Origin of the sequence: Hymenobacter sp. (assembly GCF_036387835.1) — a bacterium.
Lineage (GTDB): Bacteria > Bacteroidota > Bacteroidia > Cytophagales > Hymenobacteraceae > Hymenobacter.
Map to the genome: position 1 here is coordinate 57,348 of NZ_DASVSY010000036.1, position 57,671 is coordinate 115,018.

Sequence of the window (57,671 nt, forward strand, 5' to 3'; positions counted from 1 at the left end):
GCGCACGTTTTTGTAGAGCAACGAGCCGTTGGCCACGTGCTTGGACTGTCCCTGCAAGGGCCGCTCCTGCATCACCCGGCTGCGCGGGTCGTCGGTGGTCGGCGTGCGGGCTTTTTCGGTGATGATGGCCGATACCGTGAACGTGTAGTTGGTGGACACTCCAACCAAGCCCCAAAACTTCGTGCCTACCCATTCGAAGCCGTAGTTGGTGGCCGAGCCGAAGTTGGTGGGCTGGTACACCGTCAGGGTGGTGTTGGGCACCTGTACCAGGGCGTACTCGATGGGGTTGTTGATGCGCTTGTAGAACACCCCGGCCAGCACCTGGTCGTTGCCGGTGCCGAAGTACTCGTAGCGCAAATCCAGGTTGGCGGCTTGGGTGCGTTTCAAGTACGGGTTGCCGGCTTCGGCGAAGGTTTCGGTTACGGTGCCGGAGTTGTTGTAGGGCGTAATTTCGAAGTAGCTCGGGCGGCTGATCGACGAGAAATACGAGGCCCGCAGGTTCTGGTGCTTGCTTAGGGCGTAGCGCACGTGCAAGCTCGGCAGCACGTCGGTGTAGAGCTGGCGGCCCTGGTAGGCGGCTTCGGTGCGGGGCAGGCTGGTGAGGTAGGCCTGGTCGGTGTGCTCGACGCGGACGCCGCCGAGCACTTCCAAAGCGCCCTTCGTGAAGCGAAACTGCCCGTAGCCGGCCGCAATTTTCTCGGTGGCCGTGTAATTGTTGGCTCCCACGTAGATGCCGAGCGGGTTGAACACCGTGTACAACTCGCTCCGAATATCGCCCTCGTCGGTGGCGGGCTGGCCCGAGGCCCGGAGCTGGTACGAGAGGAAACGGTTGGTGCGGTCTTTGTCGCGATAGAGGCCGCCGGCCGAGAGGTCGAGCAGGTCGGTGAGGTGGTAGGTCAGGTTGAGGTACAGCGCCTTATCCTGGTCGATGTTGTCGAGCCAGATGCGGCTGGCGTCCTGGTAGCGGTTGCCCGACGAGGTGAACTTGAGGGGCTGCTCGGCCAAGTCGGGCACGTCGTTGGTGGCGCGCGAGTACACCGCCGACCACGTGACGGCTAGCCGGCCAAGCGCGTGCTCTCCCTGCAAGGTGCCGTTGGCAATGCCCTGGCGCTGGTAGCGCGAGCGAATCAGCAAATCTACGTCGGGAAGAGCGGGGCGCTTGTAGGTGGTATCGGATTGGTAGCGGGTTTGCAGCTCGTCGAGGCGCAGGTACACCCCGTAGAAGCGCAGCGAGTTGCGGGCGTTCAGGCGGTAGTCGAGCTTGGCGTTCAGGCCGCTGCGCAGCTGTTGGGTGGAGTATTGCTGCACGCGTAGCTCCTTGATTTGGGGCTGGTTGTTGATGTCGATGTTGGCATCGAAAAAGTAGCCGTCGGAGCCCCGGCTGGTGTTCTGATAAGAGCCCGCCAGCAGCACGCCCAACTGCTGTTCCTTACCAAAGCGGCTGCCATACGTCAGGTTGCCAACCAAGTTGGGAGCCGGCGTACGGCGCGAAAATTCCAGCCACGGAAAATCACTGGCTTGCGCCGGATACTCAGGCCCAAACCGCTCGGCCGGCGACTTACGGTTGATGGCGCTTTTATCGAAGCGTTGAAACGGCCGGTCGAAAAACAGCTGGCTGTAGCCGGTGCCGAGCTGGCCGGTAAGCTGGCGCTCGGCGGGGGCGTCTTTCATCACCATGTTCACCACGCCCCCGATAGCGTCGCCTTCCATGCTCGGCGTCAGGGCCTTCGTGACTTCGAGGCGCTGGAGCAGGTCGGCGGGGAAGATGTCGAGCGGGACGTAGCGGTTGTAGGGGTCGGGCGAGGGAATCTTGATGCCGTTGACGAGCGTGTAGTTGTAGCGCTTGTCCATGCCGCGCAGAATGGCGTAGCGGCCGTCGCCATTGGTGCCGCGCTCCAGCGTCACGCCCGATACGCGCTGCAGCACGTTGGCCACCGTAATGTCGGGCGAAACCTGGATGGCTTGGGCTGATACCACGTTCATCACGCTCGGGGCTATTTGCTCAGTGCGGCGGGCGGCGTTTTCGTCTTCGGGGTTGAGCTGGCCCCGCACGGTCACCTCGCTGAGCTGCTGGTTTTGGTCGGTCAGACGCAGGTTCAGCACCGGGCTTGGACTGGCTTCCGTGACGTGCAACGGCTGCGTCAGCGGGGCGTAGCCGGTTAGCTGGCTCACTAGCTCGTACTCGCCCACCGGCACGTCGCGCAGCGTAAACGAGCCGTCCAACCCGGCGAGACCGTTGTAGGTGGTATTCTTCAGATACACCACCGACCCGACCAGCGGCTCTCCTGTGCGGGCATCCGTCACGCGGCCTTTCACGGTGCCGGCCAGCCCGATGAGCGGCCAGGCCAACAGAAAAATCAGGAGCGAGTACAATGGGCGCATAACGAGGGAAGTGGTAGCTGACTTGCTGGCTTAAAAGTCCAGTCTGTTCTTCCCATCCGCCAAAAATGCACCGTGAACAAAAAGGCAACAGCCCCAAACACCCCGTAAACAATCTGTTACAACCGGAATTTTACGCTTGCCAATCTATTAACAATCAGTTATTTATAAACAAAATCCACCAGCCATTATGCTTGTGTTACCAGAACAGGCCGTGCTGGCAAAGCGCCATCAAAGGGTTTGCAGAAAAGTAGTCAGATTCTCGCCGGCAGCCAGGTTCAGGCGCTTGCGCAGGCGGTAGCGCATCACCCGCAGGCTGTCCAACGACACGCCCAAGGAGGTGGCAATGTCCTGCGAGGTGAGGTTCATTTTGAGCAGTGCCACCAGCCGCCGCTCCCCGGCCGTGAGGGTGCTGCAGTGCTGCTGCAAGTTGTCGAAAAACGGCTGGTGCACCTGCTCGAACGTGACGCGGAAGTCTTCCCAATGCTGGTCGTGATGCACGCTCTGCCCGATTTGGTGCAGCAGCTGCTTGAGCTGTTTCTTCTGGTCGCGCTTGTCGTCTTTCACCAGCTCGCCGAGCTGGCCGCGCAGCTCTTCCAGCAGCTGATTTTTCTGGATAACGTGCAGCGTGTGGGTGCTCAATTCCCGGCTCCGCACCGCCAGCTCCTGCTTGAGGCTTTCTTCTTCCAGGGCCTTGTTGCGCAGCTCTAGCTGCATCAGCTCGCGCTGCGTTTCGTACATGCGCTGGTTTTGCTCGCTGAGCGCCTGCCCGCTCCTGATTTTCAGCCGCTGCCGGCTGATAACCACGGCGCCCAACACCACCAGCAGCGCCCCCACTCCTACCATGGCCACCATCATGATGCTATTGGCGTAGCGAGCCTGGTCGAGCTGGCTGATTTGCTGGTCTTTCCGCTCCAGATCGTACAGCGTCTGGAGCAAGGCCAGCTGCTGCTGGTTGGTGGCCGAATAAGTGGCCGCCTGGTACTTGCGGCTCCAGGCCGAGTAGTAATAGGCGCTGTCGTTGCGGCCGAGCAGGCTGAAGGTTTTGGCTAGGTCGTTGTAGGCGCCGCTGAGCTGGTGATGCTCGCCGGTTTTGAGGGCCAGCGCCAGCGCCTGCCGGGTAGCGCGCAAGCCAGCACTGTAGCGGCCGGTGCGGCGCAGCACGTCGCCGAGGTTGTTGAGAATCTCGATTTGCTGAATTTCGTCGCCGCTTTGGCGGGTCAGGCGCAGGGCTTGCTGGAAGTAGTAGTGCGCCGAATCGTAGCGGGCCCGGTCTTCGAAGATGCTGCCGATGTTCTCGTAAATCTTGGCCATACCGGCCTTGTTGGCGCTTTGCTGGTAGTGCTGCAACGCCAGGTGCTGGTAGTAAAAGGCGCTGTCGTAGCGCTCCAGCTTCTCGCACAGGTGCCCGACGTTGCCGTAGGTTACGGCCAAGCCGTTGTGGTTGGCGGTGCGCTGATAAAAGGCCAGGGCATGCTTGTACTGCTGGCGGGCCTGCCGGGGCTGCTTGTTGAAGTAGTAGAGCGTGCCGAGGTCGTTGAGGTTGTCGGCGAGCTGGTCTTGGTTGCCGAGCTTGCTTAACTGCTTACTGGCTTTAAAGTAGAAGTTGAACGCCTGCGGATACTGGCCGAGGTGGTAGCACATGCGCCCCATTTCCTGCAAGCTAGTGGCGGCGGTGGCCTCGTCGTGGTCTTCGGTGGCTTTGTTGTACTTGCTTTTCAACACCCGCAGCACCGAATCAGGCTGGCCGACAGGCAGCAGCGCCGGCTTGAACTGCTCGATGTGGTTTACCAGGGCGGGCTGCGCCCACGTGGCGGCCGGTAGCGCCAGCAACGCACTCAGCAAGAAAAGCAGCCGGCCAATTGATTGAATCCTTGTCATTCACAAGATGGATTTTTCAGGCCGGCAAATTACCCAATCATTACCTCGACAGAATTTTATCAAATTGTGAAGCGCGGTGAGGTGGTAAGATGGTGAAATGGTGAGATGGTGAGTTTTACGTTCGGCTTGCGCCATTTGCGCAGTTGGCGCAGACCCGCGCGGCCAGAACGTAAAACTCACCATCTCACCATTTCACCCATTCGTATAAGCCACGTTGAACCGGCCTTGGCTGTGGCGCACTTTGGAAATGGAGCCGTAGTCGATATCCAGCCGGAAGGCGTTGGCCAGCGGCAGGCCGAGGCAATGGCACAGCAGGCTGCGGATGACGGCCGAATGGCAGAACAGCAAGGCGGTTTGCGGGGCGTTGGGGTGGGCTAGCACGTCGTTGAGGAAGGCGGTGGTGCGGGCGGCAAGGTCGAGGAAACTTTCGCCGCCGGGGGCGGGCACCTGCACGTAGTCGGCCATCCAGGGGTCTAGTTCGGCGGCGGGCAGAGTGTTCCAGGGCTGTAGCTCCCACCGACCGAAGTCGTACTCGCGGAGCCGGTCGTCGAAGTGGATGGGGCCGGGCGCCAGGGCTTCGGCCAGGGAGCGGCAACGGGTGAGTGGGCTGCTGTACGCCACCACCGGGCCGGCCGCCAAAATGGGGGCCAGCCGGGCGCGCACCGCGGCCTCGTCTTCGGGGTAGGTGGCGGCCACGGGCACGTCGGAGTTGCCGTAGCAGATGCCGGCGGGCGTGGCTACGCGGGTGTGGCGAATCAGGTATATGTCCATAGTCGGGAGCAGAAAAACAGGTAGACCACCACCTCCGCTACTTGTTGGGTGGCGCCCAAACAGTCGCCGGTGTAGCCGCCGATCCATTTCTGAAAATAGCGGGCCAGGTACCATTTCACCAGTGCCAACGGCAGCAACACCAAGAGCAGCCAGCCGTTGCGCAGCCAGGCGGCATAGGCCAGCAGCGGCAGCAGCCCCAACAGCAGCCCGATTCCAAACTCTCTCGCGCTCATTTTCTTGGCGACGGGCTTGGCTTTGCTGTCCTCGTTTTCGCGGGCGTATTCGTGGGTGTAGATAAAGGAAAGCGCTGTGGCGCGGCTCAGGGAATGCGCCACTACCAGCACCGGCACCACGTGCCAGAGAGGCAGGCCAGGAGCGGATGCTACAGCCTTCAGCGCCAGAAACTTCAGCGTCAGCATCAGCCCCAAGCCCGTTACGCCATAGGTGCCCAAGCGGCTGTCTTTCATGATTTCGAGGATACGCAGCTTGGTCCAGCCACCCCCGAAACCGTCGCACACGTCGGCAAAGCCATCTTCGTGGAAGGCCCCCGTGAGTTGGATACCAACTATCATGCTCAGCAACAAGGCCACTTCCAGCGGAAAAACGTAGTGCAGCACCCCATACACGCCTGCCGCCGCGCCACCCACCAACCAGCCAATAACCGGGAAATAAATGGTGGACTTGTTGAGCTTGTCGTCGGAATGCCCCATCCATTTCGGGCACGGGACGCGGGTATAAAACATGAGCGCCGTGAAAAACAGCTCGACTTGGCGGCGCATCACGCGGGAACGGGCACTTCGCTCTGACTTACACCAGCACTTTCAAAAGAAGCCATTTCATTGAGGAAGCTCACGGCCGATACCAGCAGCGGGTAAGCCAGCGCGCAGCCCGTACCCTCCCCCAACCGCAGGTTCAAGTTCAGCAATGGCCGCGCCGCCAGGTACGTCAGCATCCGCCGATGCCCGGTTTCCTCGGACTGATGGCAGAACACGCAGTATTCCCGCACGGCCGGGTGCAGCGCCGCCGCCGCCAGCAAAGCCGCCGTGGCAATAAATCCGTCAATCAGCAGCACCAGCCCTAACTCGGCGGCGGCCAGCATGGCCCCGGCCATCTGCACTATCTCGAAGCCGCCGAACGTGGCCAGCACTTCCAGCGGCGCGGTTACGGCCGCGTGTTGCTGAGCCGCCGCCGTCAGGATGGTGGCTTTGTGGGTGAGTTGCTCGTCGTCGAGGCCAGTGCCGCGCCCTAGGCAGTCCGGGAGGGGCAGGCCAGTGAACCGATGCATCAGCAAAGCGGCCGCCGAGGTGTTGGCAATGCCCATTTCACCGAAGCCGAGCACGTTGCAGCCAGTGGCAGCCAGTTCGCGCGCCAGTTTAGCTCCTGCGGCTAGCGCCTGCTCGCACTGCGCCAGGCTCATGGCTGGCTCGTGCAGGAAATTGCGGGTGCCTTCGGCAATCTTTTGATTGACGACGGCTGGGAAATCGGCAAAGCTGCCTTTCACGCCGGCGTCCACCACTTTCAGCTCCATGCCCTGCTGCCGACAAAACACGTTGATGGCCGCCCCACCATTCAGAAAGTTCAGCACCATCTGGTAAGTGACTTCCTGCGGGTATTTGCTTACGCCTTCGGTGGCAATGCCGTGGTCGGCGGCAAAGACCAGCACGTGGGGCTGGCGGAGTTGAGGCGTGAGGGTTTGCTGAATTAGCCCTATCTGGCGGGCCAGGGCCTCCAGGTCGCCAAGCGCTCCTAGCGGCTTGGTTTTGCTGTCTATTTCAAGTTGCAGGGCAGTGGCTAGCTCGTGGTTGAGCGGCTGAATATGAAAGTCGGGCATAAGGTAGGTTTTGGCGCGAAGGTAACGGCGCGGCGCGGAATGAGGTTACTCAGCCTATCAACTGGCCGTATTCTTCGGGCCGCCCAATCCGGAACCACACCAAAACATCCTTGGCTTCCACCCCTAAAGCCCGGTAATTCAGCCCTCTCGCGCCGACCAGAAACGGCCAACCTTCTTGAAATGCAAGGACGGGTGCAAAGAATTTGGCAACCATTAAGTCATAGCTCTTGTCGGCTAGTTGCTAAATTTCTTTCGGCGGTTTATCGGATGCCTGCCAAAAGCGCGTCGCAGCCTGATGTTTCACCGCCGCGGAGTCGGGCGGCCTTCGCGTAACTTGCGCAGTGCCTCCTCCGCTAGCTAGAGAGTCAAGCTTACCTGCCGCTACGTTGGCGGCTAATTGCTGGCCCCACTGCTGAGCTTCGGATGCCGGCATAATAGTACCCATTAGCCGGCTACCCGGCTCCAACTAGAATGGCTCATCCAGTCGTATTTATTGCCCGTCGAAGTGCGCGGAAAGGGTGATGGTTTGCCTACCGGTTTCTATTGAAACAGGTTTTCATTAAAAACCCGGATGGTAGCGGGAGTTCCGTCACCATCCGGGTTGGTAAGATAAGTGGCATTCAAGGCAAGCGCCTCCCCTACTTCCGCCCGCCGATAATCTCGTCGACTACGGCCGGGTCGAGCAAGGTGGTGGTGTCGCCGAGGTTGGATATTTCGCCTTCGGCTACTTTGCGCAGGATGCGGCGCATGATTTTGCCGGAGCGGGTTTTCGGCAAACCCGACACAATCTGAATCTTGTCGGGCTTGGCGATTTTGCCGATTTCGGCCACGATGGTTTCGATGATGCTGGCTTCAATATGCGACTTGTCGGCGTCTTTGTCGCAGGCGCCGGCGCGGCAGATGACATAGGCGTAGATGCCCTGGCCTTTGACGTCGTGCGGGTAGCCGACCACGGCCGATTCCACCACGTTGGCGTTTTGGTTGATGGCGTTTTCAATTTCGGCCGTGCCAAACCGGTGGCCACTCACGTTGATAACGTCATCGACGCGGCCGATGATGCGGTAGAGGCCCTGCTCGTCGCGGCGGGCGCCGTCGCCGGTGAAGTAGTAGCCTGGATAGGGCGCGAAGTAGGTTTGGCGGGCGCGCTCATGGTCGCCGTAAGTGGTCCGGATGATGCCGGGCCAGCTGTTTTTGATGGCCAGGTAGCCTTCTTCGCCGTTGCCTTCAATCTCCTTGCCTTCCTGCGAAAGCAACACCGGCAACACGCCCGGCAACGGCAGGCCCGCGCGGGCCGGTACGCTCGGCGTGATGCCTGCCAGCGCCGAAATCATGATGCCGGCGGTTTCGGTTTGCCACCAGGTATCCACAATGGGGCAGCGCTCCTTCCCGACGTGGGTGTGGTACCAGTGCCAGGCTTCCTCGTTGATAGGCTCGCCCACCGACCCCAACACCCGCAACGAATCCAGCGAGTAGCTTAGCACGTTGTCGAGCGGGGAGGCCATCAGGCTTCGGATGGCAGTGGGCGCGGTGTAGAACACGGTAACTGAGTGCTTGTCAATTACTTCCCAGAAGCGCCCGGCATCCGGATAGGTAGGAATGCCCTCGAACATAACGGTGGTGCCCCCGGCCAGCAGTGGCCCATACAGCAGGTACGAGTGGCCCGTCACCCACCCAATGTCAGCGGTGCACCAGTAGATGTCGTTTTCCTCGATTTGGAAGACGTTGCGGAACGTGTAATCGGTCCAGACCATGTAGCCGGCCGTGCTGTGTACCACGCCTTTGGGCTTGCCGGTGCTGCCGGAGGTGTAAAGGATGAAGAGCGGATCTTCGGCGTCCATTTCCTCGGCGGGGCAGGTTTTGGCTACGTCTTCCGCTTCTTCGTGGTACCATACGTCGCGGCCTTCCTTCATTTGTACGGGCCAGCCCAAGTGCTCTACCACAATCACGCGGCGCACGCCGGGGCAGCTTTCCAGGGCCTCGTCTACCACGCGCTTCACCGGAATCTGCTTGGCGCCGCGGTTCAGGCCGTCGGCCGTCAGCACCACGGTAGCTTGCGCGTCGTTGACTCGGTCGGCAATGGCGGTGGCAGAGAAGCCCGCAAACACCACTGAATGCACGGCCCCAATGCGGGCACAGGCCAGTACGGCAATGGCCAATTGTGGAATCATGGGCATGTAGAGGCACACCCGGTCGCCTTTTTCCACGCCGTTGTTGTGCAGCACGTTGGCAAACTTGCAGACCTCTTGGTGCAGCTCGCGGTAAGTCAGGCGCAGGTGGCGGGTTTTGGGGTCGTTGGGCTCGTAGATGATGGCCAGCTTGTTGCCGCGCGCCGCCAGGTGACGGTCCAGGCAGTTTTCGGTGATGTTGAGGCGGGCGCCCCCAAACCACTCGTTTTTGCCGGCGACCATGTCGGCGTTCATCACGTTGTCCCACTTGCGGCGCCAGGTGAACGGCTCGGCTACCTCCGCCCAAAACTGTTCGGGGTTGGCAATGCTGCGGCTGTAAGCATCTTGGTACTCTTCCAGCGTGCGGATGCGGGCATGTTTGGTGGGTGCGTCGGGCATGGGGATGGTGAAATTGTGAAGTGGTGAAATGGTGTTCTGGTGGGGGCCTCACCCCCGGCCCCCTTTCGCCGCTTGATGCGCGAAATCGAAGAGAAGGGGGAGCCAAACGAATTTCTAAAACTAGGCCCCCCTCTTTTCGGAGAGGGGCTAGGGGTGAGGCAGTTAGTGCTAGCGCTAGTTTCCCCTCTCTCTTGGCAAAGGGGTTTAGGGGGTGAGGTCGGCTTGGGGGTGCGATTGAACCAGCAGCTCCCGCACTTTTACCATGAGCTGGCGGGTGCTGAAGGGCTTGGGAATGTAGAGGTCGGCGCCGGCTTCGTAGCCTTTTTGAATGTCGGCATCTTTGGTTTTGGCGGAAAGGAAGACGATTTTGGTGGTAGCCCGGTCGGGACGGGCTTTAATGTGGCGGCAAACCTGGTAGCCGTCCACGTCCGGCATCATAATGTCAAGTAATACGATATCCACGGGGGCGCGGTCCACGGCCTCAAGCGCCTCGGTACCGTTGCGGGCAATACTGACCGCATAGCCGTTCTTACGCATCAGAAATTCGAGCGACATCACAATGTTGGGCTCATCATCCACGATTAATATGTGAGGAGGCATGGGAGGAATTCTGAATTACTGGTGATTGGCGGGAGGCTTTACTTTGGAAGTCGGAGTTGCTGAAAGCGGACTGGCAATTGTGCTTTCTAATGCTGCTACGGCTGGCTACTTCATAATTCTAATTCTACATTCAGAATTCAGAATTACCCCACCGGTATTTCCACCGAGAACCGGGCGCCTTGGTCGGGCTGACTTTCCACCCAAATGCGGCCGGCATGCAGCTCCACTATCTTTTTGGTGATGGCTAGGCCGAGGCCCGAGCCTTCGGGTTTGCGCATGGTTTGGTTTTTGGCTTGAAAGAACTTGTCGAAGATGAGCGTGTGGAAGGCGGCTTCGATGCCTTTGCCGTTGTCGTGCACCACCAAGCGGAGGGTGGGCGGCGTACCGGGCGGGGCCGGGGGCAGCTCGGCCGCTACCCGGATGTGGCCGCTGCCATCAGCCCGGCACGACTTGATGGCGTTGCTCAGCAAGTTTACCAGCACCTGCATCAGCCGGTCCCGGTCGGCGGAGAGTTGGGGCAAACCGGGCGGCGCTTCCACATCCAGCCGGATCTGCTTGTCGCGCAGCAGCTGCCCCACCGACTCGATGGCGTCGTTGAGGATTTCCACCGGGTCGAGCGGTTCCCGGTCGAGGGTAGCCTGGCCGGACTCGTACTTTTCCAGGTCCAGCACCAGCGAAATAAGCCGGCTCAGCCGCTCTGACTCCCGCGTAATGGTGAGCTGAAAGCGCTGGCGCTCTTCTTGTTCCAGATCGGGGTTGTCGGTCAGGATTTCCGACAGGGCCCGGATGCTGGTGAGCGGAGTGCGCAGCTCGTGCGTGACGGTGGCCAGAAACTCGTCTTTGTCGTGGTCGAGGGCTTGGAGTTGGTCGTAGGCGGCGCGCAGCTCGTCGGTGAGGCGCTGAAGCTGCCGCTGCTGCTTGTGCAGCTGGCGGTTCACTTCGAGCAGCTGCTGACTTTCGCGCAGAATGCCTACTACGTTGTCGAAGCTGATGTCTTCCACGCCGATTGAGGAAGACAGCAGCAACCGGGCCGAGGCGGGGCCAATGCTGCCGGCCAGCAGCTTTTCGGCGTAGGCCAGCAGGCGCGGATCGGCTTGGGGCGGGGCTACGTCGTTGGCGGGATGGGCATCGGGAAACCGCTCGGCAAACGCCCGCAGGGCCTGACTGGCGCGGCGCTTGCCAAGGAAGCCGTTAAGCAAAGCCCGCACGTCGGGCAGCGGGGCGGCGCCTTGCCAGCCGGCGGGCCGCTCCGTAGCGTTACGGTCGTGAAATACACCCACGAAAAGGTCGGCCTGCCGCTGTTCCAGCGCCGAGGGACCGCGCAGCAGCGAGACACCCACGTAGAAGCCGATGTTGAAAAACCAGCTCCAAAACAGCCCGTGCGACAGATAGTCGAGCCCTTCTAGTCCGAACAGCGCGAAGGGCCGCAGTCCTTCCCAACCAAACAGGCCCTCAGAAAGCAGTGTTTCGCTCAGCATATGCGGCCCCACCATCGTGGGTACCACCAGCGTGAAAAACCACACCCCGAACCCTGCCAGAAGGCCCGCCGTGGCGCCTTGCCGGTTGCCGCCCTTCCAGTAGAGCCCGCCAAGCACCACCGGCACAAGCTGCGCCACCGCCGCAAACGACACCAGCCCGATATTAACCAGCGGCAGCAAATGCCCCACCCGTATGTAGTAGCCGTAGGCCAGCAGCAGCACCAGCACCACCGCCAGCCGGCGGCTGTTCAGGGCCACTTTGCCCAAGTAAGCAAACCAGCTCGGCCCTTCGATTTGCGTAGCCGGAATGCGCACCAGCAGCGGCATCAGCAAGTGGTTGCTCATCATCACACTCAAGGCAATGGTTTCCACGATAATCATGGAGGAAGCCGCCGACAGCCCGCCGATGTAGATAAACAGAGCCAGCCACGGATGCCCGGCTTGCAAGGGCAAAGCCAGCACAAACGTATCGGCATCGAAGTTGGGGCCAGAAAGCAGCCGCCCGCCAAAGGCCAACGGCAGCACAAACAGGTTGATGACGATGAGGTAGAGCGGAAACAGCCACATGGCCTTGCGCAAGTGGTCTTCGTTGACATTCTCGACCACCGACACCTGAAACTGCCGCGGCAGCACCAGAATGGCGGCCATACTCAGCAAGAGCAAGGTAAACCACTGCCCGCTGCCAATGCCCGCCCCGCTCAGCGTAAACAGCCGGCTCAGGTCGGGCACGGCGGCGGCCTGCGTAAACACGTCGGAGAAGCCATTGAACAGCCCGAAGGTGACGAAGATACCAGCCCCCAAAAACGCCACCAGCTTCACCAGACTTTCCAGGGCCACGGCCAGCACCATGCCTTCGTGCCGCTCGGTGGCCTCGATGGAGCGCACCCCAAAGATGATGGTGAAGAAGGCCAGCGCCACTGTGGTGTACAGCGCCGAGCTAGCCGCGGCGCCTTCCAGCGGCAGCTGCAAGGCATCGGGCCCGCGGGTGATGATGTCGAAGGAGGCGGCAATAGCCTTGATTTGCAACGATATGTAGGGTACGATGCCGAGCACGCACACCACCGTGGCCAGCGCCCCGAGCGAAGCGCTTTTGCCGTAGCGGGCCGAAATAAAATCGGCAATGGAGGTGAGGCGTTGCACGCGGCAAATCCGGATGATTTTGCGCAGCACCAGCCACGCGGCCGGGGCCATCAGCGTGGGGCCCAAGTAGATACCCACGAACTCCAGCCCGAAGTGCGCCGCCCGCCCCACCGACCCGTAGTAGGTCCAGGCGGTGCAGTACACGGCCATGCTCAGGGCGTACACATACGGGTTGTTCACCAAGCTACTCCGCGCCGACCCCGCCCGCCGCTCCGCCGCATACGCCACCCCGAAGAGCAGCGCCAGATAGCCGAGCGAAAAGCCGATAACCAGCAGCTTGGACATAGTGGTGAAATTGTGAAGTTGTGAGTTTGTGAATTTGACGTTCTGCTGGCACGAGTCTGCGCCATCTGCGCAAGTGGCGCAAACAGCACAGCAAAATCACCATCTCACAACTTCACAATTTCACCTTTACCAACCAGGCGGTGAGGACAACCAATGCCAGCCAGGCCAGCAGCACGTAGAGGTAGAGCACCGGTACGCCCCCTACCCGACCGTCGTGGTTGAAGACGGCCAACAGCGGGAAGTTGAGCAGCACGCCGAACAGCAAACTCACGAACAGCAGCCGCTGCCCGCGCCGCTGTTCGGCCTGCTCTTGTGGCGACATGGGGAGCATGGAGTGATTGTTAATTGTGTTGATGGCTGATTGGTGATTGGTGAAGTGGGATAACAATCAACCTCCAACAATCACCAATCACAACAAGAAAGTCCGCCGAACCAGCGCCCGACGGACTTTTCAGGAAGGGCTGTGAAAACAAATCAGTTGAGAGTCCGGCTATTCTGTCGGGTTACCGGGCGTCGGTGGGGTCGTCGTCCATCAGGCGCACGTTGCGCACGTCTTTCATCAGGGCCGAGCCGATCAGGAAGCAGATCAGGGCAATGGCCACCGGATAGATAAGGCCCATCAGGCTGCTGTACTCTTTGGTGAAGGTGCCTTCGGGCTGCGCGGCGGCCCACACCGTAAGCGAGGTGGCAATGAAGGGCACAAACCCGCCGAATACGCCGTTGCCGATGTGGTAGGGCAACGACAAAGACGTGTAGCGCACTTTGGTCGGGAACAGCTCGACGAGGTAGGCGGCAATCGGGCCGTAGGCCATGGTCACGAACAGCACCAGACAGAACACGAGCAGCGTCATGGGGAGCAGCTGCGGCGAGGCCGACTGCATGACGGCCGGCACGGCGGCTACGGCGGCACCGGCCGCATCGACGGTGGCAGGAATGGCGGCCGTTTTCTCGGTGAGCGGGCCGGCGAAGGCCTTGATACCGTAAAAGATAGGGATGGTAAACAGCGCCCCGCACAAGAGGCCCATCATGATAATTTTCTTGCGCCCGATCCGGTCAGAAAGGCTGCCGAAGTACACGAAAAACGGCGTGGCCATCAGCAAGGCGCTGCACAGCACGATGGCGGCGTCCACGATGCTCATTTTCAGCGTCGAGAGCATAAACGAGTAGGCGTAGAACTGACCGGTGTACCAGACCACTCCCTGGCCCATGGTGGCCCCAAACAAGGCAATGAGTACCAACCGGCGGTTGACGGGGTTCACAAACGACTCGCGCAGCGGGTTAGTGCTGGTTTTGCCCTCGGCCTTGGCTTTGGCAAACAGCGGCGACTCGGCCAGCCGGCGCCGGATGTAGTAGGAGGCAATAATCAGAACACCCGAGAGCAGAAACGGAACGCGCCAGCCCCACTCTTTGAAGGCGTCTTCGCCGAGCAGCTTGCGGGTAGCCAGAATCACGAGCACCGACAGAAACAGGCCGGCCGTGGCCGTAATCTGGATGAAGCTGGTGTAGTAGCCGCGGCGGTTGTCGGGGGCATATTCGGCCACGTAGGTGGTCGCGCCGCCGTATTCGCCGCCCAGGGCCAGGCCCTGCAACAGGCGCAGCACCACCACAATGGCCGGCGCCGCCAGCCCGATTTTGTCGTAGCCCGGAATCAGGCCCGTCACGAAGGTGGCGCCACCCATGATGAGCAGCGTCAGCAGAAACGTGTACTTGCGCCCGATCATGTCGCCGATGCGGCCGAAGAACACGGCCCCGAACGGCCGCACCACAAACCCCGCTCCAAACACAGCCAAGGCCCCTAGCAGCGTGTCTTCAATCTTGCCCTTCGAGCCGAACAGCACCGGTCCGATGATGGTGGCCAGGGAGCCGAAGATGTAGAAGTCGTACCATTCGATAACGGTGCCCACCGACGAGGCGGTAATCACCTGCCAGATTTTGCTGCTGGAGGTGCTGTTGTTGTCGTGGGCCACGGTTTCGGCGGCCCCGGCCAGCGGCGCGGCTCCGGAGTACGCCCCGGAATCTCGCTGGGGTAGGTTCTGGTTCATAATGAATGTGGGTGTTTTTTGAAGTGGAATGTCGGTAGCTAGTCGGGAGGAGCTAGGAGCTAGTTGGGAGGAGCCAGAAGCTAGGAGCCAGGAGCTATATGAGCGGGATGCCAATGGTTCACTCCTAGCTCCTAGCTTCTTACAAGAACACCTGCGTTTGCAGCGTTATTTCGGGGCGGTACTTCACGTTGTTGATCAGGGCGCCGTTGGGCACCGCCGCCTGGTCGCTGAAATCGGGGCGGGCGCGGTAGTTGAGGGTAACTTTGGCGTTGTGGCCATCAAGGAGCACGTTCACGCCGGCATCATACACGTTCACGCCGGCCCGTTCGCCATTGCTTTTGCGCAGGCCTTCATAGCTGCTGTGCAAGTAGGCTACGTAGGGCTGCAGCCGCACTTTCGGGCCCAGCGTGTTCTGCGGCAGCAGGAAGCCGGCATTTATGTATTGCGCATTACCCGTGCCCGACTGCGGGTAGGCATTACCGCGGATATTGATATTACCACCCTGCGCTATTCCATAACCGGGGTTTTCGCCCCCCACGTAGCGCACGTAGTTCGGCCCGAAGTTGTAGTTGTAGTACACGCCGTAGAAAGTCAGCGCGGTGCGCGAGGCCGTATCCAGCGGCACATCATAGAACACGTCAGCCCCGAAAAGCTTGATGTCGTGTTTCTGAACACCAGGCACGACGGTGTTGCTATACAAGTCCGCGCCGGGCGTGAGGCCGCTCAGCGTCACGCTGCTACTGGTAGGCCGCGAGAACATACCGTCTTTGTTGTACATAAAGCCCGTACCGATGCTCAGTACCCGCTTAGTGCCGAGGTAAGTGCCCTGGAAGTAAGGCAGCAGGTTAGCTTCAGGCTCCAGAAAGTTGTAGTTGAAGTAGCCCTGGTACACATGGTTTACGTTTTGCGGGTTGTACTGTGCCGCATTGGTGCCGGTGTTGATGCCGTTGCTGGTGCTGCCAAGGCCTAGTGGGTTGCCGGTTTGCACGCCCCCCGCCACATAGTTGGCATTGGTGGGCAGGTTGGTCAGGAACGGGTCATTCGCCGAAAGCCGGTAGTCGAACTTGCCGATGCGGCCTTTGGCAAACACGCCTAGGTAGCGGGCAAACTGGTCGAGGGCATCGATAGTGGGAAAGTTGGTGAGCGGGAAGTCCATGGCCAGCATGTTGACGGTGCTGGCGCTGCTCAGGCGCGAAATACCGTTGTAGTAGTGCAGGCCCGCCCCCAGGTTCAGGTACTTATTTACCTTGTATTCGGTCACTGCCTCATGGATGAAGAACTGCGGCTTTTTACCGTCGGCGGTAGCATTTACGCCACCACTTACCCCGTTTTGGTTGTTGATGCCCAGGTGGGTATAGATGAGAAAGCGCGGATTGAGCTGCGCCAGAATCACCATGCGCGAGCGGCGGATACCAAAGTCCACCTGGCTTTCCTTGGGTTTGTTGGGGGCACGCAGCGTGCCGGTATTGTTTTCGTTGTAGCGGGTATAAATCTGCGACCAAAGAAGAAACCGCAGGTACTTGGAGCCGTCGGGCGAGAGGTTGACTTTCATGCCCGGACCATAGGGCACCGGTTTAGTAGCGGTGGGCGTGGCGGGTGGCGCGGCGGGGGCGGCGGGCGGCGGGGCCTGGCCGGTGGGTGGCGTAATTACCTGAGCCGAAGCTCCGGCCGTAGTCAGCAGCGCACTAAGCGCCAGCGCGTAACGGGCGTTTCGCATAGTTAAGAGTGGAATGGGGACAGTAGGAATTCAATGGAATGCATCAGACTCAGTTGGTACTGCGTTGTCTTCAGCTCAACCAAGTAGCAAAACCTTCCACCAGAAGTCACGCCCTCGCTATACTTCTGCTAAGTCCTATAGCCCTACCCCTGCCGAAACCGCTCCCAGCGGATCATCATGTACTTGTCGCCCAGCTCGGTTACCACCAAGCCTGCCCCTTTCAGGTTGTTGGCATCCTGAAAGAACTCATTCAACTCTTTCTGATTTAGAATTTTATACGTCGGGTGGTACTCGGTTTGACGCGGCGCTTTCATCCCGTACTTCTTCACCCAGTTCATCACGCTCACGTGGCTCACTCCCAATAGCCGCTCGATTTCACGGTAGCTAACGCCTTCAACATAAAGCTGCAACGCCTTGATAACATAATAGGAATTAATTTCCTTGCCGGCCTTGGCCACCGAATAGTGGTAGCCGCAGTTCTTGCACTTGTACCGCTGCCGCCCGCCTACTACTCCACTTTTCGTGGCTTCTTTGGATTCGCATTTCGGGCAAGCAAGTTGAGCCATAATCAAGTAAGTGAGGACTTACACCATTAAAACTATACCTATTTAGTAAAGATATACTAATTCAGCAAAGATATAGCACTTTCTTATCTTAAAGTTGACCTCATGAAGAAACCACGCGGCACAAAACGGCTCTTGCGCAGCCTTGAAAAACAAAGTGCCAATGTTGAACAATTAGATATGTCGGGTTTGCTAAGGTCGAAGTATTCGTATCGTAAGCTTAAACTAGGTCAGTGGCACACTACGTCGGCAGTTGTTCCACTTGCAATACGGCAGCAGGCGGTAGGGCTGCTTCTGGCAACAATGACGCATTGGCACCAGCAACTACAGCTACAACCCGAACCGTTCTACTCGGCGCTTTGGATATTCGAGCGGGAATTCGCGCACTCCTCACAAGTTGTGGCCGGTATCAAAGAAAGGATGGAACGTTATCAGCAATTATTCCTTGTCCCGGAGTCAGAATCAGTTATGCCTTTGCCGCTCACCTATCGGCAATTGCCTGGAGCCGACCAACTAGATTGGACATCTTGGCAATGGGAAGAAGGGTTTGAACCTGAAGATTTTCCGAATGGTTGGCCTAGCCGGATGCTGCGACGCCCTCACCGCAGCTACACAGACGATACGGGCCGGGAATTTCTGATTGTCCAGACCGACCGGGTTTGGGTTGGCTCCTATCCTCAGGCCAAGCCTACTCCCCACCCGTAAAATCCAGGTCGTAGAGGATGTTCAAGCGGAAACCGTTGTTGATTTCAAACACTGGCCGCCCACTGACCGGGTCGGGTTCGGGGTGTTGCGTTACCTGGTTAAGGTAGTTCAACTCGATTTTCGCGTGGTCACTGAACTGGTAGCCTACCCCGCTCGAAAGGCGGTTTTGGTTGAACACATTATTGCCTACGTTGCGCCCGAAACCAATAAATAGCTCATCAAACGCAGTCAGATACCATTCGCCATCGTCGATGGTGGGGCCTTGCAGCGGAAAGCTGCCCTCAAGCTGGTACCGGATTCGGTGCTGATACTCCCAGTCCTGCACGTTGCCGGTGCCTTCGTCGGCCCGCTGCCCGAGCCAGCGCTGCTCGAGGCGCAGGCGCTGTGAGAACTGCAGGCGGCCTACTGCATCGCTTAGTTCTACGTCCTGGTAGAGACGGTGCTCGGGTTGGGGCCGGCCCGTTACGGTGGGATAACCGCCGTACTCGTGCGTTTGAAAGTAGGTATAGCCGCCGCTTACTTGCACCCGGTCCGTGAGCTGGCGCCCGAGGCCGAGCCGGGCTAAGTGCTGCTGCTGCGCGCCAAGCAGTTTCACTCGGCGCAGTTGGTACTCGGTGTGCAGGGTCCACTTCTCACTGAGCTTATGGTCGCCGGAGTACACCATCCAGCCCAGGGTGTTGTGGTCGAGCAGGCGGGGCAAGGCCTGCCCAAACCCGGTTGTGGCCCCCAAACAAAGTCCTAATACGAGCGGTAATCTTCCCATAACCCGCGGTGGCAGCGTAAGGAAAACCGTGCGCACGCGGCTTCCCTTACGCTACTAGCTGGCTACGGTTGGGTTTCTGGCCAGATTAGGGTTGCAGCACGGTAGCCAGCACGGCATCAACCGCCAACCCCAGCCGGCGCATATCCAGCCGGTCGAGCGTGTCGGTGGGCTCGTGGTAGTGCTGATTGCGGTAGAAGGCCGTATCGGTGAGCAGCACGGCCGAATACCCGAACTTCCAATAATTGAGGTGGTCGGAGAAGTCGATGCCAGGCAGCCAGGCCGGGGCTTTGAACCGCTTGACGGGCAGAGCGGCTGCGGCCCGATAGCGCCGCGCAAACTGCCGGCCAAAGCGGCCATTCCCGAATTTTTGGGCCACCGTTACATAGTTGCCCCGGCTTCCGAATACCAGCTTGAGCAGGCTGATCGGATAGCGTTGACTACCTTTTCGGTCGTCGTAATAGCCCAGCATTTCCAGCGCCACCATGCCCCGCACCGGCACGCCAGCCGCGTACAAGGCTTGCGCGTGCACGTAGCTGCCCATCTGCGGGGTCCGGAAAAAGGGCGGCTCTTCCAGCGTGTAGGCTACCAAATCAATTCGGTAGGGCAGGCTGGCTTGCTGGCCGAGCAGCCGCGCCAGTTCGAGCAGCGCCGCTACGCCACTGCCGTTGTCGTCGGCGCCGGGCTGCTCGCCGCACACATCGTAGTGCGCCCCCACAATAAGGCGCGGCCCATCCTCGGGGCCGAAGCTGCCAATCAGGTTGCGGTAGCTTTGCCCCTGCACTTCATATGGCTGCTCGCTGGTACGCGCGCCGGCGGCTTGCAGCTGTTGCCGAACGTAAGTTGCGGCCTGCTGCAAGCTCGCCGGATGCAGATGGTTGCGCGGCTGCGGGGTGCTAATGAGCGTCAGCAAGTGGTGGCGGAGGCGCATGGTATCGGCTGCCAAAAGCTGAGCTGGCTGTTGCGCCCGAACGGGCCCCGCTAATAGCACCACCATTAGCATCAAGCCACAAAAGCGCAAAAACATACCAGAAGAAAGGTTGCAAAGTGAACTGTGCCCCAAGATAGCAAGGCCCACGAGCTATGGCGCACCACGGTTACGCTTTGAAGCTGTTTAGGAAGTCCGCTAAACTCCTCAGAACGTCGTGCCTCAGCTTGCGCTCATGCAGGCGCAGTTGGATTCAAAGCATCTGGCGTGCTGATGTTGCCAAAGTAACGGTTATGCTTGATCTGGCGTCCGCATGTGGCGCCTCAAGCCACGGACCGAAGCATCTCGCGTGCGCATGGTGCAGTACTAAATGAGGTTACCCCCGGCGAGATGCTTCAAACTCCAGCTGCGCCTGCGCGGACGCAAGCTCAGCATGACCGGCGAGAACCTTCTTGTAACAGCTTCTTTAACAGGTTTTATCGGAAGGAAGAAGGCTAATCGACTTTACAGTTGGCGTTAAGATGGCCGGAATTTCACTAAATCCTACCGGCTCCTCAGTAGTGGTGATACCTTGCAATAAATCAGTTTTAAAATCAGCTTAAATAGATTATTTCCTATGATTACCTTGCGGGTATGATTGCACGATTATCAGTTTCTTTTTTGTTTTTACTGTATGCTTTTCAAGGAGTAGCGCAGAGTCCGCAAACTGCGGCGCTTCAGCAGGCGTTAGCTCAGGCTACCTCTGATACCAGCCGAGTGCTGCTTCTGGCCGATTTAAGCGCTACGTACCGCTATTCCCATTTCGATTCGGTGCAGTGGTATGCGCAGCAAGGTCTGAAGCTGGCTCGCCAGATTAGCTACCCCAAAGGGGAAGGCCGCTGCCTGTCACGCCTGGCTATTTTGCCCGCCGAGCGCGGCAACCTGCCCGAAGCGTTGCGCCTCAACCTGCAGGCGCTCCAACTCAACCGCCAAAGCCACGACCCGCGGGGCGAGGCCCGTACGCTCAACCAAACGGGCTTACTATACTTTGCCCTCGAGGATTTTCGCCCTTCGCTACGCTATTACTTTCAGGCTCGCACCACCTACCAGCAAGCCCACCTCAACGATGCTTCCCAGCTAGCCAGCATCATAACCAATATCGGGGCCAGCTACGAAGGGCTGGGCCTGCTCGATTCGGCCTCTTATTATCTGCATCAGGCCCAAGCGCTTGCGCGCATAGTACCTCGCACTGGCTGGAGCTGCTGGGGCAATCCGCAACCCTACATTCTGCGGGAGTTGGGCCGGCTGCAAGCATCCCGGGGATCGACTGCACTGGCCTTGCAGTACTACCACCGCAGCGCCCAGGCCGCTTTGCCCGAACATGATTTGCGCAGCCGCAGCCGCGCTTTTCAGTACTTGGCCGAACTTTACTACCGCCGGCAGCAGCCCGATTCCAGTGTTTTCTATGCCCGCCAGGCCTTGGCTGTGGGTCAAACTTTGCCGTTTGTAGTGGGCGTGCTGCGCACCAGCACCCTGCTGACCGATATATTCCGGGCCCGCGGCCAGAACGATAGCACGCTCAAGTATATGGGCATCATGGTAATGGCCCAGGATAGCCTGCACAACCCTCAGCGCATCAAGCAACTCGATGCTATTGGGTTCGATGAGCAACTGCGGCTGCGGCAATTAGAACAAGAAAGTGCTGAGCTTACGGCCACTGTTCGGATGTACATGCTGTGGGTGGGATTGGCAACGCTGTTGTTGGTGGCCTTGCTACTCGCCCGCCACACTTATAAGCAAAAGCAAGCCAACCAGAGGCTGCAGCACCTCAACCAGCAAATCAATCAGCAGAAAGAAGAACTTACCAAACAGCGCGATACCCTCGGGCGCATGGTGCAGCAGCTGCGCACCACGCAAAGCCAGCTGGTATTGCGCGAGAAAATGGCTTCTCTGGGCGAATTGATGGCCGGCGTGGCGTACGAAATTAAAAACCCGATGAGCAGCGTAAAAAACTTTGCGGCCATTAGCGCCGACCTGTGCCAGGAGCTGCGCGAAGAGCTAGCCAAAGCCCCGCTACCCGTTGATGATCAGCAGATTATCGATGAGATGTTTCACAATCTAAGTCTTTACCAGTCCAAAATTGTGTTGCACACTCAGCAGGCGGAGGGCTTTGTCAACAACATGCTCGATTACTCCAGCACCAGCCCGGCTCAACGTCAGGCCACCGACCTCAACGTGCTGGTCAACGAGTACATGCGCCTCACTTACCACGACCTGCGCCTCAAGAATCGTCACTTCAACGCGGCTCTCTTTTCTTTTCCCGACGAAAACCTCCCTGCTGTGCCCGTGGTGCGGCAAGAGCTCGGTCGAGTGCTGGTTAGCTTGTTCACCAATGCTTTTCATGCCGTGCATCAGCGCCAGCGCCAGGCTATCGAGGAAGACTACGTGCCCCAGATAACCCTGCGTACCCGACAGCTCGACAACCAAGTGGAAATCAGGGTGCGCGACAATGGGCTCGGTCTTGAGCAAGAGGCGCTAACTGATATCTTCCAGCGCTTCTTCACTGCCAAGCCTAATGGCGAAGGCCTCGGCCTCGGCCTGTGGGTTAGCTACGATATCATCACGCGTAGCCACGGCGGTAAGCTGGAAGTGGAAAGTAAGCTCGGCGAGTACACCGAGTTTATTATCACGCTGCCTCTGGAAGGCAAACCCGCCGTTCCAGCCGCCTGGACGAATTAACTTTGCTGAGTGAAGGAGTGAAGGAGTGAAGGAGTGAAGTAGCCTACGGCAAGAATGGCGCGACTTCATGCCGACGTAGGCTACTTCACTCACTCACTCACTCCTTCACCGCTTCACTCAATTACCATTTCACCGTTCATGTCTTTTCGCACCATTACGCCGGGTACGCTGCCGGGGCCGGAGTGGCACCAGTTTTTGTTGAGTGCCGTGGCGCCGCGGCCAGTGGCGTTTGTAAGCACTGTTTCCGCCGCCGGCGAAGTGAATTTGAGTCCGTACTCGTTTTTCAACGTGTTCAGCTCCAACCCGCCTACCCTTGTCTTCTCCCCTGCCAACCGCGTGCGCGACAACACGCAGAAGCACACGCTTTTCAACGTGCGCGAAGTACCGGAGTGCGTGGTCAACATCTGCGACTACGCCGTGGTGGAGCAGATGTCGTTGGCCAGTACCGAGTACGAGCGGGGCGTAAATGAATTCGTGAAAGCCGGCCTCACCGAGTTGGCGTCCGACTTGGTGCGGCCCCCGCGCGTGGCCGAGTGTCCGGTTTCGTTGGAGTGCGTGGTCGAGCAAATCATTGCTATTGGCGACTCCAACGGCGGCGGCAACCTGGTTATCTGCCGGGTAGTGCAAGCCCACTTCCGCGAAGACATCCTCCTGGAAAACGGCCCCGGCATCGACCCGCTCCGGTTCGACGCCGTAGCCCGCCTCGCCGGCGATTGGTACAGCCGCGTGACGCCCGAAAGCTTGTTTACGGTGCCCAAACCCAACCGTAACCTCGGCATCGGCATCGACCAGCTCCCCGAGTACATTCGCACGTCGGAAATCCTTACCGGCAACAACTTAGGCCGCCTCGCCAACATCGAGCTGCAGGCAATTCCTACGCCCGAGCAAGTTCAAGAACATAAAACCGACCCGTTAGTAAGCGCCGTGCTGCAACAGTATTTCGGCAACCCCACCGAGCAACGACAGCAACTCATGCTACTCGGCAAGAAACTACTGGAGCAAGGCAAATTACTAGATGCCTGGAAGGTGTTGCTGCTGGCAAATAACAACTGATTTTCTTGCCCTTAGTGGGTTTTATGTCCCGTTACCACAGTAAGGGCCTCACCCGGCAGGCATTGTTCTTCCGCCGCAGGAGGAGTCTGAGTTAAAGTCTTTCAACGATTACACTCAGATTTCTCCTGCGGCGGAAGGACAACGGTTTGAGGAGGCTCTAAGCATACTGCTAGCAGCCATGCTGTATGCTTCTATTCAGCCGAGCGTGCTTACAATAAACAGCATTATAATTATTCCAAAGTTGTATAACTATTACTACAAATAATTTATTTTTATAGAATATTTGTAGTATTAAATCCAAGATCAGTGCTACATCGTAGCTCCTGCATACGCCCTCTTCTAAGTAAGAGAAATCCAGTTGAAGCGCTTGTTCTGCTTGGCATGATCACCTTTTGTTAGGGTGGTGTCTGCCTTCCTTTTTCTCTGCGTGTGTAGGCAACTAGGCCCTTCGGTTTAACTGCTTTTTTTCGTTGCCAGGCCAAGTTTCTGCTTTTTTTAGCGGCAGCTGCATAGCCTAACTTCTTTCCAATCCTTCCGACCGCCAGCATAAAATATGCTGGTCTTGCCACGCCTTTGCCCCCAGCATAAGGCGTTGTAGCGCAGAAACTTAATTCCCCCTTCACGCTTGCCGAGTTTTTGTTTCACTTTTTCATTGCTGTTTTTCTATGAAGATTTTTACCAAACCTCTCCATTGGTTGATGGGAGCCTGTGTCGTCACGACGCTTTCCGTGTGGGGCGTCACCCTTCAGACGCCACTGGAAGCCAGCAGCCACCGCGAGGCACCCCTGATTGCCGACGACCCGCTGGCCGACAACACCGATGTCTACGCCTTCGTGTCGCCCAACGACCCGGAACGCGTAGTGCTGATTGCCAACTACATCCCGTTTCAACTGCCGCAGGGCGGGCCAAACTACTACACCTTCGGCGAGAACGTGCGGTATGAGATTCACGTGAAAAACAACGGCGCCTCGGCCGGCGACGACATTACGTACCGCTTCACGTTTTCGCGCACCAACCAGGACCCAACCACGTTTTTCAACGTGCGGCTGGGCCAGCAAAACCTGAAAACCACCTACACTTGCGAGAAAAGCGTGAATGGCGGCGGCTTTACCACCATCGTCAGCAACGGGGTGGTGCCCGCTTACAACATCGGGCCGCGCTCCATCAATACGGGGGTCGGCCTGAGCCAGCCTTCTTACACGGCCTTGCGCCAGAGTGCCGTAACCACGGCCAGCGGCGGCGGCAACGAGCAGGTATTCTGCGGCTCGGCCGACGACCCGTTTTTCGTGGATCTGGGCGCTGTGTTTGATTTGGCCGGTGTGCGCCTCAACCAAGGACACCGCGACGGACTCGCCAAGTACAACGTCAACTCCATTGCCCTGAGCGTTCCGATTGCGACGCTGCAAAAGAACGGTCAGCCCGCCGCGGCCCGCGCCAACATCCTCGACCCCAACTACGTGATTGGCGTGTGGGCCTCGGCCAGCCGCCCTACCATGCGCACCCTGAGCGCCACCGGCGGCCCCACCACGGCCAACACCACCTACGTGCAGGTATCGCGCCTGGGCATGCCACTCACCAACGAAGCCATCAACCCCATTGGCAGCAAAGACCTCTGGAACCGCCGCACGCCGTACAACGAGGATGCCATCACCGACGACTACCTCTCCAACCCCGAGTTGGGTTTATATATGGACGCCCGGCAGTTTGGCGGCGCAGTGCCGGCCCTCTCGGCGCTCCGCATCCAAACCAGCTCCCTAGCCGGCTTCCCCGGTTTACCGGCCACTGGCTTCGATTTCGGCAACACCAAGCCCGGCCTATTTCCGCTGAAAGGCAGCTCGGCCGTGGCCGGTACCGCCCTCGACGATGCCGCCTTCGGCAACTACCTGCTCGTGGCCGGCAAGCCTCGTTCGGTTGACATCAAGCCCATCTTTCATACCGGCGTGCCCAACCTGCCACCTTATCAGCTGGCCACCGGCAAAAACGGCAACCCGCTCGCTCCAGGTAAGCCCTTCGTTAACAACTTCCTGCCCCTGACGGCTTCGGGCCGCACCAACCCCGGCGGCGACATGCTGCGCCTGAACATGGCCGTACCGGCTACAGCACGCAATTCGCCCGACTTCAGCAACCAGGGCTTGCTGGCCGCGGCCGTGCTCGGCCTGACGGATGCGCGCTTCAATGGCAACACCAACCTGCAGTTTATTCCCAACATGGACGGATTTCCGAATGGGCGCCGCCTGGAGGACGAAGTAGTGAAAATAGAGTTGCAGGCCGTAAGTGGCGCCGCGCTGGCGGCCATCGGCCTGTGGTACGACGATTACACGCCCACCAGCGCTTCGCCGGTGACGCCGCAGCTGCGCGGGGTGCTCAACTTCTCCACCGGAGTGGAAAGCAATGACACCACCTTCCGCGCTGCTTTCCCCTACGTGCAGACGCCGTGGGAAGGATACCGCATTCGCCGCTAACTCGCTTTTCCATTCTTGATTCGTTTGAAGAAAATGACTTCCAAACCTATACATAAGTTCCTTGTGCTGCCCGCCATTGCGGTTGCAGCGGTTGGGCTCTCCATGTGGAGCACCACCCACAATACCCCCCTCGAAGCCAGTAGCCACCGCGAAGCGCCGTTGATTGCCGACGATCCGGTAGCTGACAACACCGACCTCTACGCCTTCGTGGACCCCAACGACGCCAACCGGGTGGTCGTTATTGCCAACTACATTCCGTTCGAGCTGCCGCATGGTGGCCCCAACTATTCCACCTTCGGTGAGGGCATTCGTTACGAGGTGCACGTAAAAAACGACGGCACCACCTCGGGCGACGACATTACGTACCGCTTCACGTTTTCGCGCACCAACCAAGACCCAACCACGTTTTTCAACGTGCGGCTGGGCCAGCAAAACCTGAAAACCACCTACACCTGCGAGAAAAGCGTGAATGGCGGCGGCTTTACCACCATCATCAGCAACGGGGTAGTGCCACCCAACAACATTGGGCCCCGCTCCATCGGGGGCGGCGCGGGCTTGAATACGCCCGTGTATGAGTCGCTGCGGACGGCGGCCATTACGCCTGCTTCGGGCGGGGGCGGCGAGCAGATCTTCTGCGGCCCGGCCGACGACCCGTTCTTTGCCGACCTCGGCGCTATTTTCGACTTGTCGAATTTGCGGCCGGGCAACGCCACCGACGGCCTCTCGCGCAAGAACTGCCACGCTATTGCTTTGAGCATCCCGATTGCGACGCTGCAGAAGGATGGTCAGCCAGTATCGGCCCGCGCCAACATCCTCGACCCTAACTACGTGATTGGCGTGTGGGCTTCGGCCAGCCGCCAGCAGCTGCGCACCTTCGATGCCGCAACGGGCGAGGGCGCCAGCGGCAACTTCGTGCAGGTGTCGCGCCTAGGCATGCCGCTCACCAACGAAGTGGTTAACCCCATTGGGGCCAAAGACCGTTGGAACGCGCTGACGCCTTACAACGAGGATGCTGTTACCGACGACTACCTCTCTAACCCCGAGTTGGGCTTGTACATGGATACCCGGCAGTTTGGCGGCGCGGTGCCGCAGCTAGCAGCCCTCGATATTCAAAGCAGCTCCCTAGCCGGCTTCCCCGGCTTGCCCGCTTCGGGCTTCGACTTCGGTAACACCCGCTCCGGCTTGTTCCCACTGAAAGGCAGCTCGGCCGTGGCCGGTACGGCGCTTGATGATGCCGCCTTCGGCAACTACCTATTGGTATCGGGCAAGCCCCGCTCGGTCGACATCAAGCCCATCTTCCACACCGGCGTGCCCAACCTGCCGCCCTACCAACTGGCCACCGGCAAGAATGGCAACCCACTGGCCCCCGGCAAGCCCTTCGTTAACAACTTCCTGCCCCTCAGCGGCGCCAACCCCGGCGGCGACATGCTGCGCCTGAACATGGCCGTACCGGCCACCCCGCGCAACTCGCCCGACTTCAGCAACCAGGGCTTGCTGGCCGCCGCCGTGCTCGGCCTCACCGATCCACGCTTCAACGGCAACACCAACATCGAGTTCATCCCCAACATGGACGGCTTCCCCAACGGACGGCGCCTGGAAGATGCCGTCGACCAGATCGAGTTGAAGGCGGTGGGCGGCGTTGTGCTGGCGGCTATCGGCTTGTGGTACGACGACTACACGCCTAGCAGCGCCACGCCCGTAACGCCCATTTTGGCGGGCGTGTTGGGCTTCACTACCGGCGTCGAGGCCAATGATACTACCTTCCGTTCCGGCTTTCCTTACCTGCAAACCCCATGGAGCGGTACCGGTTCGGCCAGTGGCCCAACCAACACCGTGGTCGTCCCCGACCTGACGGTGGCTTCGCCGATGGGCGTTGAGGCCGGCACGTACAACAACATTATCATCACCAGCACGGGCGTGGCTTCGTTTAACGGTCCGGTTCAAGTGAATGGCACCCTCACCGTCCGGACGGGCGGCGTGCTGAGCACCCAGGGCGTACTGGCTACCAGCTGCTTGCCCATCACGGGTTCGGGCAGCTTCGTGCTGGAGCCCGGCGCCACGCTACGGGTCTGCAACACAGATGGTATTGCCGCTACGGGCGCTACTGGTGCCATCCAGCTCGGCGGCACCCGCACGTATTCCGCCCAAGCCAACTACGAGTACAATGGCTCGGAAGCGCAGACCACCGGCGCGGGCCTCCCAACGCAGGTTCGCAGCCTAACCGTCAACAACAGTGCGGGCGTTACGCTCAACAATGGCGGCGTAGGTGTCGCGCAGACGCTGACCTTGACCAACGGCAACTTGAACACCGCGGCCGGCCAGATGCTGACCCTGCTCTCGTCGCCGACCTTAGGTACGGCGCTGGTGGTGAACACCAACGGCGCAGTAACCGGCCCGGCAACCATGCAGCGCGCCATCGACCCGGCCACCAACGCCGGCATGGGCTACCGTCACTACAGCTCGCCGGTCAGCAACACTACGTTAGCTGACCTGGGCACTAACACGAGCGGTTTCAGCCCGATTTTCAACCAGGCCTACAACACGGCCACCGACCCGAACAGCGTTACGCCGTTCCCGAATGTGTTCAGCTACGACCAACTGCGCGTAACCAACTCCGCCAACTCGGTGGCCGCGTTCGATCAGGGCTTCCTCGTGCCCCAAGCCAGCGACGCTATGACCGTGCTGGGCGGCTACACCGTCAATATCGGCGCCAGCTCGGTGGTTGATTTGACGGGTACGCTCAACAACGGGCCTATCACGCGCAACAATCTGATGCGCGGCTCGCAGCCGCAGAGTGGCTGGCAGCTGCTCGGTAACCCCTACCCTTCGCCGCTGGACTTCAGCCAGGTAACGGGCATCACGCGCACCAACGTAGACGATGCCATCTACGTGTTCCAGAGCACCGGGCAGTACACCGGCCAATACCGCAGCTACGTGAACGGCATCGGCAACCCGCTGGTATCGGCCATGCAGGGCTTCTTTGCCCGCGTAAGCGCCGGGCAAACCTCGGGTAGCTTAGCCCTCAACAACGCCGCCCGCGTCACCACGTTCTCGGCCACGCCAAGCTTCAACCGTCCCACCACCGACACCCGGCCGCTGGTGAACCTGCGCTTGCAGGGCAACTCGTTTATGCTGGCCGATGAAACCTACGTGTACTTCGAGCAAGGCGCTACCACCGGCTTCGATGCCCGCTACGACGCCTACAAGCTGCCGAGCTCTTCGGGCATGAGCGTGGGCAGTCTGATTGTAGGCGACGAGCTGTCGGTGAACGGCTTGCCGCCCATGGCCGGCCCAACCGCGACGCTAACCGTACCGCTAAACGTGAGCGTACCGGCCACCGGCACCTACACGCTCAACGCGGCCAGCATAGCCAACTTCGGAGGTAGCACGCAGGTGTTCCTGCTCGATACCCAAACCGGGGCGCGTATTGATCTGGCGCAGCAGTCGGCCTACAGCTTCACGGCGGCCACCACGGCGCTACCCGGCCGCTTCAGCCTGTATTTCGGTCCGGCCGCACCGCTGGCAACCAACAATGCCGCGCTGGCCAAACAGGTGCAGCTATTCCCGAACCCGGCCCACGGCAGCTTCACGCTGGTAGTGCCCGCCGAGTTAGGCCGTACGCCCGTTAAGGCCACGCTTTACAACCAGCTCGGGCAGGTGGTAGCCCAACGCACCCTCACCATGACCGCCGCCGGGGCCAGCACCCAATTCGACGTGTCGCGCGTGGCGCAGGGCGTGTATTCGCTGCACCTGGTGTCTGGCAAGACGCAGGTGGTGAAGCGGGTAGTAGTGGAATAACCAAGCAGCAGGCCACCAACTCGGGCCGGAACCGCCTGGCCTGAGTTGCGGCGGCCTTTCCAAACATCTTTCTCTAAGCTTTTCTTACGATGAAAACCCAAAAGATTCTAAGCGCCCTTTGCGGCACTATCCTGTGCGTGTTGCTCACTGCCGCCACCGCCTTCGCGCAAGGCCCCGGCTCGGGCGGCCCTACTCCCACCGCCGTTCCTATTGATGGGGGCGCGTCTTTGCTGCTAGCTAGCGGCGTGGCCTACGGCCTGAAGAAACTGCGTGACCGTCGACGCGCCCGTTAAACTCAGTTGTTGCTATAAAAAGCGCGGCCTGCCACTTGGCAGGCCGCGCTTTTTGGTTGACGCGAATTCAGCTACTGAACTAGCCGAATTCACGCGAATTCGGCTAGTTCATCGAGCAGCATGAGTTACTGCCGCTGCTCGGCAAGAAACTGCTGGTGGAAGGCAAGTTATTGGAAGCTTGGAAGATATTTTTGCCGACGGCGGAGCAGGCAGCAGCTTTGGAGGAATCAGTTTAAAGTCTCTATTTCTCAGAGGCCTACTCCATGGGAAGAGTACAAGCCACTGGACATATTATAGCGACGATATAGTTTTTCTAGAAGTTTGCTCCACTATTGAAGCAGAACTTGTAGCTGGTAATATTTACTTTTATGAAGATGTGATGTGGGCTGCAGATACAAGAGATTCTGGATTACAGCCCATTGATTTACTTGCTGTTTCACGGATTAGCAAATACAAATTTTAAAAATTATTTATTAATGAGTCCATATTAATCGGATAAATTCTGTCATTAGCTTCACTACTAAGTATAACAAATTGGTCGCCGTTTTGCGATTTTCTTACTATAATAATATCATTCGTATTTTTAAAGTTGGCTATTCCTTTAAGTGTGAAATGTCGGTCAAATCTATCATGCACCGATTGTTTGAATATTATCTTAGCTAAGCCATCTTTCTCATTTACTTCATACACATCATAGACCCCTTCAAGAAAGTATATGTTTGCCTGTTTAGAAGGCATAGGCTGTAAAGTAGCTGTATAGAATTCCTTGGTAATCCCGCGCATATCGACGTTGGGATGTAAATCCGCGATATTATTAGGTACTAGGTACGTAAGCGTTTTTGATTTCATGTTTATTTTATAAGGCCCACTCGGCTTTGATCTGGAGTCTTTTTCACCGAATGCTATATTCATAAAAAGGTTTTCTCCGGTTGCATCCATGAAGCCCTTGCCGCTAACAGTATAGGCATTGAGCCTCACCTCCAAATTGATCGTATTTTCCGCAATCGAATAACTGTACAAGTTAACGGATTTAGCCCTATATGTTGAAAGAGGTGATGATTTATCTATTTCATTAGCTAAGAAAAGATATAGCTTGTTAGGATCTTCACTCGGGACTATATCAATTGCTATCTGGTTAATAGCTTTCAGTTGAGTAAATGTTGAGTCTTGTAAGTTAAAACTAGCAATGAACTCATTATAGACGCCGTTCTCTTTTTTAGCATAAGACAGAAATAGCTTATCCATCTTACTTGATAATGTAGGATTTGCTATAATGCCCGGATAAGGAGGTAAAATTTCAGTGACAGTTGTGTCTTTTAGCTTTAATATATATAATCCTGTTTTGTCATTCCTATTCAATGGAAAAATGATTCCATCGTCTGTCGGGGTTGCCTGTACGTGTGGGAATATGGATATGCCTTCCTTAGCTGTTTTACAGCTAAATTGAAGAAAAGAAGCTATTAGGTTCATCATTAATAAGAAAACCAAGCGTACTCGTTTCATAATTTTGGCAGTAGAGGCAGCAAGTAATTATATTGTAGAATTGTTTTATATAATCCGATCGTTGTGAATACTAGGTTGATTCCATTTGTACGCTTCACCATAAAATAGGCCAGTGAAAAGTAAAGCATTAAGCAATACTTACCACTAACAATAACAACCACAACTAATTCCGCACGGCAATCATTAAGCTCAGTTCCTTGTAGCGCATGTTGAAGCGCTTGGCGATGGTGGCGTTGGTGAGGGAGCCTTTGTAGATGTACACGCCCGAGCGGAAATGCTCGTTGGAGAACAGCACCTCGTTGATGCCGCCGTGCTGGCTGATTTCCTGTAGGATTGGGGTGAAGATGTTGCTCAGGGCGTTGGTGGCGGTGCGCGGCACGCGGCTGGCAATGTTGGGCACGCAGTAGTGAATGACGTCGTACTTGCGGAAGACCGGCTTGTTGTGGGTGGTCATCTCGCTGGTTTCGAAGCAGCCGCCCTGGTCGATGCTCACGTCGATGATGACCGAGCCGGGAGCCATGCTGGACACCATGTTTTCGGGCACCATGAACGGGACGCGGCCTTCCTCGGCGTTGAGGGCGCCGATGACCACGTCGGCGCGGCGGATTTGCTGGCTGAGGGCGAAGGTGTCGAGGGTGCTGGTGTAGAGCTGGGTGCCGAGGTTCTGCTTGAGCCGGCGCAGCTTGTAGATATGGTTGTCGAACACCTTCACTTCGGCGCCGAGGCCAGTAGCGGCGCGGGCGGCGTATTCGGCCACGGTACCGGCGCCCAGAATCACGACCTGCGACGGGGGCACGCCGGTGATACCGCCCAGGATGATGCCTTTACCTTCGTTGGAGCGGGCCAGGTATTCGGCGGCAATCAGCATGACGGTGGAGCCGGCAATTTCGCTCATGGCCCGCACCACGGGCCGGGCGCCCGAGGGGTCCTTGATGAGCTCGAAGCTGATGGCATTCACCTTTTTACGGGTGAGGGCCATTACGTAGTCGGCGGTGAGGGTGCCGAATTGCAGGGCCGAAATCAGGGTTTGGTTGGCTTTCAGAAACTCGATTTCGTCCTGGGTGGGGGGGGCCACTTTCAGGATCAGGTCGGCTTCGTAGACTTCCTTCTGCGAGTAGGCAATGGTGGCGCCGGCTTCGGAGTAGTCGTGGTCGGAGTATTTGCTGGGCTCACCGGCCCCGCTTTCCATCACCACTTCGTGGCCCTCCTCGATAAGATGCTTTACCGCCTCAGGCGTGAGGCAGATGCGGTTTTCCTGGAGCGACGTCTCGCGCGGCAGCCCGATAAACAGCTTGCGCTTCCGTGTTTCCACGGCCAGCATAGATTCCTGGGTGAAGTAAGCGCGGCTCGTAGCCAACGACTCAAATCCGGGGGGTACTGCTTCGGGCATCTTTTCAATTAAAAATTGAGAAGTAAAAATCAAGAATCGTAGTCATTGTCTTGCCGGCTCTGGAAAGCAGCGTCGATAAGACAATCCTCAATTCTTGATTTTTAATTCTCTCGACTCGTCGCCGGTAACGGTGAGTCGGATAAGTAGTCGGTTGGAAGGTAAAAGGGGCTCAATGCGGCTGGGCCACTCTATAAGGCAAAGATAGCCAGAATCGAAGTACTCTAGCGCACCAAGTTGTTCTGCTTCCACCGGCGAGTCGAGGCGGTAGAAGTCGAAATGGTAAATGGGCTGGTTGTGGGCGTCGCGGTATTCGTTGACCAGGGCGAAGGTGGGGCTGCTCACGTCGCGACCGGGCACGCCCAGGCTCTCACACAGCGCCTTGATGAATGTGGTTTTGCCGGCCCCCATCTCACCTTCGAAGCAGACAATGGTATGACCCTGAATAGCCTCGCGTACTTGCGCGGCGGCGGCAGGCAGAGCAGCAAGCGAAGGGATTGATATTTCAAGCACCGGAGCAGACATGAACAGCAGGTTTTAGGGCGCAAGTTTACGCAAAGCCAATTTCTTCCGGGTGCTTACCTACGCTCCACGTCGATAACCCCCGCCTCAATTTGCTGGTTAAAACAAAGGCGGAGGCATTTTGCTTTGGCGTAGCAATGAACAGCAGGCTCTATCTTTGGCCGACCATACTACCTTTTTCTCATGCAAGTTTCGCGAATGGCAGGCAGCCTGATCGGCTCCGAAATCATCAAAATCGGCAATGAAGTAAACGATATGATTCGTAAGGGGGAGCAGATCTGCAACCTCACCATCGGCGACTTTGACCCTTCTATTTTTCCGATTCCGGCGGAATTGCAAGCAGAAATCACGGAGGCCTACCAGGCCGGCAACACCAACTACCCACCGGCCAACGGCATGGCCGCACTGCGCGAAGCCGCTACTGCTTTCACCAAGCAGCGCCTGGGCCTGGCGTATTCGCCCAACGACGTGCTGGTGGCCGGGGGCTCCCGCCCGCTTATCTACGCTACCTACCTGGCCCTCCTCGACCCCGGCGACCGGGTGGTGTTTCCGGTGCCGAGTTGGAACAACAACCACTACTGCCACCTTTCGGGGGCCGAGCCGGTGATGGTGGAAACCCTGCCTGAAAACAGCTTCATGCCCACCGCCGCCGAGCTAGCGCCGCACCTGCCCGGCGCCACGCTGCTGGCGTTGTGCTCCCCGCTCAATCCTACTGGCACCGTATTCTCGCGCCAGAATCTGCTGGAAATCTGCGACTTGGTGCTGGCCGAAAACCAGCGCCGGCAGCCCGGCGAAAAGCCGCTCTACCTGCTCTACGACCAGATCTATTGGATGCTTACTTTCGGTGAAACGCAGCACTTCGACCCCGTAAACCTGCGCCCCGAGCTACGCGACTATGTTATCTACATCGACGGCATCTCGAAGTGCCTGGCGGCGACCGGGGTACGCGTAGGGTATGCGTTCGGGCCGGCCAACGTTGTGGACGAGATGAAGTCCATTCTGGGCCACGTGGGTGCCTGGGCACCAAAGGCCGAGCAGGTAGCCACGGCCAAGTACCTGCCCCAAGCGGCAGCCGTAGACGACTTCACCACGCACTTCAAAGCCAACCTTCAGCGCAGCCTCGACGCGCTGCACAACGGCTTGCAGGACCTGAAGCGCCAGGGCCTGCCCGTTGACTCGATGGTCCCGATGGGAGCCATCTACCTGACGGCCCGCCTTAATGTGCTGGGCAAAACCACCCGGACCGGGCAAGTGCTGGCTACTACCAAAGACCTAACTTTCTACCTGATCAAGGAGGCCCGGCTGGCGCTGGTGCCCTTCAGCGCGTTTGGCACCTCCGACACGGCGCCCTGGTTCCGCATGTCAGTAGGCGGCGCGTCGTTGGAATCTATTGAGGCCGCGTTGCCACGGTTGCAGGCAGCTTTAGAAGCCTTGCGGTAAACGTAGTGGCTGGCTCCAACGAAAGGAATCCTGAGTGAAACAAGGAAAGCTTTTCGTTGGAGCCAGTGTGTAGCTGGCGCAAAGCTTTCACTTAGCGGTTGGCTTCGTTTGAGGTGATTTTTGCGAATATTGCATGTTTCTACACTGTTTTAGTGATAGAATAGCTATCTTTCCTCCACTTTGTCGGGTATTTTGTATTAAGAAATAAGATATCTAAGCAAGTAAGTTTCCTTGCATTGCGCTCTTACCTTAGCCTAAAGTGTTGTGCTTTAAGCTTTTGCTACTACACCTGTTGCACGCTCCGGGTTTTCATTCAACGGAAGGTGCTCATGCTTTTTGATTTTACCCGCCTGTTAGGGTCGTTTTCTTTTTCGACGGCAGCGTTTTTACTGTCAGTTTCTCCGCTGGTAGCTCAGGTACGGCTTGCGCCGGTTTCAGGCGTTGTGCGTGCCAGTGCCGGTGCCGCGGTAGAGGGCGCTACCATAACCCTACATCGAGCCCTCGACTCGGTGGCGGTAAAAACGGAATTCAGCGATGCTGAAGGACGTTTTTCCCTTGTCCCTGCCGCCCCCGGACGCTATCTTGTTTCGGGAGTGCAGCTCGGCTATGGTCGGGTTTGGGTGGGCCCGCTCGACGTTTCGGAAGCTGCCCTTTCGCCGCTGGCCCTCACGCTGACGGCCAGTGCCGTGCAACTACAGGGCGTAACCGTAACCGGCGAAAAGCCCCTATTCGAGCGGCTGCCCGACCGCACCGTGGTGAACGTGGAGAACAGCAGCCTCTCGAGCGGCAATACCGTTCTTGATGTGCTGGGCCGGGCGCCGGGCGTGGCCGTGGGTGGCAACGACAACTTGGCGCTGCGCGGTAAGCAGGGGGTGCTGGTACTGCTCGACGGCAAGCGCGTGCCGTTAACCGGGGCCGATTTAGCAACGCTGCTCCGCTCGTTGCCCGCCGAGCAGGTTCGCAGTATCGAGCTGATTACCAACCCGCCGGCCAAGTATGATGCGCAGGGCGGGGCCGGCATCATCGCCATCAACCTCAAGAAAGACCAGCGCTTCGGCACCAATGGCAATGCCAACGCCAGCTACGGTCGGGGCAAGTACGGCAAGTTCACCACGGGCCTCTCGCTCAACCACCGGAGCAAGGCCGTGAATGTGTACGGCACCTACGCGTACACCGACCGGCCCGGCTTCCAGAACCTGGCCTTCGACCGGCTGTACTACCAGGACGACCGACTAACTTCCCGCAGCGACCAGTACAACAAGCGGCGCATTGGCCTGGTATCGCACTCCTGGCGGACCGGCCTCGACTACACGGCCAGCCAGAGCACCACATTTGGCATTGCAGCGAGTGGGCTAGGCCGCCGCGTGCCCGTGGACGCCACCAACACGTCGGTTTTTACGGATGATACCAATACGCCAACGCTAGCCTACACGGCCCGCACTGAAAGCGAGGTGCGCACGCCCAACGTCGGCGGCAACTTCACGTTTCGCCACACCTTCCGCCCCGATTCGGCTGGCACGCCCGAGCTAACCGCCGATGCCGACCTGGCCTACTACGGAACCGACCGCAACCTGGCGCTGGCTACTACCTATCAGTTTCCCCAGCTAAGCCCGCGCTTACTAACGAGCGACCAGGACGGCACGCTTACCATTTACTCCGTCAAGGCCGACTACGTTCTGCCTTTGCCGAATGGCCTGCGGGCCGAAGCCGGGGTGAAAGCCAGCTGGGTACGCTCCAACAACGACGTGCTGTTTTACAACACCGTGGACGGCTCCAGAACCCTCGACCCCAACCAATCCAACAGCTTTCGGTACCAGGAAAACATCCGGGCCGCGTACGTTAACTTGAGCCACACCAGCCCCAAGCTGACCATCATGGCTGGTTTGCGGGCCGAGCAAACGGAAGCAATCGGCCGCCAAACTACGGGCAACAGCGGCTTCGACCGTAACTATCTGCAGCTGTTTCCCAACTTGAGTTTACGCCGCACTATCTCGGAAACCCACGAAATGGGTTTCTCCCTGAGCCGCCGCCTCGACCGGCCGACCTACAGCCAGCTCAACCCGTTTCGCTTTTATATCGACCCCACTACCTACCGGGCCGGCAACCCCGGCCTACTTCCCCAAACCAGCTACAACATCGAGCTAACGCACACCTACCACAAGCTCACAACCGGCTTGAGCTACGCTTACACCAGCAACCCTATTCTCACGGTTTATCAGCTCGACAGCAACACGGCAGGAGTATTGGTGGGCCAAACGGATGCCAATCTGCGCAACGAGCATTATTACGCCTTCACGCTGGCCGTCCCGCTCACGCCGGCCAAGTGGTGGCAGTTATACGCCAACGCCGAGCTGTTTTACATTTATTTCAACGGCACCTTTTCAGGCTCCACTACCCTGCCGGGTCAGGTCGGCGCCATTCTGAGCGCCAACAACACGTTCAACTTGGGCAAGGGCTGGTCGGCCGATTTGAGTGGCAGCTATAACTCCCGCGAGCAGTACGGCTTCGAGGTTGTCCGCTCGTATGGGCAAGTGGCGGTAGGTGTGCAAAAAACCGTGCTGGCGGGCCGGGGTACCTTACGGCTCAACGGCACCGACCTATTTTACACTGCTCCGGTGCGCTCCTCTGCCCGCTACGCCATCCTCACGGCCAATCAGCGCTCCGCCCAGGACACGCGCGTGGGCACTTTCTCGTTTGCCTACCGCTTTGGCAGCAACGAAGTAGCTCCCGCCCGCAAGCGCGCCACCAGTGCCGAGGATGAGAAACGCAGGGCCAGCGGACAATGAACTGCCCTTAAAATACTGTCAATGCGAGTATGTGATGTTGCGCCAACGCGCAGGAACTCGCCTGCGGCTCGTTGCGGAATGAACTCCGCTGGTTTCCTGTGGTTTCCTGTGGTTTCCTGTGGTTTCCGCGCTACAGGCTCCCTCTTATTTAGCGTAGGCTCATGCCCGTTTCGTGCTTCGCACCGAAAGCAGGACCTTTGGGCTGCCGTCTTTCCTAGTGTAGCCCGTGGCCAATTCATATTTCCAGTTCAAGCAATTCCGAATAGAGCAGGCGGAGTGCGCCATGAAAGTCAGCACCGATGCCTGCGTGCTAGGAGCGGCCGCCGACATAGCGGATGCCCACCGCATTCTGGATATTGGCACCGGCACCGGCTTGCTGGCCTTGATGGCGGCCCAGCGCAACCCAACCGCCCACCTCGAAGCCGTGGAATTGGATGAAGCTGCCGCCGCCCAGGCCCAAGCCAACTTCACCGCTAGTCCCTGGATTGACCGGCTCACGCTGCACGCGCAGCCCCTGGCCGCCTTTGCCGCTACCCAACCCGCTCCCTTCGACCACATCCTCTGCAATCCGCCCTTCTTCCGGCACTCCCTGCGCCCCCCCGATACCCGCCGCGCCACCGCCCGCCACACCGCCCCCGACACGCTTTCTTTCACGGAACTAGCTTGTTTTGCCGCCAGTTTCCTGGCCCCCGAAGGGCGCCTAACCGTGCTGCTCCCGCCGCCCGAAATGCAGCATTTCGAACTAGAAGCTAGTCGAGCAGCTTTGTTTCCTCATACTCGGCTTGTGCTCCGACACCGGGCTGGCAGCAAGCCGCTGCGCCACATTACCACTTTCAGCAGGCAGCCGCAACCGGTGATGCAGCAAGAACTACTGGTGACGGAAGGCGAGGAATACTCCGCAGCATTCCGGGCGCTGCTAGGCCCCTTTTACCTGGCTCTATAAGAGGACAGATATGTTGTCCTAGGCTTCGCGCTATAGCCTCTGTAGGCTAGAAACGGCTTTCTTTACTTTTCAGGTAGCAGTTGCCGCACCTGCGCTAGTTTCTCCTGATAGAAACCATCGAGCAGGTCGTGCTGCACCTGGCCGAACTCGGTGGCGGCGTAGCGGCGGCGCACGGTGTTGTCGGCCAGCACGGTGAGTTCGTCGCAGAGTTCGGTGAGCGAACCGAGCAGGTGCGAGGTAAGCAGGATGCCGGTGCCCTGCTGGCGCAACCGGCGCAGGATTTCCATTAGCAGCAGGTTGGTGTTCAGGTCGAGGCCGTTGAAGGGCTCGTCTAGTATCAGGTAGCGGAATGGCTGCACCAGCAATGCCAGCAAGGCCAGCTTCTTTTTCATGCCCGCCGAATATTCTTCGGCGTACTGGTCGAGGGGCAGTTCCAACAGCTGGTTCCACGGCTGAAAATCCATTACCGGGCGGCCACGGGCTTGCAGCGTGAATTCCAGGTACTCGCGGCCCGTCAGGCGCGGGTAGAAATACGGCTCGTAGGGCAGCAGGCCGGTATTGGGCCGGATGGGCAGCCCAGTGGTTTCGCGTACGGTGCCTTGGTAGTCAGCGTGCAGGCCGTAGAGGCAATGGAGGAGCGTGGTTTTGCCGGCGCCATTGGCTCCTACAAGTCCGTGCAGCGTGCCCGGTTGCAGGTTTAGGCTGACGTCGCGCAGCACTTCGTGGGGCCAAACCGTTTGGAGAGCTGGTGTATTTCAATCATGGCGAAAAGTGGAGAGTTGCTGCCGGCTTTTCCAGATCAACCCCAGAAAGACAACGAACAGCAGCGCCGGATAAATAGGATGCCCGAACAGCAGACAGGTCGTTAGTACCCCACCCTGCGTTAGGCGCACCAATAGGGCATGCGGGTAGAATGCATACCGAGCCAGCACAACCATGCCCAACACCGCCGCTCCCCAAAGCCAGAGGGCTGCTGCCCCACCCCAACCGGCCTGGCTCAGGCTCATGAGCAAAACAAACGGCGCGGTCGTTGCCGAATAATACAGCAGCGCCAGCGCCACGCGCCGCCGCAGCCACGCCCCCGGCTGCCGCAGTGCGGGCAAGAGCATGGTCCATGGCTCTGGCGTACCATAAAACGACGACAGATATAGCACCCAAACGCCTAGCCCCAGGGCGGACGCCAATCCGTACTGTCGCCACCAACCCGCTGTTAGCACCAGCGCCAATCACCCCAGCCAGGTTCCGGCCTGCCGGAAGCCACTTACCCACTCGAATGCCTCACTGCGAAACACACTGTGCCTGCGCCGAGCAGTTGCGCGGGTTCGCGCCGCCGGAACCCACGCCGCAAGCGGCGCCAGCATCACCGTCAGCAGCCCCGCTCCTATCCGCCCGAAACCAAGCAGCACCAGAGCCACTGGCAAGCTCCATAGCGCGTACTCCATGGCCAGCCACGGCCGGAAGCCTGGCGCAGTTAGGTACAAAAAATCGAAGGCGGCGCGGCGGCGGTGCTGGCTTACTATCATCAGTAGCACCAGCAGCGGCACCAGCCATTGCGCAGTTTCGGTAGTGGAAAGAAGTACGAGTCCCCTGCCAACCGCAACGAGCATCATGGAGCCCAACAGCAGAATCCGCCACCAGCCGAGCTCAGTCACTTGCCGACTCATCATCCGCCAACGCAGCAGCAAGTACGATTTCATAAATACGAAGCGCGAGTTATGATGAGCCAATGGTATGGCGTAGTGCTACGAATTGTTCGGAATGCTGTGCGGGGCTAGTATCGAAGCTGTTTAGGAGGTTACTCGCCGGTCCTGCTTCGACTGCGGCGGCGCACCCTGATCTTGAGGCGCCACCTACGGACGCCAGATCAAGCAGGACCGGCGAGTAACCTTCTAAACAGCTTCATAGAGTGGTTTCCTTTTCCACGAACTTAATATTGTAGTCGGTGGCTAGTTCTTCCAGGATAGGCTGATACAGGTCGGCGTGGGTGGGTATAACGACACCGCGCCGCGTTATTTCGCCGCGTACCAGGCGGCGCACGGCCATGGCCACGGGTAGCCCGACGGTTTTCGCCATGGCCGTGTGGGTAGCATCGTCGCCGAGCACGACCAACGAAGCGGTTAGGTGGTGCCGCTGCCCGTTTAGCTCGTAGTTGAACAAGTGCTGCATCACAATCATATCGTGGTCATCAGGCTGAAGCTGCCACTTCCTGGTTAGGAGGCGCTCTAGCAGTTGGGCGGGCGTGGCATCGGCCTGGCCTACCGCTTGGTCGGTGAACAAACCTAGCCATTGGAGCCGCTGCATTTCGGGGCCGGTGAAATGCAAGCCGAGGAAATCGGCGCACCGCATGGCCAGCTCGGTTTCGGTGGTGGCCCGCGGTACGGCAACTGGCAAGTACGCCTCCACTAGCTCCCGCCACGTCAGATCGGCGGCATTACCCAGGCGCCCCGAATCGTCGGTTAGCCCTAGGCGGACCAGGGCATCCCAGGCGGCGCAGTAGCCGGGCCGCCGCAACGTACCTCGCAGAATAGTAGGTATGTTTTCGAGACCGTACGGGGCACGGTAGCTGAGCGAGTCGCGGTTGGCGTAGCCCTCGAAGCTGCCGTAGCCGGGCACTTCTATGGTGGCCGGATGGGCAAACAGTCGTTGGTAGGGGATGAAGCGCGGATGCCCGTTTTCCAGGTACTTCGCGGTGCCCTGGCCCGCCAGCACCACGTTGCGGGGGTTCCAAGTGAACTTGTAGTGCCACGGATTGTCGCCTTCCGAATCAGGCGCCAGCAGCCCGCCGCAGTACGAGTGGAACGACGTGATATGCCCCCCCTGCGCCCGTACCCGCTCAATTACGGCCATAGCCGACATATGATCCAAGCCGGGGTCGAGCCCGCACTCCATCAGGATGGTGATGCCCGCGGCCCGCGCCTCTTCTTCCAGCGCCCGCACTTCCAGGCTCACGTAGCTGGCCGTAACCAGGTGCCGCTGGTATTGCACGCAGGCCCGTGCCACGGGCGCATGAAACTGCGTCGGCAGCATGGAAATCACGATATCTGCCTGTGCCACCAGTTCCACAAGGTGCGTTTCGTCGAGTATATCAAACGACACCGCGTGGGCATATTCAGTGTGGGCAGCCAGCACAGGCACCAAATGCGCCGGGTTTACATCAGCAACCGTAAGAAACCAGTTTTCGGCAACCGCGTGGCGCAACAGATACTGAATAAGCGAAGTTGCCGAACGGCCAGCCCCTAGCAGAAGAAGACGAGTCATGGAAATTATTTAACAAGTAACATGTATCAATTAACAGAACTGTTGGCGCAGCCAGCAGGGCTTTACTACCAATAGGCCAAAGCTGCCAGTGATTGGAACCTTGCTTTTCCAACCGAAAGCCAAGTCTAACAAAACTTAGTTTACCGCGAACCAGCTGGCACCCAATTCAGAACCTAGTCTTCAAGTAGTGGCTGGCTGCTACTTCTTTTTCGCCGGTTATTTCGCTGCGTTAAATGTTACCGGTTAAATGATAATTGTAGTACATTCACCGCCCCTTACCCAAGCGGGCCGGCCACCGTACCGGAATCTCTTTCACTTCCGCCTACGCAATGGCCTATCCGCTCCGCCTCACCATCGACGTCGAGGTTCTTACCGAAGCCGACCTTACTCCCGCCGAAGCTGCTACCTGGCAAGCAGCCCGCGCCGCCACCGACCATGCTTATGCCCCCTACTCCCACTTCCACGTGGGCGCTGCGCTACTGCTCGACGACGGCACCATCTTTCGGGGCACCAACCAGGAAAATGCTGCTTTTCCCTCGGGCCTTTGTGCCGAACGCACCGCGCTGTTCGGCTTAGCTGCCACTCAACCCGAACGCCGCATTGTAGGCATGGCTGTAGCCGCTCGCCCCGCCAACGGCGACTTTGTGGCCGTAACCAGCTGCGGCGCCTGCCGCCAGGTAATGGCCGAATACGAACACCGCCAGCACCAATCCATTCCGCTGCTCCTACCTAGCCCCGATGGCAGCATCTACCGCTTCCGCAGCCTCAGCGACCTACTGCCCTTCGGCTTCTCCGCCGACGATTTACCGAAGGCAAGAGTGCCTGAGGTGTAGCCGAGTAAGGATGAGAACCGACTCGATGGCCGACCTGTGCTCCGTTCGGCAATAGGCACTGCTTTTTGCTTCTCACCCGTTCTGCTACGCCAAGCTTAAGCCTCATTCCAGCTTTCCTTATGTCGGCTCAGGAGCACCACCTACCCGTTACGCGTACGGCCCGCTATTTTCAGTTAGGCGAGGTGTCGGCCGCTACCCGGCAGGTGTGGTTTGTGTGCCATGGGTACGGGCAGTTAGCTGCCTATTTCATAAGGCACTTTGCGGCCCTTTCTGCCGCCGACCCTACCTTGGTCGTAGTGGCTCCCGAAGGCCTATCGCGCTTTTATTTGCAAGGTCCCAACAACGGCCAAGGCCGTATTGGCGCCACCTGGATGACGCGGGAAGATAGATTAATTGAAATCGAAGATTACGTAGGCTACCTTAACCAGCTAGCCGATACCCTGCTAACGCAAGTGCCATCAGAGGTGCGCGTGACGGTGCTTGGCTTCTCGCAAGGCGCGGCCACCGTAAGCCGCTGGCTGGCCCGAGCTCACTTCCGCCCGGCCCGGCTTGTGCTGTGGGCCGGCGCCTTTCCACCCGACATGGAGTTTACGGTTGCCACCCAACTGATGCGCAACCTCCCCGTCACCCTCGTCTGCGGCGACGAGGATGAGTTCATTAAACCCGCCGGCGTCGAAAAACAGCGCGAGTTTCTTTGGAGCCTCGGAGTCGAGCCTGAGGTGGTACACTTTGTCGGCAAGCATACGTTGGATGCCAACGTGCTTCAGCAACTCCACGCGCGCAGTAAGTACTAAATAAGCGCCATTTCTTCACCGTTTTACAAAAATCGTATCCCTCTGAGCCAACAAAAAAGCCCTAACAAATGGAGCTTTTTTGTTGGCTCAGAGGGATGAGTGGTAGCGCGGAAATCTGTTCCGCGACGAGCGGAGCGAGTATCCGGTACTGCCCTACCGCGTAGGAACTCGCTGCGCTCGTCGCGGAACAGATTTTCGCGCTACACGCTAAAGTACTTGTCTACTCTTTTCGAATGACGGTGGCGGCCGCTTGGGCAGCAGGCAGAATCAATACTTCGGCAATGTTGACGTGGGGCGGACGGGTGACCATGAACTGAATCAGGTCGGCTATGTCCTCGGCCCGCAACGGCTCGAAACCTTGATAGACGCCGGCGGCCCGGTTGTTGTCGCCTTTAAAGCGTACCTGCGAAAATTCGGTTTCCACGGCGCCCGGGTTCACCTCGGCTACCCGGATGTGGTGGGGCAGCAAGTCCAGGCGCATGCCTTTCGTGAGGGCCGCTACGGCCGCTTTCGAAGCGCAATACACGTTGCCATTGGCATACGTTTCGTGGCCGGCAATAGAGCCAATGTTGATGATGTGGCCTTTCTGACGACGCGTCATGGTGGGCAGCAGCGCCCGGCTCACGTAGAGCAGGCCTTTTACGTTGCCATCCAGCATGGCGTCCCAATCCACGGGGTCACCGTCTTGAATGGGGGCCAGTCCGTGCGCATTTCCAGCATTATTGACAAGCACCTCAACCTCGGCAAACTCGGCGGGCAAGCTGGCAACGGCCGCGTCTACTGCGGCTTGGTCGCGCACATCAAACGTAAGAATGTGTACCGGCACGGGTGCTAGTTCCTGCGCCAACTCTGCCAGCCGCTCTCGCCGCCGCCCGGTCACGACCAGCTGAAAACCAGCCTTGCTCAGCGCCACCGCCGTAGCCCGACCTATCCCCGACGAAGCACCCGTAATGAAAGCAGTCTGCATATTTTTAATTGTTGAATGGCTGCATTGTTAAATGGTTGTTCTACTGCTTCATTGAACGACCAACCATTTAGCAATGCAGCCATTAAGCCATTAAGCCATTAAGCCATTTAAATTACTCAAATGTGAGATACAGCGTTACGGTGTTGCTGCGCAGGCTGCGCACACTGTTGCTGTAGATGTTGTTTTCGGGCAGGTACAGGTTCTTGAGCCCGTGGGAAAATCGCAATTCCGGAGCAAACTTGAAGAATGGGTAGAACAAGTCCAGCCCTACGCCATATTCAATGGCTACGTCGGTGTTGTCAGCAGTAATCAGGTTCCGTTCCTGGTCTTTGCGGCGGTTGCCCACGTTTACGCTTGGCTTTATCCCTCCTACTACATAAACCCGCGTGTTGCGGCGGCGCTCTGAGTGGAACTTGAGCAGCAACGGAAAATCAGCCTGCGTGGACCCAATCTCTTGGTCCACAAGTTCTGCGGGGTCGTCAGGGTCGGAGGTATTAGCCGTGTAGCCTGCTGGCTTGAACTCAAGCTGGCGGGTAATGAAGCTTACGCCTGGCGCAAACCGCAGATTGAAATAGTCGCCGAGGCGAGCATCACCGACAAACCCCACCGAGAAGCCCGGACCATTCAGCGCGTTAACTGATACGCCTCGGTTGGTACCTAAATTCTGGACGTAGGCTTGCGACTGCTCCACCTTGAAGCGTGAAAAATGCGGCGCAATGTAGAAACCGGGATGAAACCATTTGTCGTCGTAGCCCGGCAGGTTATTCACGGTGATGGATTTCACCCGTCCGTTTTTGGCGCGGCTGGCGCTCGTCTTGCTTTTGCGCTGGGCCTGCGCCCCGAACGAGGTAGCCAGAGCCAACAGAATCAGTAGCGTGCAACGGCTTACTTGTGAGCGGTGTAGATGGAGCTGATGCCGAATGTGAGGGGTTGCCATGCGGGAGTGTTGAAGCCGACTTCCTGGAGGATAGCCAAGAAAGCCTGACCGTCCGGGAAGGCCTGCACCGATTCGGGCAGGTAAGTATATGCGGAGTTGTCTTTGGAAATCATCTTGCCAAAGACGGGAAGTACCCGCTGAAAATAGAAATTATACGCCTGCTTAAGCGGAAACGCGGTAGGTTTAGAAAACTCCAAAATCACCAGCTTGCCGCCTGGCCGCAGAACCCGCCGCATTTCGGCTAGGCCTTTGGTTAGGTTTTCAAAGTTGCGCACCCCAAACGAGGCCGTAACGGCATCGAAGTGGTTGTCGGGGTACGGCAGGTTTTCCGAATCGCCTTGTTCCAACTGAATGCGGTGGGTTAGGCCTTTTTCCTGCAGCTTACGCCGGCCGACTGCCAGCATGCCTTCGGAAATATCAACGCCCGTTATCTGCGCATCGGCCGAAGCGGCCCGCAACGTTTCGATGGCGAAATCGGCGGTGCCGGTGGCAATGTCGAGGATGCGGGCCGGCCGTAGGGCCTTTAGCTCGCTCACCGCTTTGCGCCGCCAGTAGATGTCGGTGCCCGCGCTCAAGAAGTGGTTCAGGAAGTCATATTTGCCCGCAATGCTGTTAAACATGTGGGCTACCTGGGACTTCTTGCCAGCGGTGTCATCTTTATAGGGTACTACGGCCATGGGTCTGGGGCGAACAACGAGGGTTCAGGGGCAAAATTGCCCAAACATAACGCCTTACGAGCCATTATGTTGAAAAAAAGCGGGCCAGGCATAGTGCCCGGCCCGCTTTTTATGCTCCATTCAACAGCTTAGTCGTTGTCGGTCTTCACTTTGACTTTCTCGCCGGTGGCATCCTTGGCCTTTGAATCGATAGTACCATCCTTGCTGATGGTCTTGCTCTTCTCGTCGTTGGCACCTTTGGTTTTCACCTTCACTTTGTCGCTGTCCTCGTCTACTTTAGTTTTCACCTTCGTGCCGTCAGCTAACTTGGCCTTGCTCTTGCCCGGCTGCAGCTGCGCCGCGCCGCCCGGGGCCGAGGAAGTGCTGGTACCCGCGCCAGCGCCAGTATCGGTCGTGGTAGCTGGAGCAGCACCTGGCGTCAACACCGGCGCAGCCTCACCTTCCTTCACAATCGGACGGAACTCTACGCGGCGGTTGAGCTGCATGTTCTCCGGCGAATCGTTGGCCGCGGCCGGACGACGCTCGCCGTAGCTTACCGTCACCATGCGCGTCTCGCCAATACCCGCTTTCTTCAAGTAGTTATACGCGGCATCGGCGCGGTTCTGGCCCAGCACGATGTTGTACTCGTCGGTGTTGCGGGAGTCGCAGTGGCCTTCGATAGAAATGTTAACCCCAGGATTTGCCTTCAGGATCGAGCTGATGCTTTGCAGCTCGGTAATCGACTCGGGCCGCAGCTTGTACTTGTCGGTATCAAAGTAGATGTTCTTGAACGCTACCTGCGACGTCGTGTCGACGTACGGCACGTAGAAGTTTTTCTCTACCACCGTGGAATCGTTGGTGGAAATCGGCACGGCAAATTCTTCCGTGATGATGTTAGTCCCGTCCTTGGTTACGGCTACCTGGTACGAACGACCCGACAGCACGCTTACCTGATAGTCGCCAGTGATAGGCTTGGTTACGTCGCGGTAGCTGAGGGCTGTTTTATCGGCCTGCGTGCCGCTGAATACCAACTCCACCCCCGGAATTACGGTGCTGTCGCGCTGCGAAAACACCTTACCACGGATCGTGGCGTTCTTGATGTAGTTGATGGTGTAGATGTCCTTTTCCCCGTAGCCGCCAATGCGGTACGACGACAAGTAAGCGTAGCTGCCATCGGGGCTCAAACGATAATAGGTATCATCGTCAGGCGTGTTCACCGGATAGCCCATGTTCTCGGGGCGGCCCCATCTTTTAGCTATCGAGTCGTACTCCGACTTGAAGATGTCGTAGCCGCCCATCGTGTTGTGGCCGCGCGACGAGAAGTACAGCGTTTTGCCGTCGCGGCTCAGGTACGGGCTGTCGTCGTCGTACTTGGTGTTGATGGCCGTGCCCATGGTCTTGGCTGGTCCCCAGTCACCACCAGCTTGCCGGGTGGCGAAGTAAATGTCGAGCGAACCATCTTCCGAATACTTACCGGTCGAGAAGTAGATCGTGAGGCCGTCCGGTGTGATATAGGCATCCGACTCGAAGGCTTTCGAGTTGACGTTTTGGTTTAGCTTCTTAGGCGCCGTCCAATCACCGCCCGACTTCTCCGAGTAGAAGATGTCGCCGTTCTCGTCCTGGCGATACATGAGTAGCTTGGTATCATTATCAAAAAGTTGGGTGGAAGCATCGTGGCCTTTACCGTTCAACACCCCGCTCAACGAGCGAGGCTTGTCCCAGTTTTCGTCGTCGATGCGCTTGGTTTCGAAGATATCTTCGTAGTACTCGCCGTCGGTGGCGAGGTTGCCGCCTTTTTTGTCGCCGGTGTTACCAGCCCCCGTCACGTTTTCGCCGCGCGAAGTGAAGAGCAACAGCTTGTCATCGGCCGAAATAACGGGGCTGTGCTCGGCGTACGGCGTGTTCACTGTGGGGCCGAGGTTTTTCACGAAGATATCCTTGGGGCTGTTGAACTGCACCTTGGCGTTCTTCGAGTGCTGAATCAACTGGGCCAGCTCGGCTTTGCGCGTGTCCTTGGGCTTGAGCGTGACGTTGTAGGCCTGGAAGTGAGCAATGGCCTCGTCGAAGTTGTAGTTTAGGTGGTCGACGCGACCGAGCCAGTATTCTACATCCTTGGAAACCTTAGGCTTCAGCTTTTGGGCTTTGTAGATATAATCACTGGCCTTCTCCTTATCAAACGACATGTAGGAAATACCAGCCCGGAACAAAGCTAGAGGATTGTTCGGCTCCTTGGCCAACACTTGCTCATAGAAAGGGATAGATGCCCGATAGTTCTCTTGCTCGAAGAACTTATTTGCGGTCTTGAGCTGCTTGCGGGTGCTCTGAGCCAACGCGGGCTGGGCCACGGCGGCAGCAAGAGCGAAGGCGCAAGAGGCTTTCAATAACCTTCTGACTAAGTTGTTCATTGTTGGAGGGGTTTGAAAAAATAAGGAGATGCGGAGGAGTTTGGAGAGAAAACTGCGGGCGCAAATAGTGGCCAGGCCGGTTTTAGTTGAGTTGCCTCGTTATACTGAAAACCCGTATCAGGGTTAAGTTGGGATGCTATTTTTCACTAAGTAAAGCTCTGAAAAGAACTCTTTTTAGAGATTAATGCTTTTTAGTTATTTGCTCGTTAGAAAGCAATTTGCGGGCAAAGATAGAAATTTTATAATACGGCCTTAATCTCATCCAACTACTTCTCGAGTATTTATAAATTTAGATTTATGCGGACACGGGGGCCTAGCTCGTTTTCATTAATAAATTACTAGGTATCGCGCAAATATAGACGAGCTTCAGATATAGCAATGGTTTTAGATGAAAATTTATATTCTCAAGATTTAGTATTCTAACCTCTTAACTTTGTACGGAAACTAGTTTACTGCTGTATGCAAATTCGTGAAGCTGAATTTTTGATGAGTAACACGCGGGTCGACCAATGCCCGGCGCCTACTCTGCCCGAATATGCGTTTATCGGCCGCTCCAACGTGGGCAAGTCCTCGCTTATCAACATGCTGACCGAGCGGCGGGGCTTAGCTAAAACATCTTCTTTACCTGGCAAAACGCAGTTAATTAATCATTTTCTTATTAATAAGACGTGGTATCTGGTGGATTTACCAGGCTACGGCTACGCGAAAACCAGTAAGGTAAATCGGGCCGCTTGGACCCGAATGATTAATTATTATTTGCGGCAGCGCCCCAACTTAGCCTGCGTATTTGTCTTGATAGACTCGCGCCACCCGGCCCAAAAAGTAGACCTGGAATTTATGGAAATGCTGGGTACCGAAGGCATTCCTTTTGTGATGGTATTTACCAAAGCCGACAAACAATCAAATAGCCGGACCCAACAACAAGTAGCTGATTACATGAAAAAGATGTCGGAAAACTGGGACGAGGTACCCCAACATTTTATTACGTCCGCAGAAGAAAAGACGGGCCGCGACGAAGTATTAGCCTTTATCGAGAATGTAAATCGGCAGCTGGCCGAAGCACAGCAGAATGCATAAATTGGCCCTGTAATTGCCAGGACCGCGGGCGGCATAGTTGCCTTGCATCTCCACAACTCTTCTCTGATTCCAACTCCCATGAAAAAAATCACTTTCGCACTGGTACTGGGCCTTTGCGCTGGCTCCGCTTCCGTTTTTGCGCAAGCTACGAAGCCCAAAGCGGCCACTCCGGCCCCAGAAACCGCCCCTGCTCCTGCCGCCGCTGCGCCTCAGCATCAGGCTGGTGGTGTCAACAAGGCTATTCCGGTAGCCGAGTATTACGAAGGCGGTCAGGAAGCCATGTATGCCTTCATTGAGAAAGAAAAGAAGTACCCCATTCTGGCCAAGCGCAACCGCATTCAGGGCACCTGCGTGGTGAGCTTCACCCTGACCACCAATGGCACACTGGAGAACGTGAAACTGGTTACCAAGAACATTGGGGGCGGCCTTGGCGAAGAAGCCCTGCGCGTGGTTCGGCTGCTCCAGTTCAAGAAACCTGATTACGCGGTGCTCACTAGCTTGCCTATTGTATTTAAACTGACGGCGCCGGGTCAAGCCGCCGCTACTGAGTAACTTTGCCTTTTCCAACAACTGTACTGTACTTATGCCCTACGACCTCAAGGAGATTGCCGCCATCAGCGGAATGCCCGGTCTGTACCGCCTCGTGAAGCCTACTCGCGCCGGGGTTATTATTGAAAGCCTGGATGCCAAAGCCGCCCGTTCCGTCGCTTCGGCCCGCAACAAGGTGTCGCTGCTTCAGGAAATTTCCATCTACACCCAGGACTACGACCAAACCGTACCCCTGACCGAGGTGTTCGACCGGATTCATTTAAAATACGGCACCGAGCTAATGGTAACCCCCAAATCCGAGGACCGGGACCTGAGCGCCTTCATGGGCGAAATCATCCCCGACTACGACCGGGAACGGGTGTACATGTCGGATATCAAAAAGCTGGTGCAGTGGTACCAGGCCGTGAGCAGCACCCTGGAATACCAGGCTCCCGCCACGGACACGGAGGAAGCTGCTACCGCTCCAGCCGAAGAGGTTGAAGCGCCAACGGCTGCCACTACCGACGAAGCACCAACTAAAAAGTCGAAAGTGAAAAAGAAAGCGGATGACACTACCGCTGACCAAGAATAGCTGCTAGCTTCTCCTGAATTAATAAAAAGCCCGCCGGATACACTCCGAGCGGGCTTTTATTTTATCTACTGGTGAAGAAGCGGGAGCTGTGCGTTACTTCCTTTTAGCTGGCTTGCTGCTCCTGCGCCAGAAACTCCTCGGCTTGCTCTACCAGCTCTTTCGAACCGATGAAGAGCGGGCAACGGGCGTGCATGTCCTGAGGCCGGATTTCCATGGTGCGCATTTGGCCGTTACTGGATTTGCCACCGGCTTGCTCTACAATAAAAGCCATCGGGTTGCACTCGTACATGAGGCGCAGCTTGCCGTCGGGCGACTTGCTGGTGGGCGGGTAGATGTAGATGCCGCCTTTGAGCAGGTTACGGTGGAAATCGGCGACCAGGGAACCAATGTAGCGGGCCGAGAAGCCATCTTGCTTGCATTGAGCCACGAAGGCGGCCACGCCCGGCGAAAAAGATTCGGAACTGCCTTCGTTTATAGAATACACCGTCCCGCTTTGAGGGGTGATGATCTGCGGGTGCGATAAGAAGAATTCACCTAAAGAAGGCTCGTAGGTAAAACCGTTGACGCCGTTGCCGGTGGTGTACACCATCATGGTGCTGGAACCGTAGATGACGTAGCCGGCGGCCACTTGGTTGGTGCCCGTTTGCAAACAATCGGCCAAGCTGCCTTCTGTGCCGGTGGGCGACACCCGGCGGTAGATGCTGAAAATGGTGCCGATACTAACGTTGACGTCGATGTTGGAAGAGCCGTCGAGCGGGTCGATGGCCACGATGTACTTGCCTTGCACGTTGCCGGTTTGGATAACCTCTTCGTCTTCCTCGCTGATAATGGTGCACACCTCGCCCCCGTTGCGCAGCGCCCGAATGAAGCGGATATTGGCAATGACATCAAGCTTTTGCTGGTCTTCGCCCTGCACGTTGCGGTTGCCGTAGGCCCCGGCAATATCAATGAGGCCGGAGCGGTTGATTTCACGGTTCACGATTTTGGCGGCCAACGCAATATCACGCAGCAATTGGGAAAGCTCGCCGGTTGCGTAGGGAAAATCCTCCTGTTTGCGCATGATAAAGCGGTCCAGGGTGGTGCCAACGGGCAACGCCAGCTTGTCGTGTTGATTCATATAGGGGTAGGAAGATGAACGTCGGGGTGTGGTCAAAATTAACTGCTTTTTCGGGCTTGGGAAAGCGAAATTTCGCTCCACATATAGTCCTTTTAGTTGGAAGGGGCGCCATAAGCATTCTAGTTCGCTAGTCGTCTACCGAGCGTCATTTCCTACATTTGAAGCCATGCTGCACTCCCAACCTCTTAAGATTTATAAGTTCGGCGGCGCTTCGGTGAAAGATGCCGGGGCCATCAGCAACCTTGGCCGCATTGTGCGGACACACGGCGCCGATGGGCACCTGCTGATCGTGGTATCGGCCATGGGCAAGACCACCAACGCCCTGGAAGAAATTTTCCAGCTCGCCTACACCGGCCAGGAATACACTGCTCTTCTAAAGCAGCTAACCGAGTTTCACCGTTCTGTAGCGCACGAACTGCTGCCCGGCAACAACCACGACGTAGACAACCCCACCACCGAGCCGAGCCTGGAGCAACTGCTCGAACAGCTCGGCGACCGGCTGGCCACGCTTAGCACGGGTGATTTCAACAAGCAGTACGACCAAGTGGTAAGCTTCGGCGAGCTGCTGGCCACCCGAATCGTAGCCAGCGCCCTAGGCGCGCAGTGGCTAGACTGCCGCCCCCTGCTCCGCACCGACCACGCCTGGCGCGAAGGCCGCCTCGACTGGCCTACCACCGAGCGCAACCTCACCGCGGCGGTGCCTGCCCTACTCGCCCACGGCCCCGTCGTGACGCAAGGGTTCCTAGGCGGCACAGCCAGCGGCCACACCACCACCCTAGGCCGGGAAGGCTCCGACTACACGGCTGCTATTTTCGCTTACTGCCTCGGGGCCGAATCAGTAACCATCTGGAAAGACGTAGCGGGCCTGCTCAACGCCGACCCCAAGATTTTCGACGATACCGTGCGCTATCCGGAAATCAGCTATCAGGAAACCATTGAAATGGCGTACTACGGGGCTTCCGTTATTCACCCCAAAACCATCAAGCCGCTGGCCGTGCGCCAGATTCCGCTGTACGTGAAGTCGTTTGTGGACCCCACGGCCGAGGGCACCAAGATTCACGACTGCCGGCATGGGCTGTTGGTGCCGGCTTTTATTCGCAAGGTCAACCAATGCCTGATTTCGTTTGAATCCAAGGACCTCACGTTTATTTCCGAGGAAAACCTGGAGGTGATATTTGGAGCGCTGGCGCAGGTACGGCTCAAAATCAACCTGATGCAGAACTCGGCCATCAGCTTTTCCGTCTGCACTGATTTTTCCACTTACCGGCTGGAGAAGTTGCTGGCGGCCCTGCGCGGGCAGTTCACCATTCACTACAACACCGACCTGGAGCTTTACACGATTAAGAACTACGACACGGCCAGCATCCAGCGCCTCACCAAGGACCGGGAGCTGCTGTTGGAGCAGCGTACGCGCCAAACTTTCCAGTTCGTGTGCCGGTAGCAAGTTGGGGCCGGCGTCAGGGCCGTAGTAGTTTCCAACTCTTTTGCTGAGTAGCGTATACGGACGGTTCTTAAGCGAATAAATAGCTACGGCTAGTGCTTGTTGCTATTTCACCTGCTCGCGTTACCAAGGCACTACTTCCTCTCTTTTTTCTCTCCTTCACTACCTAATCCCCTCCGCAAATGGCTGTTCTTGTAGGCAAGCGCGCTCCTTCTTTTAAAACGAATGCCATCGTCAACGGCGAATTTGAGGCAGACTTTTCCCTTGACCGTTACTTAGGCAAAAAGCACGTTCTGTTCTACTTCTATCCTGCCGACTTCGCCTTCGTTTGTCCCACCGAAATTCTGGCTTTTCAGGAGCGACTGGCCGATTTCGAGGCCAAGGGAGTTGCCGTTGTGGCCTGCTCCACCGATACGCAGTACGCGCACATGGCTTGGCTGCAAACCCCACTCGAAAACGGTGGCATTCAGGGCGTAACCTACCCCATGGTAGCTGACGCCAGCAAAACCATTGCGGCCAACTATGATGTCCTTGGGGGCCGCTACGACTATAATGAAGCGGGAGAAATGGTTTTTGTTGGTTCGCCGGTGGCTTATCGGGGCCTGTTTCTGATCGACAAAGACGGCATCGTTCGCCACCAGCTCGTAAACGACGGACCGCTTGGCCGCAATGTAGACGAGGCGATGCGCATGGTAGACGCGCTGCAGCACTTCGAGACAGCCGGCGAAGCGTGCCCGGCTAACTGGCATTCGGGCCAGAAAGCGCTGAGCAACACCCGCGAAGGGCTGGCTAAGTACTTTGGAGCGCGCCATTCTTAAGGGGCGTTTGCCGTCCAAACTATCGGCAGCAGGTAACTACCAGTTGTTCGCTGTACTTTTGTGCAGCTTTCTGCTTGTTGATCCGGGGTTTTAGCCTCGTTGATTTCGGGTGGAAACCCGTACCCGGCAACCAGAATTCAACATTTGCTTTTCCTGTACATCGTATCCTTACGCCTCTATGCGCTGCTGCTGCGGCTGGTGGCGCCCTTTGTGCCGAAGGCGGCGCAGTGGACGCAGGGCCAGCGCAACTTGCTGCCCCGCATTCAGTTGGCCCTCCAAAACGAAACAGCCCCACTGGCTTGGTTTCACTGCGCTTCACTCGGCGAGTTCGAGCAAGGCCGGCCCCTTATCGAGGCCTATGCGCAGCAGTACCCAAGCCACAAAATAGTACTGACTTTCTTTTCGCCTTCGGGCTACGAAGTACGCAAGAACTGGCCCGGGGCGGCGTATATATTCTATCTGCCGCTGGATACTGCTATTAATGCGCGCCTTTTTCTGGCGGCGGTGCGGCCCCGGCTGGCGGTATTTGTGAAGTATGAGTTCTGGCACAACTTTCTAACGGAGCTGCAACAGCAGCGGGTACCAACCATTTGCGTATCGGCCATTTTCTGGCCTCAGCAAGTGTATTTCAAGCCTTGGGGCGGCTTCCACCGCCAGATGCTGCGCAAGTTCACCCACGTCTTCACCCAAAACCAAGCGTCGGTGGAGATGCTGCGCACTATTGGGGTGACCCGGGCCAGCGTGGCCGGCGACACGCGCTTTGATACGGTGGTGCGTACGGCTGCCGCCACGCCCCGCCACCTGCCGCTCCTCGACGCCTTCACCGACGATTGGGTGCCAGTATTCATCATTGGCAGCTCTTGGCCCGAAGATTTGCCGGTGCTCACGCCACTGCTGCAGAAATACCAGCACGAGCTGCGTTTCATTGTGGCGCCCCACGAAATCGGGGAAACGAATCTGCGGCTGGTAGAGGAAGTGTTGCCCGGCCGGGTGGTGCGTTACTCCCGCACCGATACGGCCACCGTGGCCGGAGCCCGAGTGCTGCTCATCGATAACGTGGGCCTGCTCAACCAACTTTACCGGTTCGGCCATTATGCCTATATCGGGGGGGCTTTTGGCAAAGGGTTACACAACACACTGGAAGCCGCGGCCTTTGGCTTGCCGCTGTTTTTCGGCCCCACGTACCAGAAGTTTCAAGAGGCGCAGGACTTGGTAGCGCTAGGTTGTGCCTTCCCCGTTACCTCAGCCGAAGAGCTGGAAAGAGCCTTCTTGCCGCTATTTCACCGCGAAGAATTTCGCCTCAGAGTGCAAGACCTCGGCCTGGATTACGTATACGACCACAGTGGCGCTACCAAAAAAATCATGCAATGGCTGGCTAGTGAAGTGGTGAAATAGTGAAGTTGTGGGGTTGGTTTCTGTCTGCACAATACATCCTATTGCACGGTTTGCACCATTGACGCTAGCTCAACAAATTTCAAACTCACCATTTCACAACTTCACCATATGACCGGAACCATCGTTAAATCTACGGGCTCGTGGTACGTGGTGCGCGAAGTGGGCACGGGGCAACTGCACCGGTGCCGGCTGCGGGGCAAGTTCAAGATGAAGGGCTTGAAGGTGAGCAACCCGCTGGCCGTGGGCGACCAAGTGGAGTTTACGGTGGAAGAGCAAACAGAAGGCGCGGGCGTAATTCACCACATCGAGCCGCGCCGCAACTACATCATCCGCCGCTCGGTACACAAAACCGAGCACGCCCACATTGTAGCCGCCAACCTCGATTTGGCGATGCTGGTAGTAACCTTGGCCTCCCCCGCCACCTCGTTTGGCTTCATCGACCGATTTTTGGTAACGGCCGAGGCCTACAGCATCCCCGTAACGCTGATTTTCAACAAAACCGACCTCTACGACGAAGACCTAAACGACTACCAGGGCCAAATTCAGGCGATGTACCAGCGGATAGGATATCCGGGGCTGCGCTGCTCGGCGCACACCGGCGAAGGGGTAGCGGCTATTGATGCGTTGCTCGAAGGCCAGACTACGCTGCTTTCCGGGCATTCGGGCGTGGGCAAAAGCACGCTTATCAACACCCTAGTACCCGACCTCGACATCAAAACTGCCGAAATCAGCGAGTTTTCCGATAAGGGGGTGCACACCACTACTTTCGCCGAAATGTTGGAAGTTCGCCCCGGCACGTTCATCATCGATACGCCGGGTATCAAGGAGCTAGGCCTTGTTGATATGAAGCCGGGCGAGTTGGCGCACTTCTTCCCCGAAATGCGGGCTCTGCTCAACCAGTGCCGCTACCACAACTGCCAGCACACCCACGAGCCCGGTTGCGCCGTGCGCGCCGCCGTCGATCAAGGCAAAATAGCCCTTCCCCGCTACGACAGCTACGTAAGCATGCTGGAAGCCGACGACAACCGGCGGTAAATGAGTGAAGTGGTGAATGAGTGAATAAGTGGAATGGAGTGGAGTGGTGTATGTCAATTTAGGCTAACTACCACGCCATTCGCGCCGTAGGCTACTTCACTCATTCACTCAGTCACTCTCACCGTATGAATATTGCATTTCTTGGCCTTGGCAATATGGGCGAAGCCATGGCGACCAACTTGTTGAAAGCCGGCCATCAGCTTACTGTTTATAACCGGACGGCCAGCAAGGCGGCACCCTTGGAGAAGCTTGGCGCTACCGTGGCGGCTACTCCCGCCCAAGCAGTACGAGAGGCAGCTATTGCCTTCTCCATGGTCACCGACGACGCAGCTCTCGAAGCCTTGTGTACCGGTCCGGATGGGTTGCTGCCCGCTCTGCCCCAAGGCGCCGTACATGCCTCCTGTAGTACCGTAGCCCCCGATACGAACCGTCGGTTAGCGGAAAAGCATGCGCAGCACGGGTCGCAGTTGGTGGCGGCACCGGTGTTTGGCAAACCCGATGCGGCAGCAGCGGCCAAGCTCTGGCTGATTATGGCCGGCGACGAGGCTGCCAAGCAAACCTTAAGGCCGGTGCTGGAGGTGTTGGGCCAAGGAAGTGCCCAAGATTTCGGCCCCGACCCAGGGGCCGCCAACATCATCAAGCTTTGCGGCAACTTCATGTTGGGCGCTGCCATCGAAGCCATGGCCGAAGCCTTCACCCTGGCTCAAAAAAGCGGCCTCGACCGGCAGCAGGTCTACGAGTTCTTTACGAGCACGCTCTTCAATGTGCCCGTCTACAAAGGCTACGGCAAGCTGGTGGCCGAACGCCACTACCAACCCGTTGGCGCCACGCCCGCCATCATCCGCAAAGACTTACGCCTGGTGCTCGATGAGGCCCGCACCCAAGTGGTGCCTATGCCCCTAGCTAACCTTGTTTTCGACCGACTTTCGGCCACCATGGCCCAAAACGAGGAAGTGGATTGGTCTGGCTTTGCAGAGCGCGTGGCCAAAGATGCAGGTCTGTAGCGTGATAACATCATGCTGACGACAGGAAGCATCTCGCGTGCTGATGTTGTAGTGCCAACTCCCATGCTGACGAAGAAACATCAGCAGGTGAGGCACTTCGATTCTTGGCTTGATGCGCCACGTACCTCGGCAAGAACTCACCTACAAGCAGCTTCCTTTCTGGTTACAAAAAAAGCGCCCGACTGTATCAGTCGGGCGCTTTTTGTTTGTGAGTCGGTTAGCTTTACTCAGCTTTAGGTAGCACTACGCCGTCGATAACGTGCGT

At 57.9% G+C, this 57,671-nt stretch carries 47 protein-coding genes (2 of these 47 cut by a window edge); 20 read left to right on the forward strand and 27 right to left on the reverse strand.

Going from position 1 to position 57,671, the window contains the following annotated elements; genetic code table 11:
• The 12 genes from VF639_RS06980 to VF639_RS07035 form a co-directional block, all read right to left on the reverse strand.
• Positions 1-2,382, reverse strand: the 5' portion of a protein-coding gene (locus tag VF639_RS06980) for a TonB-dependent receptor (RefSeq protein ID WP_331145173.1). Its footprint begins 336 nt before the window's first position; the window shows 2,382 of its 2,718 coding nt (coding positions 1-2,382); its start codon is at positions 2,380-2,382; its stop codon lies beyond the left edge, outside the window.
• Between the two features lie 228 nt (positions 2,383-2,610).
• On the reverse strand, positions 2,611-4,260 hold the full coding sequence (locus VF639_RS06985; RefSeq protein WP_331145174.1) for a tetratricopeptide repeat protein: 1,650 nt from the start codon (positions 4,258-4,260) through the stop codon (positions 2,611-2,613).
• A gap of 192 nt (positions 4,261-4,452) precedes the next feature.
• The gene (gene cobC, locus VF639_RS06990; protein WP_331145175.1) at positions 4,453-5,031 is read right to left on the reverse strand and encodes an alpha-ribazole phosphatase family protein; all 579 of its coding nucleotides are present in this window, start codon (positions 5,029-5,031) and stop codon (positions 4,453-4,455) included.
• Entirely contained in the window at positions 5,016-5,810 is a 795-nt protein-coding gene (locus VF639_RS06995; protein ID WP_331145176.1) for an adenosylcobinamide-GDP ribazoletransferase, read from the reverse strand. The genes cobC and VF639_RS06995 overlap by 16 nt, the downstream gene beginning before the upstream one ends.
• Positions 5,810-6,862 (reverse strand): nicotinate-nucleotide--dimethylbenzimidazole phosphoribosyltransferase, encoded by a 1,053-nt coding sequence (cobT, locus tag VF639_RS07000; RefSeq protein WP_331145177.1) that lies wholly within the window; start codon positions 6,860-6,862, stop codon positions 5,810-5,812. Before cobT ends, VF639_RS06995 begins: the two co-directional genes overlap by 1 nt.
• Before the next feature lie 638 nt (positions 6,863-7,500).
• Positions 7,501-9,426: an acetate--CoA ligase gene (acs, locus tag VF639_RS07005; protein ID WP_331145178.1), complete on the reverse strand. Its 1,926-nt coding sequence runs from the start codon at positions 9,424-9,426 to the stop codon at positions 7,501-7,503.
• Between the two features lie 204 nt (positions 9,427-9,630).
• Complete coding sequence (locus VF639_RS07010) at positions 9,631-10,026, reverse strand: response regulator transcription factor (protein WP_331145179.1); 396 nt, start codon at positions 10,024-10,026, stop codon at positions 9,631-9,633.
• A gap of 143 nt (positions 10,027-10,169) precedes the next feature.
• Positions 10,170-12,929 carry a sensor histidine kinase gene (locus VF639_RS07015; RefSeq protein WP_331145180.1) on the reverse strand — a complete coding sequence of 920 codons (2,760 nt, stop codon included), beginning with the start codon at positions 12,927-12,929 and terminating at the stop codon, positions 10,170-10,172.
• 112 nt (positions 12,930-13,041) lie between these two features.
• The gene (locus VF639_RS07020; RefSeq protein ID WP_331145181.1) at positions 13,042-13,260 is read right to left on the reverse strand and encodes a hypothetical protein; all 219 of its coding nucleotides are present in this window, start codon (positions 13,258-13,260) and stop codon (positions 13,042-13,044) included.
• A gap of 172 nt (positions 13,261-13,432) precedes the next feature.
• Complete coding sequence (locus VF639_RS07025; RefSeq protein ID WP_331145182.1) at positions 13,433-14,971, reverse strand: MFS transporter; 1,539 nt, start codon at positions 14,969-14,971, stop codon at positions 13,433-13,435.
• Positions 14,972-15,110: 139 nt separating this feature from the next.
• Positions 15,111-16,688, reverse strand: coding sequence for a hypothetical protein (locus VF639_RS07030; protein WP_331145183.1), 1,578 nt, complete (start codon positions 16,686-16,688; stop codon positions 15,111-15,113).
• 143 nt (positions 16,689-16,831) lie between these two features.
• Complete coding sequence (locus VF639_RS07035) at positions 16,832-17,254, reverse strand: IS1/IS1595 family N-terminal zinc-binding domain-containing protein (RefSeq protein ID WP_331145184.1); 423 nt, start codon at positions 17,252-17,254, stop codon at positions 16,832-16,834.
• A 102-nt stretch (positions 17,255-17,356) separates the two neighbouring features.
• On the opposite strand from VF639_RS07035, the gene VF639_RS07040 reads away from it, so the two are divergent.
• The gene (locus tag VF639_RS07040) at positions 17,357-17,956 is read left to right on the forward strand and encodes a hypothetical protein (RefSeq protein WP_331145185.1); all 600 of its coding nucleotides are present in this window, start codon (positions 17,357-17,359) and stop codon (positions 17,954-17,956) included.
• On the opposite strand, the gene VF639_RS07045 is transcribed toward VF639_RS07040, so the two are convergent.
• Together VF639_RS07045 and VF639_RS07050 are read right to left on the reverse strand one after the other, a co-directional pair.
• Positions 17,940-18,719 carry a DUF2490 domain-containing protein gene (locus VF639_RS07045; RefSeq protein ID WP_331145186.1) on the reverse strand — a complete coding sequence of 260 codons (780 nt, stop codon included), beginning with the start codon at positions 18,717-18,719 and terminating at the stop codon, positions 17,940-17,942. The two genes, VF639_RS07040 and VF639_RS07045, sit on opposite strands and share 17 nt — an antisense overlap.
• An 85-nt stretch (positions 18,720-18,804) precedes the next feature.
• A complete protein-coding gene (locus VF639_RS07050) occupies positions 18,805-19,743 on the reverse strand; it encodes a M28 family peptidase (protein WP_331145187.1) in 939 nt (312 codons plus the stop codon).
• Between the two features lie 534 nt (positions 19,744-20,277).
• On the opposite strand from VF639_RS07050, the gene VF639_RS07055 reads away from it, so the two are divergent.
• From VF639_RS07055 to VF639_RS07080, 6 genes are all read left to right on the forward strand, one after another.
• Positions 20,278-22,362 carry a tetratricopeptide repeat-containing sensor histidine kinase gene (locus VF639_RS07055; protein WP_331145188.1) on the forward strand — a complete coding sequence of 695 codons (2,085 nt, stop codon included), beginning with the start codon at positions 20,278-20,280 and terminating at the stop codon, positions 22,360-22,362.
• 138 nt (positions 22,363-22,500) lie between these two features.
• Positions 22,501-23,415, forward strand: coding sequence for a flavin reductase family protein (locus VF639_RS07060; RefSeq protein WP_331145189.1), 915 nt, complete (start codon positions 22,501-22,503; stop codon positions 23,413-23,415).
• A 665-nt stretch (positions 23,416-24,080) separates the two neighbouring features.
• Complete coding sequence (locus VF639_RS07065; RefSeq protein ID WP_331145190.1) at positions 24,081-25,877, forward strand: DUF4331 domain-containing protein; 1,797 nt, start codon at positions 24,081-24,083, stop codon at positions 25,875-25,877.
• A 33-nt stretch (positions 25,878-25,910) separates the two neighbouring features.
• Entirely contained in the window at positions 25,911-29,675 is a 3,765-nt protein-coding gene (locus tag VF639_RS07070; protein ID WP_331145191.1) for a DUF4331 family protein, read from the forward strand.
• An 89-nt stretch (positions 29,676-29,764) separates the two neighbouring features.
• Entirely contained in the window at positions 29,765-29,968 is a 204-nt protein-coding gene (locus VF639_RS07075; RefSeq protein ID WP_331145192.1) for a PID-CTERM protein-sorting domain-containing protein, read from the forward strand.
• Positions 29,969-30,146: 178 nt separating this feature from the next.
• Positions 30,147-30,431: a hypothetical protein gene (locus tag VF639_RS07080; protein WP_331145193.1), complete on the forward strand. Its 285-nt coding sequence runs from the start codon at positions 30,147-30,149 to the stop codon at positions 30,429-30,431.
• Here the strand turns inward: VF639_RS07080 and VF639_RS07085 are convergent.
• The 3 genes from VF639_RS07085 to tsaE all read right to left on the reverse strand — a co-directional run bounded on the left by VF639_RS07085 (position 30,428) and on the right by tsaE (position 33,383).
• On the reverse strand, positions 30,428-31,471 hold the full coding sequence (locus VF639_RS07085; RefSeq protein WP_331145194.1) for a hypothetical protein: 1,044 nt from the start codon (positions 31,469-31,471) through the stop codon (positions 30,428-30,430). The two genes, VF639_RS07080 and VF639_RS07085, sit on opposite strands and share 4 nt — an antisense overlap.
• Before the next feature lie 163 nt (positions 31,472-31,634).
• The gene (locus VF639_RS07090) at positions 31,635-32,861 is read right to left on the reverse strand and encodes an alanine dehydrogenase (protein WP_331145195.1); all 1,227 of its coding nucleotides are present in this window, start codon (positions 32,859-32,861) and stop codon (positions 31,635-31,637) included.
• 87 nt (positions 32,862-32,948) lie between these two features.
• Positions 32,949-33,383, reverse strand: a complete 435-nt coding sequence (gene tsaE / locus VF639_RS07095) for a tRNA (adenosine(37)-N6)-threonylcarbamoyltransferase complex ATPase subunit type 1 TsaE (protein WP_331145196.1) — start codon at positions 33,381-33,383, stop codon at positions 32,949-32,951.
• A gap of 180 nt (positions 33,384-33,563) precedes the next feature.
• Here tsaE and VF639_RS07100 point away from each other — a divergent pair, with 180 nt between their 5' ends.
• The 3 genes from VF639_RS07100 (at position 33,564) to VF639_RS07110 (ending at position 38,549) form a co-directional block, all read left to right on the forward strand.
• Positions 33,564-34,820, forward strand: coding sequence for a pyridoxal phosphate-dependent aminotransferase (locus VF639_RS07100; RefSeq protein WP_331145197.1), 1,257 nt, complete (start codon positions 33,564-33,566; stop codon positions 34,818-34,820).
• A gap of 329 nt (positions 34,821-35,149) precedes the next feature.
• Positions 35,150-37,606: an outer membrane beta-barrel protein gene (locus VF639_RS07105; RefSeq protein ID WP_331145198.1), complete on the forward strand. Its 2,457-nt coding sequence runs from the start codon at positions 35,150-35,152 to the stop codon at positions 37,604-37,606.
• Positions 37,607-37,832: 226 nt separating this feature from the next.
• The gene (locus VF639_RS07110) at positions 37,833-38,549 is read left to right on the forward strand and encodes a tRNA1(Val) (adenine(37)-N6)-methyltransferase (RefSeq protein ID WP_414654677.1); all 717 of its coding nucleotides are present in this window, start codon (positions 37,833-37,835) and stop codon (positions 38,547-38,549) included.
• Positions 38,550-38,611: 62 nt separating this feature from the next.
• Here the strand turns inward: VF639_RS07110 and VF639_RS07115 are convergent, their stop codons facing one another.
• From VF639_RS07115 to VF639_RS07130, 4 genes are all read right to left on the reverse strand, one after another.
• Positions 38,612-39,268: an ABC transporter ATP-binding protein gene (locus tag VF639_RS07115; RefSeq protein WP_331145199.1), complete on the reverse strand. Its 657-nt coding sequence runs from the start codon at positions 39,266-39,268 to the stop codon at positions 38,612-38,614.
• Positions 39,269-39,304: 36 nt separating this feature from the next.
• A complete protein-coding gene (locus VF639_RS07120; RefSeq protein ID WP_331145200.1) occupies positions 39,305-39,733 on the reverse strand; it encodes a hypothetical protein in 429 nt (142 codons plus the stop codon).
• A gap of 42 nt (positions 39,734-39,775) precedes the next feature.
• On the reverse strand, positions 39,776-40,246 hold the full coding sequence (locus VF639_RS07125; protein ID WP_331145201.1) for a hypothetical protein: 471 nt from the start codon (positions 40,244-40,246) through the stop codon (positions 39,776-39,778).
• Positions 40,247-40,448: 202 nt separating this feature from the next.
• Positions 40,449-41,807, reverse strand: a complete 1,359-nt coding sequence (locus VF639_RS07130; RefSeq protein WP_331145202.1) for a saccharopine dehydrogenase C-terminal domain-containing protein — start codon at positions 41,805-41,807, stop codon at positions 40,449-40,451.
• A 329-nt stretch (positions 41,808-42,136) separates the two neighbouring features.
• On the opposite strand from VF639_RS07130, the gene cdd reads away from it, so the two are divergent.
• Both cdd and VF639_RS07140 read left to right on the forward strand, forming a co-directional pair.
• A complete protein-coding gene (gene cdd, locus VF639_RS07135) occupies positions 42,137-42,640 on the forward strand; it encodes a cytidine deaminase (RefSeq protein ID WP_331145203.1) in 504 nt (167 codons plus the stop codon).
• 119 nt (positions 42,641-42,759) lie between these two features.
• Positions 42,760-43,434: an alpha/beta hydrolase gene (locus tag VF639_RS07140; RefSeq protein ID WP_331145204.1), complete on the forward strand. Its 675-nt coding sequence runs from the start codon at positions 42,760-42,762 to the stop codon at positions 43,432-43,434.
• A gap of 220 nt (positions 43,435-43,654) precedes the next feature.
• Here the strand turns inward: VF639_RS07140 and VF639_RS07145 are convergent, their stop codons facing one another.
• The 4 genes from VF639_RS07145 to VF639_RS07160 all read right to left on the reverse strand — a co-directional run bounded on the left by VF639_RS07145 (position 43,655) and on the right by VF639_RS07160 (position 48,399).
• Positions 43,655-44,401 carry an SDR family NAD(P)-dependent oxidoreductase gene (locus VF639_RS07145; RefSeq protein WP_331145205.1) on the reverse strand — a complete coding sequence of 249 codons (747 nt, stop codon included), beginning with the start codon at positions 44,399-44,401 and terminating at the stop codon, positions 43,655-43,657.
• Between the two features lie 112 nt (positions 44,402-44,513).
• A complete protein-coding gene (gene porT, locus VF639_RS07150; protein ID WP_331145206.1) occupies positions 44,514-45,338 on the reverse strand; it encodes a type IX secretion/gliding motility protein PorT/SprT in 825 nt (274 codons plus the stop codon).
• A complete protein-coding gene (gene ubiE / locus VF639_RS07155; RefSeq protein WP_331145207.1) occupies positions 45,287-46,015 on the reverse strand; it encodes a bifunctional demethylmenaquinone methyltransferase/2-methoxy-6-polyprenyl-1,4-benzoquinol methylase UbiE in 729 nt (242 codons plus the stop codon). Before ubiE ends, porT begins: the two co-directional genes overlap by 52 nt.
• 128 nt (positions 46,016-46,143) lie before the next feature.
• Entirely contained in the window at positions 46,144-48,399 is a 2,256-nt protein-coding gene (locus VF639_RS07160) for an OmpA family protein (protein ID WP_331145208.1), read from the reverse strand.
• A gap of 459 nt (positions 48,400-48,858) precedes the next feature.
• Between VF639_RS07160 and yihA the strand changes: the two genes are divergently transcribed.
• The 3 genes from yihA to VF639_RS07175 all read left to right on the forward strand — a co-directional run bounded on the left by yihA (position 48,859) and on the right by VF639_RS07175 (position 50,596).
• Complete coding sequence (gene yihA, locus VF639_RS07165) at positions 48,859-49,476, forward strand: ribosome biogenesis GTP-binding protein YihA/YsxC (RefSeq protein ID WP_331145209.1); 618 nt, start codon at positions 48,859-48,861, stop codon at positions 49,474-49,476.
• A gap of 78 nt (positions 49,477-49,554) precedes the next feature.
• On the forward strand, positions 49,555-50,028 hold the full coding sequence (locus tag VF639_RS07170) for an energy transducer TonB (RefSeq protein WP_331145210.1): 474 nt from the start codon (positions 49,555-49,557) through the stop codon (positions 50,026-50,028).
• A gap of 31 nt (positions 50,029-50,059) precedes the next feature.
• The gene (locus tag VF639_RS07175) at positions 50,060-50,596 is read left to right on the forward strand and encodes a DUF5606 family protein (RefSeq protein ID WP_331145211.1); all 537 of its coding nucleotides are present in this window, start codon (positions 50,060-50,062) and stop codon (positions 50,594-50,596) included.
• A gap of 103 nt (positions 50,597-50,699) precedes the next feature.
• On the opposite strand, the gene fbp is transcribed toward VF639_RS07175, so the two are convergent.
• Entirely contained in the window at positions 50,700-51,713 is a 1,014-nt protein-coding gene (gene fbp / locus VF639_RS07180) for a class 1 fructose-bisphosphatase (RefSeq protein WP_331145212.1), read from the reverse strand.
• A gap of 166 nt (positions 51,714-51,879) precedes the next feature.
• On the opposite strand from fbp, the gene VF639_RS07185 reads away from it, so the two are divergent.
• The 5 genes from VF639_RS07185 (at position 51,880) to VF639_RS07205 (ending at position 57,406) form a co-directional block, all read left to right on the forward strand.
• A complete protein-coding gene (locus tag VF639_RS07185; RefSeq protein ID WP_331145213.1) occupies positions 51,880-53,154 on the forward strand; it encodes an aspartate kinase in 1,275 nt (424 codons plus the stop codon).
• A gap of 182 nt (positions 53,155-53,336) precedes the next feature.
• Entirely contained in the window at positions 53,337-53,972 is a 636-nt protein-coding gene (locus VF639_RS07190; protein WP_331145214.1) for a peroxiredoxin, read from the forward strand.
• 144 nt (positions 53,973-54,116) lie between these two features.
• A complete protein-coding gene (locus VF639_RS07195) occupies positions 54,117-55,367 on the forward strand; it encodes a 3-deoxy-D-manno-octulosonic acid transferase (protein WP_331145215.1) in 1,251 nt (416 codons plus the stop codon).
• A 108-nt stretch (positions 55,368-55,475) separates the two neighbouring features.
• Entirely contained in the window at positions 55,476-56,402 is a 927-nt protein-coding gene (gene rsgA / locus VF639_RS07200; protein WP_331145216.1) for a ribosome small subunit-dependent GTPase A, read from the forward strand.
• A 77-nt stretch (positions 56,403-56,479) separates the two neighbouring features.
• Complete coding sequence (locus tag VF639_RS07205; protein WP_331145236.1) at positions 56,480-57,406, forward strand: NAD(P)-dependent oxidoreductase; 927 nt, start codon at positions 56,480-56,482, stop codon at positions 57,404-57,406.
• A gap of 223 nt (positions 57,407-57,629) precedes the next feature.
• On the opposite strand, the gene VF639_RS07210 is transcribed toward VF639_RS07205, so the two are convergent.
• Positions 57,630-57,671: the 3' portion of a fasciclin domain-containing protein gene (locus VF639_RS07210; RefSeq protein ID WP_331145217.1), read on the reverse strand. The gene runs 606 nt beyond the window's last position; the window shows 42 of its 648 coding nt (coding positions 607-648); its start codon lies off the right edge, out of view; it ends in the stop codon at positions 57,630-57,632.

Excerpts from the sequence above, each read along its gene's own strand:
- VF639_RS06985 (WP_331145174.1), bottom strand. The coding sequence starts at position 4,260 with ATGACAAGGATTCAATCAATTGGCCGGCTGCTTTTCTTGCTGAGTGCG.
- cobC (WP_331145175.1), bottom strand. The coding sequence starts at position 5,031 with ATGGACATATACCTGATTCGCCACACCCGCGTAGCCACGCCCGCCGGC.
- VF639_RS06995 (WP_331145176.1), bottom strand. The coding sequence starts at position 5,810 with ATGCGCCGCCAAGTCGAGCTGTTTTTCACGGCGCTCATGTTTTATACC.
- cobT (WP_331145177.1), bottom strand. The coding sequence starts at position 6,862 with ATGCCCGACTTTCATATTCAGCCGCTCAACCACGAGCTAGCCACTGCC.
- acs (WP_331145178.1), bottom strand. The coding sequence starts at position 9,426 with ATGCCCGACGCACCCACCAAACATGCCCGCATCCGCACGCTGGAAGAG.
- VF639_RS07010 (WP_331145179.1), bottom strand. The coding sequence starts at position 10,026 with ATGCCTCCTCACATATTAATCGTGGATGATGAGCCCAACATTGTGATG.
- VF639_RS07015 (WP_331145180.1), bottom strand. The coding sequence starts at position 12,929 with ATGTCCAAGCTGCTGGTTATCGGCTTTTCGCTCGGCTATCTGGCGCTG.
- VF639_RS07020 (WP_331145181.1), bottom strand. The coding sequence starts at position 13,260 with ATGCTCCCCATGTCGCCACAAGAGCAGGCCGAACAGCGGCGCGGGCAG.
- VF639_RS07025 (WP_331145182.1), bottom strand. The coding sequence starts at position 14,971 with ATGAACCAGAACCTACCCCAGCGAGATTCCGGGGCGTACTCCGGAGCC.
- VF639_RS07030 (WP_331145183.1), bottom strand. The coding sequence starts at position 16,688 with ATGCGAAACGCCCGTTACGCGCTGGCGCTTAGTGCGCTGCTGACTACG.
- VF639_RS07035 (WP_331145184.1), bottom strand. The coding sequence starts at position 17,254 with ATGGCTCAACTTGCTTGCCCGAAATGCGAATCCAAAGAAGCCACGAAA.
- VF639_RS07040 (WP_331145185.1), top strand. The coding sequence starts at position 17,357 with ATGAAGAAACCACGCGGCACAAAACGGCTCTTGCGCAGCCTTGAAAAA.
- VF639_RS07045 (WP_331145186.1), bottom strand. The coding sequence starts at position 18,719 with ATGGGAAGATTACCGCTCGTATTAGGACTTTGTTTGGGGGCCACAACC.
- VF639_RS07050 (WP_331145187.1), bottom strand. The coding sequence starts at position 19,743 with ATGTTTTTGCGCTTTTGTGGCTTGATGCTAATGGTGGTGCTATTAGCG.
- VF639_RS07055 (WP_331145188.1), top strand. The coding sequence starts at position 20,278 with ATGATTGCACGATTATCAGTTTCTTTTTTGTTTTTACTGTATGCTTTT.
- VF639_RS07060 (WP_331145189.1), top strand. The coding sequence starts at position 22,501 with ATGTCTTTTCGCACCATTACGCCGGGTACGCTGCCGGGGCCGGAGTGG.
- VF639_RS07065 (WP_331145190.1), top strand. The coding sequence starts at position 24,081 with ATGAAGATTTTTACCAAACCTCTCCATTGGTTGATGGGAGCCTGTGTC.
- VF639_RS07070 (WP_331145191.1), top strand. The coding sequence starts at position 25,911 with ATGACTTCCAAACCTATACATAAGTTCCTTGTGCTGCCCGCCATTGCG.
- VF639_RS07075 (WP_331145192.1), top strand. The coding sequence starts at position 29,765 with ATGAAAACCCAAAAGATTCTAAGCGCCCTTTGCGGCACTATCCTGTGC.
- VF639_RS07085 (WP_331145194.1), bottom strand. The coding sequence starts at position 31,471 with ATGAAACGAGTACGCTTGGTTTTCTTATTAATGATGAACCTAATAGCT.
- VF639_RS07090 (WP_331145195.1), bottom strand. The coding sequence starts at position 32,861 with ATGCCCGAAGCAGTACCCCCCGGATTTGAGTCGTTGGCTACGAGCCGC.
- tsaE (WP_331145196.1), bottom strand. The coding sequence starts at position 33,383 with ATGTCTGCTCCGGTGCTTGAAATATCAATCCCTTCGCTTGCTGCTCTG.
- VF639_RS07100 (WP_331145197.1), top strand. The coding sequence starts at position 33,564 with ATGCAAGTTTCGCGAATGGCAGGCAGCCTGATCGGCTCCGAAATCATC.
- VF639_RS07105 (WP_331145198.1), top strand. The coding sequence starts at position 35,150 with ATGCTTTTTGATTTTACCCGCCTGTTAGGGTCGTTTTCTTTTTCGACG.
- VF639_RS07125 (WP_331145201.1), bottom strand. The coding sequence starts at position 40,246 with ATGAAATCGTACTTGCTGCTGCGTTGGCGGATGATGAGTCGGCAAGTG.
- VF639_RS07130 (WP_331145202.1), bottom strand. The coding sequence starts at position 41,807 with ATGACTCGTCTTCTTCTGCTAGGGGCTGGCCGTTCGGCAACTTCGCTT.
- cdd (WP_331145203.1), top strand. The coding sequence starts at position 42,137 with ATGGCCTATCCGCTCCGCCTCACCATCGACGTCGAGGTTCTTACCGAA.
- VF639_RS07140 (WP_331145204.1), top strand. The coding sequence starts at position 42,760 with ATGTCGGCTCAGGAGCACCACCTACCCGTTACGCGTACGGCCCGCTAT.
- VF639_RS07145 (WP_331145205.1), bottom strand. The coding sequence starts at position 44,401 with ATGCAGACTGCTTTCATTACGGGTGCTTCGTCGGGGATAGGTCGGGCT.
- porT (WP_331145206.1), bottom strand. The coding sequence starts at position 45,338 with ATGGCAACCCCTCACATTCGGCATCAGCTCCATCTACACCGCTCACAA.
- ubiE (WP_331145207.1), bottom strand. The coding sequence starts at position 46,015 with ATGGCCGTAGTACCCTATAAAGATGACACCGCTGGCAAGAAGTCCCAG.
- VF639_RS07160 (WP_331145208.1), bottom strand. The coding sequence starts at position 48,399 with ATGAACAACTTAGTCAGAAGGTTATTGAAAGCCTCTTGCGCCTTCGCT.
- yihA (WP_331145209.1), top strand. The coding sequence starts at position 48,859 with ATGCAAATTCGTGAAGCTGAATTTTTGATGAGTAACACGCGGGTCGAC.
- VF639_RS07170 (WP_331145210.1), top strand. The coding sequence starts at position 49,555 with ATGAAAAAAATCACTTTCGCACTGGTACTGGGCCTTTGCGCTGGCTCC.
- VF639_RS07175 (WP_331145211.1), top strand. The coding sequence starts at position 50,060 with ATGCCCTACGACCTCAAGGAGATTGCCGCCATCAGCGGAATGCCCGGT.
- fbp (WP_331145212.1), bottom strand. The coding sequence starts at position 51,713 with ATGAATCAACACGACAAGCTGGCGTTGCCCGTTGGCACCACCCTGGAC.
- VF639_RS07185 (WP_331145213.1), top strand. The coding sequence starts at position 51,880 with ATGCTGCACTCCCAACCTCTTAAGATTTATAAGTTCGGCGGCGCTTCG.
- VF639_RS07190 (WP_331145214.1), top strand. The coding sequence starts at position 53,337 with ATGGCTGTTCTTGTAGGCAAGCGCGCTCCTTCTTTTAAAACGAATGCC.
- rsgA (WP_331145216.1), top strand. The coding sequence starts at position 55,476 with ATGACCGGAACCATCGTTAAATCTACGGGCTCGTGGTACGTGGTGCGC.